The sequence below is a fragment of the Porphyromonas endodontalis genome (assembly GCF_052173515.1).
Taxonomy (GTDB): domain Bacteria; phylum Bacteroidota; class Bacteroidia; order Bacteroidales; family Porphyromonadaceae; genus Porphyromonas; species Porphyromonas endodontalis_A.
This window is the reverse complement of record NZ_JBQMYL010000006.1, coordinates 57,672-115,342: the sequence shown is the minus strand read 5'-3', so window position 1 is coordinate 115,342 and position 57,671 is coordinate 57,672. Positions and strand designations below refer to the sequence as shown.

51 protein-coding genes and 1 tRNA gene (1 of these 52 only partly in view) are annotated in these 57,671 nt (G+C 48.1%); 33 read left to right on the top strand and 19 right to left on the bottom strand.

Features of this window, described 5'->3' with window-relative positions:
• The 7 genes from ACTTHR_RS04560 to ACTTHR_RS04530 form a co-directional block, all read left to right on the top strand.
• Positions 1-573: the end of a M3 family metallopeptidase gene (locus ACTTHR_RS04560; RefSeq protein ID WP_442605343.1), read on the top strand. It extends 1,554 nt beyond the left edge of the window; 573 of the gene's 2,127 nt are visible here — the last part of the coding sequence; its start codon lies off the left edge, out of view; it ends in the stop codon at positions 571-573.
• 69 nt (positions 574-642) lie between these two features.
• Positions 643-1,587, top strand: coding sequence for a hypothetical protein (locus tag ACTTHR_RS04555; protein ID WP_442605342.1), 945 nt, complete (start codon positions 643-645; stop codon positions 1,585-1,587).
• On the top strand, positions 1,587-2,591 hold the full coding sequence (dusB, locus tag ACTTHR_RS04550) for a tRNA dihydrouridine synthase DusB (protein WP_424777227.1): 1,005 nt from the start codon (positions 1,587-1,589) through the stop codon (positions 2,589-2,591). The genes ACTTHR_RS04555 and dusB overlap by 1 nt, the downstream gene beginning before the upstream one ends.
• 83 nt (positions 2,592-2,674) lie before the next feature.
• Positions 2,675-4,021 carry a Na+/H+ antiporter NhaA gene (gene nhaA / locus ACTTHR_RS04545; RefSeq protein WP_442605341.1) on the top strand — a complete coding sequence of 449 codons (1,347 nt, stop codon included), beginning with the start codon at positions 2,675-2,677 and terminating at the stop codon, positions 4,019-4,021.
• A 67-nt stretch (positions 4,022-4,088) separates the two neighbouring features.
• Positions 4,089-5,534, top strand: coding sequence for an SGNH/GDSL hydrolase family protein (locus ACTTHR_RS04540; RefSeq protein ID WP_304284561.1), 1,446 nt, complete (start codon positions 4,089-4,091; stop codon positions 5,532-5,534).
• Entirely contained in the window at positions 5,531-6,697 is a 1,167-nt protein-coding gene (locus tag ACTTHR_RS04535; RefSeq protein WP_442605340.1) for a GDSL-type esterase/lipase family protein, read from the top strand. The genes ACTTHR_RS04540 and ACTTHR_RS04535 overlap by 4 nt, the downstream gene beginning before the upstream one ends.
• Positions 6,698-6,725: 28 nt before the next feature.
• The gene (locus ACTTHR_RS04530) at positions 6,726-8,276 is read left to right on the top strand and encodes an MBOAT family O-acyltransferase (RefSeq protein ID WP_442605339.1); all 1,551 of its coding nucleotides are present in this window, start codon (positions 6,726-6,728) and stop codon (positions 8,274-8,276) included.
• Positions 8,277-8,461: 185 nt separating this feature from the next.
• Here the strand turns inward: ACTTHR_RS04530 and ACTTHR_RS04525 are convergent, their stop codons facing one another.
• Positions 8,462-9,145 (bottom strand): hypothetical protein, encoded by a 684-nt coding sequence (locus ACTTHR_RS04525; RefSeq protein ID WP_442605338.1) that lies wholly within the window; start codon positions 9,143-9,145, stop codon positions 8,462-8,464.
• A gap of 327 nt (positions 9,146-9,472) precedes the next feature.
• Positions 9,473-10,156, bottom strand: coding sequence for a hypothetical protein (locus ACTTHR_RS04520; RefSeq protein WP_442605337.1), 684 nt, complete (start codon positions 10,154-10,156; stop codon positions 9,473-9,475).
• A gap of 302 nt (positions 10,157-10,458) precedes the next feature.
• On the opposite strand from ACTTHR_RS04520, the gene rplU reads away from it, so the two are divergent.
• The 15 genes from rplU to ACTTHR_RS04445 all read left to right on the top strand — a co-directional run bounded on the left by rplU (position 10,459) and on the right by ACTTHR_RS04445 (position 23,789).
• Positions 10,459-10,776 carry a 50S ribosomal protein L21 gene (gene rplU, locus ACTTHR_RS04515; protein WP_442605336.1) on the top strand — a complete coding sequence of 106 codons (318 nt, stop codon included), beginning with the start codon at positions 10,459-10,461 and terminating at the stop codon, positions 10,774-10,776.
• Between the two features lie 24 nt (positions 10,777-10,800).
• Positions 10,801-11,061, top strand: a complete 261-nt coding sequence (gene rpmA / locus ACTTHR_RS04510) for a 50S ribosomal protein L27 (protein ID WP_115321245.1) — start codon at positions 10,801-10,803, stop codon at positions 11,059-11,061.
• A 325-nt stretch (positions 11,062-11,386) separates the two neighbouring features.
• On the top strand, positions 11,387-12,658 hold the full coding sequence (gene serS / locus ACTTHR_RS04505; protein ID WP_314861547.1) for a serine--tRNA ligase: 1,272 nt from the start codon (positions 11,387-11,389) through the stop codon (positions 12,656-12,658).
• Positions 12,659-12,684: 26 nt separating this feature from the next.
• Positions 12,685-13,155 (top strand): SsrA-binding protein SmpB, encoded by a 471-nt coding sequence (gene smpB, locus ACTTHR_RS04500; RefSeq protein ID WP_276774834.1) that lies wholly within the window; start codon positions 12,685-12,687, stop codon positions 13,153-13,155.
• 121 nt (positions 13,156-13,276) lie between these two features.
• Positions 13,277-14,437: a DHH family phosphoesterase gene (locus ACTTHR_RS04495; protein WP_442605335.1), complete on the top strand. Its 1,161-nt coding sequence runs from the start codon at positions 13,277-13,279 to the stop codon at positions 14,435-14,437.
• A gap of 70 nt (positions 14,438-14,507) precedes the next feature.
• Complete coding sequence (locus ACTTHR_RS04490; protein ID WP_442605334.1) at positions 14,508-15,140, top strand: DUF4827 family protein; 633 nt, start codon at positions 14,508-14,510, stop codon at positions 15,138-15,140.
• Between the two features lie 9 nt (positions 15,141-15,149).
• Entirely contained in the window at positions 15,150-16,541 is a 1,392-nt protein-coding gene (gene glmM, locus ACTTHR_RS04485; protein ID WP_442605333.1) for a phosphoglucosamine mutase, read from the top strand.
• A 21-nt stretch (positions 16,542-16,562) separates the two neighbouring features.
• Positions 16,563-17,990, top strand: a complete 1,428-nt coding sequence (gene rlmD, locus ACTTHR_RS04480) for a 23S rRNA (uracil(1939)-C(5))-methyltransferase RlmD (RefSeq protein ID WP_442605332.1) — start codon at positions 16,563-16,565, stop codon at positions 17,988-17,990.
• A gap of 236 nt (positions 17,991-18,226) precedes the next feature.
• The gene (locus tag ACTTHR_RS04475; RefSeq protein WP_442605331.1) at positions 18,227-18,874 is read left to right on the top strand and encodes a transglycosylase SLT domain-containing protein; all 648 of its coding nucleotides are present in this window, start codon (positions 18,227-18,229) and stop codon (positions 18,872-18,874) included.
• Positions 18,875-18,898: 24 nt separating this feature from the next.
• Positions 18,899-20,782, top strand: a complete 1,884-nt coding sequence (locus ACTTHR_RS04470) for an ABC-F family ATP-binding cassette domain-containing protein (RefSeq protein WP_442605330.1) — start codon at positions 18,899-18,901, stop codon at positions 20,780-20,782.
• Between the two features lie 21 nt (positions 20,783-20,803).
• Entirely contained in the window at positions 20,804-22,057 is a 1,254-nt protein-coding gene (locus ACTTHR_RS04465; protein ID WP_442605329.1) for an ABC transporter permease, read from the top strand.
• A 10-nt stretch (positions 22,058-22,067) separates the two neighbouring features.
• Complete coding sequence (locus ACTTHR_RS04460; RefSeq protein ID WP_304284548.1) at positions 22,068-22,334, top strand: GNAT family N-acetyltransferase; 267 nt, start codon at positions 22,068-22,070, stop codon at positions 22,332-22,334.
• A complete protein-coding gene (locus ACTTHR_RS04455; protein ID WP_442605328.1) occupies positions 22,334-22,924 on the top strand; it encodes a hypothetical protein in 591 nt (196 codons plus the stop codon). The genes ACTTHR_RS04460 and ACTTHR_RS04455 overlap by 1 nt, the downstream gene beginning before the upstream one ends.
• Positions 22,925-22,930: 6 nt before the next feature.
• Positions 22,931-23,497 (top strand): cob(I)yrinic acid a,c-diamide adenosyltransferase, encoded by a 567-nt coding sequence (locus ACTTHR_RS04450; RefSeq protein ID WP_442605327.1) that lies wholly within the window; start codon positions 22,931-22,933, stop codon positions 23,495-23,497.
• A gap of 70 nt (positions 23,498-23,567) precedes the next feature.
• Positions 23,568-23,789, top strand: coding sequence for a DUF2795 domain-containing protein (locus ACTTHR_RS04445; RefSeq protein ID WP_004332134.1), 222 nt, complete (start codon positions 23,568-23,570; stop codon positions 23,787-23,789).
• Between the two features lie 274 nt (positions 23,790-24,063).
• Here ACTTHR_RS04445 and efp read toward each other — a convergent pair whose 3' ends face one another.
• Positions 24,064-24,630 carry an elongation factor P gene (gene efp, locus ACTTHR_RS04440; RefSeq protein ID WP_004332272.1) on the bottom strand — a complete coding sequence of 189 codons (567 nt, stop codon included), beginning with the start codon at positions 24,628-24,630 and terminating at the stop codon, positions 24,064-24,066.
• 153 nt (positions 24,631-24,783) lie between these two features.
• Complete coding sequence (locus ACTTHR_RS04435; protein WP_442605326.1) at positions 24,784-25,626, bottom strand: hypothetical protein; 843 nt, start codon at positions 25,624-25,626, stop codon at positions 24,784-24,786.
• A gap of 243 nt (positions 25,627-25,869) precedes the next feature.
• Between ACTTHR_RS04435 and ACTTHR_RS04430 the strand changes: the two genes are divergently transcribed.
• Positions 25,870-27,930, top strand: coding sequence for an alpha-L-fucosidase (locus ACTTHR_RS04430; RefSeq protein ID WP_442605325.1), 2,061 nt, complete (start codon positions 25,870-25,872; stop codon positions 27,928-27,930).
• A gap of 47 nt (positions 27,931-27,977) precedes the next feature.
• Here ACTTHR_RS04430 and ccsA read toward each other — a convergent pair whose 3' ends face one another.
• From ccsA to ACTTHR_RS04365, 13 genes are all read right to left on the bottom strand, one after another.
• Positions 27,978-29,993, bottom strand: a complete 2,016-nt coding sequence (ccsA, locus tag ACTTHR_RS04425; RefSeq protein ID WP_442605324.1) for a cytochrome c biogenesis protein CcsA — start codon at positions 29,991-29,993, stop codon at positions 27,978-27,980.
• Positions 29,994-30,001: 8 nt separating this feature from the next.
• Entirely contained in the window at positions 30,002-31,147 is a 1,146-nt protein-coding gene (locus ACTTHR_RS04420) for a Rid family hydrolase (protein ID WP_442605323.1), read from the bottom strand.
• Positions 31,148-31,159: 12 nt separating this feature from the next.
• The gene (locus ACTTHR_RS04415) at positions 31,160-31,873 is read right to left on the bottom strand and encodes a hypothetical protein (RefSeq protein WP_442605322.1); all 714 of its coding nucleotides are present in this window, start codon (positions 31,871-31,873) and stop codon (positions 31,160-31,162) included.
• Positions 31,874-31,893: 20 nt separating this feature from the next.
• Complete coding sequence (locus ACTTHR_RS04410) at positions 31,894-33,141, bottom strand: porin (RefSeq protein WP_304284539.1); 1,248 nt, start codon at positions 33,139-33,141, stop codon at positions 31,894-31,896.
• Positions 33,142-33,178: 37 nt separating this feature from the next.
• Positions 33,179-34,648 carry a di-heme oxidoredictase family protein gene (locus ACTTHR_RS04405; RefSeq protein ID WP_311552385.1) on the bottom strand — a complete coding sequence of 490 codons (1,470 nt, stop codon included), beginning with the start codon at positions 34,646-34,648 and terminating at the stop codon, positions 33,179-33,181.
• A gap of 21 nt (positions 34,649-34,669) precedes the next feature.
• Complete coding sequence (locus ACTTHR_RS04400) at positions 34,670-35,767, bottom strand: imelysin family protein (RefSeq protein ID WP_304284537.1); 1,098 nt, start codon at positions 35,765-35,767, stop codon at positions 34,670-34,672.
• 38 nt (positions 35,768-35,805) lie between these two features.
• A complete protein-coding gene (locus ACTTHR_RS04395) occupies positions 35,806-37,089 on the bottom strand; it encodes a hypothetical protein (protein WP_304284536.1) in 1,284 nt (427 codons plus the stop codon).
• 485 nt (positions 37,090-37,574) lie between these two features.
• A complete protein-coding gene (locus ACTTHR_RS04390; protein ID WP_083797812.1) occupies positions 37,575-37,742 on the bottom strand; it encodes a DUF362 domain-containing protein in 168 nt (55 codons plus the stop codon).
• Positions 37,743-37,956: 214 nt separating this feature from the next.
• Entirely contained in the window at positions 37,957-39,156 is a 1,200-nt protein-coding gene (gene hemW, locus ACTTHR_RS04385; protein WP_442605321.1) for a radical SAM family heme chaperone HemW, read from the bottom strand.
• Between the two features lie 11 nt (positions 39,157-39,167).
• Positions 39,168-40,763, bottom strand: a complete 1,596-nt coding sequence (locus ACTTHR_RS04380) for a glycoside hydrolase family 10 protein (RefSeq protein WP_442605320.1) — start codon at positions 40,761-40,763, stop codon at positions 39,168-39,170.
• Positions 40,764-40,777: 14 nt separating this feature from the next.
• On the bottom strand, positions 40,778-41,629 hold the full coding sequence (gene panC, locus ACTTHR_RS04375; RefSeq protein ID WP_442605319.1) for a pantoate--beta-alanine ligase: 852 nt from the start codon (positions 41,627-41,629) through the stop codon (positions 40,778-40,780).
• Between the two features lie 37 nt (positions 41,630-41,666).
• Complete coding sequence (locus ACTTHR_RS04370) at positions 41,667-41,873, bottom strand: heavy-metal-associated domain-containing protein (protein WP_040579934.1); 207 nt, start codon at positions 41,871-41,873, stop codon at positions 41,667-41,669.
• A gap of 44 nt (positions 41,874-41,917) precedes the next feature.
• On the bottom strand, positions 41,918-43,135 hold the full coding sequence (locus tag ACTTHR_RS04365; RefSeq protein WP_442605318.1) for an S-adenosylmethionine:tRNA ribosyltransferase-isomerase: 1,218 nt from the start codon (positions 43,133-43,135) through the stop codon (positions 41,918-41,920).
• A gap of 400 nt (positions 43,136-43,535) precedes the next feature.
• Here ACTTHR_RS04365 and ACTTHR_RS04360 point away from each other — a divergent pair, with 400 nt between their 5' ends.
• The 5 genes from ACTTHR_RS04360 (at position 43,536) to mscL (ending at position 50,477) form a co-directional block, all read left to right on the top strand.
• Positions 43,536-44,801, top strand: coding sequence for a DUF3575 domain-containing protein (locus tag ACTTHR_RS04360; RefSeq protein ID WP_442605317.1), 1,266 nt, complete (start codon positions 43,536-43,538; stop codon positions 44,799-44,801).
• 10 nt (positions 44,802-44,811) lie between these two features.
• The gene (locus ACTTHR_RS04355; RefSeq protein ID WP_442605316.1) at positions 44,812-45,873 is read left to right on the top strand and encodes a DUF6562 domain-containing protein; all 1,062 of its coding nucleotides are present in this window, start codon (positions 44,812-44,814) and stop codon (positions 45,871-45,873) included.
• Between the two features lie 89 nt (positions 45,874-45,962).
• Positions 45,963-47,894: a DUF6562 domain-containing protein gene (locus ACTTHR_RS04350; protein ID WP_442605315.1), complete on the top strand. Its 1,932-nt coding sequence runs from the start codon at positions 45,963-45,965 to the stop codon at positions 47,892-47,894.
• A 412-nt stretch (positions 47,895-48,306) separates the two neighbouring features.
• A complete protein-coding gene (locus ACTTHR_RS04345; protein ID WP_314813220.1) occupies positions 48,307-49,977 on the top strand; it encodes a formate--tetrahydrofolate ligase in 1,671 nt (556 codons plus the stop codon).
• A gap of 71 nt (positions 49,978-50,048) precedes the next feature.
• Positions 50,049-50,477, top strand: coding sequence for a large-conductance mechanosensitive channel protein MscL (mscL, locus tag ACTTHR_RS04340; RefSeq protein WP_442605314.1), 429 nt, complete (start codon positions 50,049-50,051; stop codon positions 50,475-50,477).
• A gap of 185 nt (positions 50,478-50,662) precedes the next feature.
• Here the strand turns inward: mscL and ACTTHR_RS04335 are convergent, their stop codons facing one another.
• Positions 50,663-51,937: an L-serine ammonia-lyase gene (locus ACTTHR_RS04335; RefSeq protein ID WP_052296664.1), complete on the bottom strand. Its 1,275-nt coding sequence runs from the start codon at positions 51,935-51,937 to the stop codon at positions 50,663-50,665.
• A gap of 131 nt (positions 51,938-52,068) precedes the next feature.
• Here ACTTHR_RS04335 and pdxH point away from each other — a divergent pair, with 131 nt between their 5' ends.
• Genes pdxH through ACTTHR_RS04310 form a run of 5 tightly spaced genes read left to right on the top strand, consistent with a single transcriptional unit; the run spans position 52,069 to position 57,148 of the window.
• Positions 52,069-52,716, top strand: coding sequence for a pyridoxamine 5'-phosphate oxidase (pdxH, locus tag ACTTHR_RS04330; RefSeq protein WP_442605313.1), 648 nt, complete (start codon positions 52,069-52,071; stop codon positions 52,714-52,716).
• Positions 52,713-53,441, top strand: coding sequence for a tRNA (adenosine(37)-N6)-threonylcarbamoyltransferase complex dimerization subunit type 1 TsaB (gene tsaB / locus ACTTHR_RS04325; protein WP_442605312.1), 729 nt, complete (start codon positions 52,713-52,715; stop codon positions 53,439-53,441). The genes pdxH and tsaB overlap by 4 nt, the downstream gene beginning before the upstream one ends.
• Before the next feature lie 36 nt (positions 53,442-53,477).
• Positions 53,478-54,344 carry an electron transfer flavoprotein subunit beta/FixA family protein gene (locus tag ACTTHR_RS04320; RefSeq protein WP_311140421.1) on the top strand — a complete coding sequence of 289 codons (867 nt, stop codon included), beginning with the start codon at positions 53,478-53,480 and terminating at the stop codon, positions 54,342-54,344.
• Between the two features lie 29 nt (positions 54,345-54,373).
• Positions 54,374-55,393: an electron transfer flavoprotein subunit alpha/FixB family protein gene (locus ACTTHR_RS04315; RefSeq protein WP_442605311.1), complete on the top strand. Its 1,020-nt coding sequence runs from the start codon at positions 54,374-54,376 to the stop codon at positions 55,391-55,393.
• Positions 55,394-55,417: 24 nt separating this feature from the next.
• Positions 55,418-57,148, top strand: coding sequence for an acyl-CoA dehydrogenase family protein (locus ACTTHR_RS04310; protein WP_004332062.1), 1,731 nt, complete (start codon positions 55,418-55,420; stop codon positions 57,146-57,148).
• Between the two features lie 187 nt (positions 57,149-57,335).
• Here the strand turns inward: ACTTHR_RS04310 and ACTTHR_RS04305 are convergent.
• Positions 57,336-57,409, bottom strand: a tRNA-Asn gene (locus tag ACTTHR_RS04305).
• Positions 57,410-57,671: the final 262 nt, after the last annotated feature.

Below are 57,671 nucleotides of genomic sequence, written 5' to 3'. Positions count from 1 at the left end.
CCTCGCGACTTCGTTGAGATGCCCTCTCAATTCAACGAACACTGCGCTGCAGACCCCGTTATCTTTGCCAACTTTGCTAAGCACTACAAGACCGGTGCAGCGATGCCTGCAGAGCTAGTAAAGAAGATGCGCGATGCAGAAAAGTTCAACCAAGCCTATGGATTGGTAGAAAACATTACAGCTTGCCTCCTCGATATGGCATGGCACACACTCTCTCCGGAAGAGGCTGCTGCCGTTACAGACATCAACAAGTTCCAAGAAGATGCACTCCGCAAGGCTAATGCGCTCTACTCGGCAATTCCTCCTCGCTATGGCACCTCTTACTTCCGCCATATCTGGAGCAACGGTTACTCTGCCGGTTACTACGCTTACCTTTGGAGCGAAGCTCTCGACAACGACATTTTTGCTTGGATGATGGCTCACGGTGGGCTCAATGCCGAAAATGGTGATCGCCTACGCTCTATGATCCTCTCTAAGGGGAATAGTACAGACTTGATGAGCCTCTTTACCGCCTTTACAGGACATCAACAAGTAGATCTCACGCCGCTACTCGTTGCTAGAGGACTCAAATAATCTAAGTTTACACGTTGGACGACAGATCTCTCTTGGGGTCTGTCGTCCTCCTTCATTCCTAATGATACTATGAAAACTAGACTCGTAACATTGCTATTAGTAGCCCTTATTGCTCTCCCTTCTTACGCACAAGACCTCCGCTCCATTGCATTAAAAATCATCAAGGATCGCCCTATTGAGCAATCGGAGTCCCAGCATCTCACCACCGTCTTTCAGAATAAAAAGACGCTCCAACTACGAGCAAACATTGGAGAAGAGAGAAGCCATTGTTACGACTTTGCCCTATGGCAGAGCGAAAATGCCCCTCAGAAATATCTCATTGCCCTTGCCTATCGCATTCTTCCAGGGATGAGAGATGGAGAGCTTTTGTTCTTCTATCATTCCCCAAAAAGCAACACACAAAAGCCAATAAATATCCCAATCAAAGTACGCTCCCTCTCACAACACATGCCGGACGAAGGGATGCCTTTTTGGAGAAGTGGCATGGGCATACTGAAAGAAGGGACTATCTGGCAAAATGCCTCTGATGCCATGGCGAGTACGGACTACGTATTCTATCGCAAGAAAGAGGGGCAAGATGCATTCGAAGAGGTTCCATACATGACTTTTTTCTCCCCTATTTCCGTGGACGATTACACCGAGTCTATGAAGAAATCTTCCTATATAGATCGGGATATCCGCCCCTATGTTGAGCAAATCAACCGCTCAAAAACCCTCAAAAACAAACTCCTACTCACTGCCTCCGAACAGGCAGAATACCTCCCCAACGTAACCTTCTTCTACGAAGGAGACAACCTAGTAAAGGCTGTACATCGCACCAATGAGGGAGTTTCGGAATACTATTTCCGTGATCATAGCTTGCTCTTTATCTACAACAAAACCAAGACAGAAGAGCATCGCATATACCTATACGAAGGAGAGCTCGTGCGCTACCTAGGCTCAACACCTTGGGGAGAAGAAGCTATCGAAGCCCTCTACGACAAACTAACAGATCCTCTTATTCCCAATTTCTGATGCTCATAGCTGGTCAAGATCTCGGCTCTCAACCGCTTCTCCTAGCCCCCATGGAAGATGTTAGCGATAGTGCTTTTCGTCTTCTCTGCCGAGGCTTTGGAGCTTCGATGGTGTATAGCGAATTTATCAGTGCCGATGCGCTGATCCGCTCCGTACGCGGAGCCCGCAACAAACTATTCATACACCCCGACGAGCACCCTGCCGTCATACAGATTTACGGACGAGACGTGGCTAGTATGGCAGAAGCGGCTGCCATTGCATCCACCACAGGAGCCGAAATACTTGACATCAACTTCGGCTGCCCCGTAAAGAGAGTGGCGGGCAAAGGAGCCGGAAGTGGCATGCTACGAAATATCCCTCTATTGCTGGAAATTACGCGAGCTGTGGTGAAAGCAAGCCGGGTACCCGTTACCGTCAAAACGCGCCTCGGGTGGGATCACCAAAATATCATCATAGAAGATCTGGCAGAGGCGTTACAAGATTGTGGTATTGCTGCGCTCACGATTCATGGGCGGACGCGCAGTGATATGTACAATGGTAATGCGGACTGGAGCCTGATTGGGGCTGTAAAGAATAACCCTCGTATTACCATTCCGATCATTGGCAATGGAGATATTACCACTCCACAAGAGGCAAAAGAGGCATTCGACAGGTACGGAGTGGATGCGGTAATGGTAGGGAGAGCCTCAATTGGTCGTCCGTGGGTTTTCGAGGAGATGCGCCACTACCTCGACACCGGCGAGCTACTCCAAGACCGCCCTGCCTCAGAGCGGCTGGATACGCTCATCCAAATGATTAGGAACAACATAGATAAACTAGACGAACGCAGAGGTATCCTCCACTCTCGCAGGCATCTGGCAGCCTCTCCCATATTCAAAGGGATTGCCAACTTCCGCCCCTGGCGCATTGCCATGCTACAGGCAACTACCATGGAGCAACTGCTCGACATCCTTGACCAAGTACGCACAATACTCACCCAGGGTACCCTGCCTATCCAAGAGTAAAATGTACTACCTTTGCTGAGAAAAGGAGGTAGTTTCGGTTCAAATCAACCCCTACTCCCCTTCTATTTTATGGCATATACAAGATGAAAACTGGACAATTAATCAAACCTCTACAACGCCTGTATAAAAGAAGAGTAGACTCCTCTGTTCTCCTTTTTTTAGCCGCTGTGGCAGCGGTCATTATCGCAAACATTCCCTCTGTTAGTGGGCTTTATAACCAACTCCTCCAGTACCCAATTATGGTGCAAATTGGGGAGTTCAATATCTTCTCTCATGCCGGAGAGACCATGACCCTCCTCGATTTTACCAACGATGTACTGATGGTACTCTTCTTCCTCCAAGTGGGGTTGGAAATAAAGCAGGAAGGTTTGGTGGGAGAGCTCTCCACAGTACGACGTGCCGTTTTCCCCGTTATAGGCGCAATGGGGGGGATGATTATGCCGGTCCTATTCTTCCTACTAGTGTGCCACCAGGCCCCTGCTAGCAATGGTATGGCCATCCCGATGTCTACGGATATTGCCTTTGCTCTTGCCGTACTCTCCCTCTTGGGGAAACGCGTTCCATCGTCACTCAAAGCCTTCTTAGCCTCACTGGCGGTAGCCGATGACATAGGCGGCATTTTGGTCATAGCTATTTTCTATAGCACACACCTCAATCTAATGATGCTCCTCTGGGCAGCCGTTTGCTTGGGCGTCATCTATCTCTTAGGACGACTTGGCGTGCGCAACCTTCTCGTTTACTACATCGGAGCTTTCGTTGTGTGGACCTTCTTCCTCAAGTCCGGTGTACACACGACCATCGCCGGCGTACTAATCGCCTTCTTGGTGCCCGCGAGACCCAAACTTAGCACGGAGCACATGGCAGACAGAGTGCGCTCCATGCTCCGCCTACTACCAGAGAGTGAACACAAAACAAAGGGTAAAAACGTACTCCTTCCTCACCAACAAATTGCCGTTGTGCAGTCTATGGCACGAGACGTACGCGGTGCTGTAAGCCCCGTACAACGCATGGAGCAACAGATTACCCCCATCGTACACTTTTTTGTACTACCCCTCTTTGCATTCGTTAATGCGGGAGTGGCATTCGGAGGAGTCTCTATGGAGTCTTTGGTAGGTGTGCCCTTGGCCATCGTTTTGGGGCTACTATTGGGCAAGCCTTTGGGTATCTTCCTTTTCTCCATCGTCTTTGCCAAAGTATCCAAGGGCGGACTTCCTCAGGGGATGACGACCAAGAACCTATTGGCACTCTCCTGCTTGGGTGGTATCGGCTTTACGGTGGCTCTATTTATTTCTTCCCTATCGTATGCTCAGCCCGAGGTTGCACACTTCCTCAACGATGCCAAGATCGGCATATTTGCAGGTAGTATTCTCTCGGGAGTCTTAGGGTACTTCTTCCTAAAGGCAGTACTCAAGCACGAACAGCATGGATAGGTGTTTACTTTGTAGAAAAGCGCACTAAACTACGTACCAAAAGTACCATACTTATACTCTCTCGGTAATGAAAAAAAAGAACTACACCTGGTACCTTTGGGGAATGCTTCTCTCCTCTTTTGCCATCATTTCGCTGCTTTATTGGCTCCCCGACAACCTCTTTGGGATACCTCTACAAAAGGTGGATATTTTCTCCGAGCTGCGCCACTCTGATGCAGACACTCCCAATGGAAAGGAAGTAGAGCAGCTCACGCGCAACTCGGCAACAGCCGATGGAGAAACAGAGAAGGAGATAAAAGAGCGCGATGCCATCTACGAAGACCTCAAAAAGCAAGATGCAACCTCAGAGAATGAGGAACCTAGCGCCCCCTCTTCCCTAGACAAAGAAGAGAGTGGTTCAACCCCAAAAGTTTACTTCGAAGACTTCAATCCCTCTCACCTCGGTCTACGCAATACGTATGCAGCACTAGCCAAACGGAAGATGGATGGTACTCCTCTTCGGATTGCATTCTTGGGAGACTCCTTTATCGAAGCTGATATATTTACCCTCGACCTTCGCAAGTTTTTGCAGAGTCGCTATGGAGGCGGGGGTGCGGGATGGATGCCCTTCTCTAGCGAAGTCTCGGGCTACCGACAAGGGATAACCCATAGCTTTTCCGGATGGAAAGACCACTTCATCATCCGCCAATCTAAGGATCTATACCCCCTCACGGGTCACTACTATACTTGCGAAGGTAGTGCTACCCTACAATACAAAGTAGCAAAGGGATATACGCCGTGGGACTGCGCCACCATCTTCTATACCTCGAACAAAGAGGTACAGGTAACCATGAGCAGTGCAGACACCGCGCAACAATATAGTCTCCCCCCCTCCTCGGAGATGAGCGCCTATGCCATAAAAGGACAAGGAGGAGAGATGAAACTCTCATTCTCCGGAGCAGAGGGAGCCAAGTTCTACGGCATAGCTCTAGATGGCACCAAGCAAGGGGGAGGAGTAATCTTAGACAACTTCTCGCACAGGGGTAGCTCCGGATTCCAATTGGGTCAGATAGATACACAGCTAGGGAAACGCTTCGCCGCCCTCCGTCCCTACCACCTTATTGTACTGCAATATGGTCTTAATGTAGCTTCTGACAAGACCAAAGACTACACCTACTACACCAAACGGATGGCAGAAGCAATAGACCATCTGAAGAAACTTTATCCCCATACCGACATTGTTATTATGGGAGTTTCTGATCGGGCGAAACGCTCCGGTGGCGAGCCTCACACCATGCCTGCCATATATGCTCTACGCAATGCGCAGCGCAAATTGGCGAGCGAAAAGGGTATCGTCTTTTGGGACACCTTCGAAGCTATGGGGGGAGAGAATAGTATGAGCCGCTTTGTAAAACAGGGATGGGCAGCCAAAGACTATACCCACTTGAGCTTCAAAGGCGGGAAGAGGCTAGCAGAAGTATTCTACAATAGTTTCCTATTCGAAGAGAAATACTACCAACGTATCCGCCGATGAAAGGGCTGCCAAGACTGCTATACCACCGATGGCAACACCATCTTCTGACGTTGGCTCTCCTGCTCTTCGTCTCGTTGTTTGTGGCTGTAGCACAAGTTCCCTCCATCAAAATAGATGAAAAGAAAACAGCGCAGTTATCTGCCATGATACACCGGAGTTTCCCTCAAAAAATCTCGATACTACACTTGGGGGATAGTCATCTACAAGCGGGGTTCTTACCCGAGGCCATCCGCACAACTCTTGCTCGGGAGCTGCCACTAGAGGGCCCCGGATTGATTATTCCTTATGAGTTGGCTCGCACCAATGGGCCTCGCTCCTACCAGATACAGTCTTCTGTAAAGTGGAATAGTGAGAAGTTATTCCTCAAACGCCCTCCGCTACAAGTGGGGCTCTCGGGTATGATCCTCTCCAAAGCGGACAACAGCCCCTACACCTTTACGATAAGTAGTAACGCCCGACCTTTCGACCAACTCATTGTCTATCGCACGCCATCGACTCCCTCTCTCGTGCCCTCCATCGGGAGTGCAACACTGGTTGTGGGGCAAAAAAGAATTGGGAATTTTGTGGCAGATACTCTCCTCTACCCCACAGAGCAGAGGCGAATCTTCCTGCGAAACGAACAGATACCCACCCAAGGAGCAACCTACGGAGGCTTTGTCTTACTCAAGAAAAAGCAGTCCATTGAGTACCATGCCATCGGCCTCAATGGAGCTATGTTTGGCACCTTTGCCCACGAAGGCTTTGTACAGCAAACGCAATGGTTACACCCAACTCATATAATTCTGTCTTTTGGCACGAACGAAGCCCAAGCACTAAAGATAAATCGGGGTGGCTTTGAGCAGCAGGTAATGCAGCTCATACGTCTCCTACGAAAGCAACACCCCAAGGCAACATTTTTACTGACAACGCCACCACCCAGCTTCCGCCGCAATCGTGCTTACAACGACCAAGTAGAGGTCGTAAGTGAGGTGCTGCGCCAAATTGCCGTCCGAGAAAATCTGGAGCTATTCGATATGTACGAAGCTCTCGGTTGTGAAGAAGGTGCCTACAATCGACGCCAAGAAGGGGATTACTATGCCTACGATGGCGTCCATTTCTCGGCCTATGGGTACACACACCAAGGTCAACTCATTGGCAAAGCCCTACTTGACCTTTTACAGTAAAACGAGCCATCCCTACTAACCTCGGTATATGATCGATTTTTTCTCTACCCTTGATGGGTCCCTACTCCCCGAGCTATTGCGCTATCACGAGGAGGCTCCGATGATCTTCTCTAGTGGATTATTTTTTGTTCTCTTTATCCTCTTTCTACCCATATATGGGCTGCTGGGGCTATCGAAGCGCACCGCTACCCTCCGCATCATCTACGTGGTGCTCTTCTCTCTCTTTTTCTACTACAAGAGCAGCGGATTCTATGTACTACTCCTTCTGCTTGCCACCACGAGCGACTTTCTCATAGCCCAAGCTCTAAGCCATACGCCCCAAGGCTCCCCCAATAGAAAAAGGTGGGTAGCCTTGAGTATGATTATCAACTTAGGGATATTATCCTACTTCAAATACTTCAATTTCTTACTAGACCTAATAGTACAAGCTATTGCCGGCATAGGGGGACTTATGGGCATGGAGACGGCAAGTTCTCTGCAATGGGAACCGTGGGATATATTCCTTCCCGTGGGGATATCGTTCTACACTTTCCAGACGATGAGCTATATAGCCGATGTATACCGAGGCGATATAAAACCGCTCAAACGCTGGATCGATTATCTCTTCTATGTTTCATTTTTCCCACAACTGGTGGCAGGCCCTATTGTACGAGCCAAAGACTTTATCCCACAAATACATCGCCGTCCGTGGGTCACTCGTGGAGAATTTGGGCGAGGGCTATTCCTTATCCTTTTGGGATTGTTCAAAAAAGCGGTCATTTCAGACTATATAAGTCTCAACTTTGTAGACCGAATATTCGATGCCCCCACACTCTACTCCGGCTTAGAAAACCTAATGGCGGTCTATGGCTATGCCCTACAAATCTATTGCGACTTCTCCGGTTACTCGGATATGGCTATTGGTATCGCTCTATTCTTGGGCTTCCGATTCAACAAAAACTTCGATGTTCCCTATACATCTACCAATATTACTGAGTTTTGGCGCAGGTGGCATATCTCCCTCTCTACTTGGCTCAAAGACTACCTCTACATTCCTCTAGGGGGCAATCGCAAGGGGCGCATTCGCACCTATATCAATCTCATTATTACCATGCTACTGGGGGGCTTGTGGCACGGAGCAGCCCTTCGCTTTATCCTATGGGGGGGGATGCATGGTATAGCTCTAGCGATACACAAAGTTTGGTGTGCCCTCTTCTACCCGGCGCACAAGAGAAGAATCAAACGCAATGGCATAGGAAAGGCGATAGGGGGTATCATCACCTTCCACTTCGTTTGCTTTGCTTGGATTTTCTTCCGAGCCGATAGCATTGACGTGGTAGAGCAGATACTCACGCAGATTACAAGCAACTTCCATCCGGAAATCATCCTAGACTTTGTCACCGGTTATCATTGGGTACTTCTTCTCATGCTTATAGGGTACGTACTTCACTACCTACCCTTTAGCCAACGAAGAGCAGCAGAGCGAGCCTTAACGCGTGCGCCCTTTTGGGTACAAACCCTGCTACTCACCGCTCTCATCTTCCTTGTATTCCAGATGAAGAGTGCCGATGTACAGCCCTTTATCTACTTCCAGTTCTAAAAATTAAGCACGTTATAACTCGGAGAAAGCCTGGCTAATTTCGAGGTCCCTCTCTGGGTAAAAAAGAAAAGTTTTCAGACCTATATCCGAAAAAGTATAGGTCTGAAAACTTTTTATTTCTAGGTAACTTCTACAAGGATTTTCACCTAGAAAGATGGGGAGGTACTTTCTTCTCTCTTATCGCCTTACATCTGGAATGAACCCAAGAGGCGAAGAGGCTCTTTCTTGATCTTAACCTGCTTGGTTTTCAGATTTCTTCTTGTTATCAGATCCCCAGAAGTGACCTCCTTTTGTCCGGAAAGATAGTTGATACTAGTCCTCTCCCATTCCGCGGCCAAACGATTTCCCCAAGTAGATTCTTCGCCAATAAGGTAAAAGTCTCCCGATTGGAACCTGTATCTATAGGTCGTGGCACCCGTTTCGTCTGTTCTTATATTTGAGCAATAGGATACTCGTATGTCTATCGCCCCTTTGGGCGTAATAGAGACTTCATTTGTTATGTCTCTCTCCTCATCCTCTCGACCGCTAATGGTATCGTACCACACCTTGAACCTTTTGTATACTCCGGAGGGCGAACCAAAATAGACAGCAAGGGACAAGGGACTAAAATTGGACTCAAAACCATCATCTCTCGTCTTGATATACGCAGGATCATTGGAACGGACAAGTAAAACAAAATCCTCAATTCCATCCTTGTTGAGGTCCCCTGTAGCGGATTGTACCTCCCAACCATTGGGAACAAACTCTTCGATAGTACGTCCCTCTTTTGCAAACTGGGGTTTCTTCTGTTTTTGAGCCGCTATCGGATTTGAGCTTAACACAAAAAACAGCCCCATCATGAGGTGTAATGCGACACTCTTTCTTTTCATAGTACGTACTATTTTTCTTTGGTTTAAATTTATTGCATCATCAAAATATCATCATAGGAGCCAAGCGAATCGAAAACCCAAGCACCCTACTCTACAAAGGTAAACAGAAAACCTTGCATTCCTCCCCTTTGCCCAGAGCAAAAAATACTGCAGATTCTACAAGGGGTTTCAGATAGAAAATTGGGAATACGAAGGGAGCTTTAATTGTCGGGTAGGGGCTCCTTATAATAAAACAGAGCGAAGACTTTTTCAGGTCTCAGCTCTGCGTTGCTCTATAAACTCGGAATGTTTGTTCCTTCTCTGAGGGAGAGCTTCTCTCTTATAGTCTTACATCTGGAATGAACCCAAGAGGCGAAGAGGCTCTTTCTTGATCTTGACCTTTTTGGTTTTCAGATCTTTCTCTTCTATCATATTCCCCGTGGTGATCTCTTTTTGTCCGGTAAGATAGTTGATACTAGTACTCTCCCCTTCTCCGGTCATACGATTTAGCCAACTAGATTCTTCGCCAATAAGGTAAAAATCTCCCGATTGAAATCTGTATCTATAGGTCGAGCCACCCGTAGCAGCTGTTCCCATACTTGACCACGAAGATACGCTTATGTCTATTGCCCCTCTGGGCGTAATAGAGAGTTCATTTGTTATATCTGTGTACTCATCCTCTCGACCGCTAACAGTATCGTGCCACACCTTGAACCTCTTGTATACTCCGGAGGGCGATCCAAAATAGACAGCAAGGAACAGAGGATTGAAATTGTACTCAAAGCCGTCGTCTCTCGTCTTGATGTGCGCAGGGTCATTGGGGCGGACAATTAAGACAAAATCCTCTATTCCATCCTTATTGAGGTCCCCTGTAGCAGATTGTATATCCCAACCATTGGGAACAACCTCTTCGATAGTACGTCCCTCTTTTGCAAGCTGGAGTTTCTTCTGTTTTTGAGCTGCTATCGGATTTGAGTTTAAGGCAAAAAATAGCCCCATCACAAGGAGCAATGGTACACTCTTTCTTTTCATGGTACGTTCTATTTTTCTTTGATTTAAATTTATTGTATCAGCAAAATGTCATCGCAGGGATCGAGTGATTCGAAAACCCCAATGCCCCACTCCACAAAGGTAAACAGAAAAACTCGCATTCATTCTTTTGCCCAGAGTAAAAGAAATACCGATGGTGAGACAGAGGGGAAAATCCATTGCCAAATAGTCAAAAAGTACTACCTTTGCAGGCGCAAATCCTATGTAGGGCTCATTAAGAGTGTGTTGTAGCTTACAACGGACCGCCCTGCGGGACTAAATTATTAGTAATAGAAAAACGTAGTATGTACGTAATTGCAGAGATTCAAGGCCAGCAGTTTAAGGTAGAAGCCGGCCGCAAATTGTATGTTCACCACATCAAGAATGTGGAAGCAGGTGCTGAGGTATCATTCGACCGAGTAATGCTCGTAGACAATGATGGTGCCGTAAAGGTTGGCGCTCCTCTTGTAAAAGGCGCTAAGGTGGTATGCGAGGTAGTGTCTCCCATCGTAAAGGGTGATAAAGTACTTATCTTCCACAAAAAGCGTAGAAAAGGCTATCGTAAGCTCAATGGTCATCGCCAGCAGTTTACAGAAGTCAAGGTAAAAGAGATTATTGCATAACCCAAACTAAAGAAGTAAAGAGACATGGCACATAAAAAAGGTGTCGGCAGTTCTAAGAACGGTCGCGAATCACAGAGCAAACGCCTAGGGATCAAAATCTTTGGTGGCGATTTTGCAAAAGCCGGTAATATCTTGGTGCGTCAACGCGGTACGCAGCACCATCCCGGAGAAAACGTGGGTATGGGAAAAGACCACACGTTGTATGCCCTTGTAGACGGTAAGGTAGTCTTCACTCGCAAAGGTGAAGATCGCTCATTCGTATCTATCGAAGCGATAGAAGCATAAGGAAACACAACATTTTGGTAAGTTAGACAGAGAGGGGGGTCGTACCAAAAGCATCTCTCAATAGAAGAGAGGCAGCGGCTTTCTCTGTTTATCCTTGCCCAATCAAAAAAGGGGTCTCCCCCACGCTTCCCTACATCCTTTATACCGAAGAAGGTTCTTAGAGGGTCTGCTTACGGTTCCTAGGGAGCCTATAAAGGGGAGAGGATCCACACAAGGAGAGGTGCATATAGGCTACTTGGTCGCTTTAGGCGGCGCAAGAAGAGCCTGAAGGTACCTCTCCCGTTGTTTTTATGGAGAGGAATTATATAAGCAGTATAGACTATATATGCTCACAATCAAAGTAATAAAAGAGCAACCCGAAGAGGTAATTGCTCGCCTGGGAGTAAAGCACTTCGATGCTCGGGAGTCAGTGGCTCGTATCACAGAGTTAGATGCTCAACGCCGTAGTGCACAGCAAACTATGGATGCCTCGCTGCAGGAGCAAAAGCAACTAGCAAAGCAAATCGGAGAGAAAATGAAGAGTGGCGATAAAGCCGCCGGAGAGGCTCTCCGTGCTCAGGTGCAGAAGCTCAAAGAGCAAAGCTCAGAGGCTGAGGAGAGCAAAAAGCAGGCAGAAGAGTCTATTCGTCAGCTCCTTCTCACCATCCCCAACATGCCCCACGAGAGTGTACCCGAGGGGAAGGGAGCGGAAGACAATGTATGTATAAAAACAGGAGGCACGATGCCTCAGCTCTCTCAAGACAACAAGCTACCGCACTGGGATCTCGCGAAAAAATACGACCTTATCGACTTTGAGTTAGGAGTAAAAATCTCCGGAGCAGGATTCCCCGTGTACAAGGGTCGCGGTGCTCGCTTGCAGCGTGCTCTTATCAATTACTTTCTCGACAAAGCCATCGCTGCAGGCTTCCAAGAGGTGGAGCCTCCCTATGTCGTGAATGAAGACTCGGGGTATGGTACGGGACAATTGCCCGACAAAGAGGGACAAATGTACTTTGCCCCTGCCGACAATCTCTACCTCATCCCTACAGCAGAGGTACCCGTTACCAATATATATAGAGATGTCATCCTCGAAGAGAGCCAGCTTCCTATAAAGAATGTAGCCTACTCGGCATGCTTCCGTCGCGAAGCGGGGTCGTATGGCAAAGATGTGCGAGGGCTCAATCGTCTACACCAATTCAATAAAGTAGAGATTGTCTGCATTGATACTCCCGAACGCTCCTACGCTACGCTAGACTCTATGGTATCGTACGTACAGGGGTTGGTAGAAGAGTTGGGACTCCCTTGGCGTATTCTCCGCCTTTGTGGGGGAGATATCAGCTTCACATCGGCTCTCACCTTCGACTTTGAGGTCTTCTCTGCCGCTCAAGAGCGTTGGCTAGAGGTTAGCTCTGTATCCAATTTTGAGAGCTATCAAGCCAATCGACTAAAATGCCGCTACCGCAAAGACAAAGCAACGGAACTCTGTCACACCCTCAATGGTAGTGCCCTCGCTCTCCCTCGTATTGTAGCAACGATCCTCGAGAACTACCAAACTCCCGAGGGTATTATCGTGCCTGAGGTGCTCCGCCCCTACACCGGCTTCGATATCATCAACTAACGCATTTATATACTCAAAAGTAGTCTATGGCGAATAAAAAACTTCAGCTAGACCGTCGGGTAAACATCAAGAATAGGCGAGCTACATTCGACTATGAGATTCTTGATCGTTACACGGCAGGTATTGTACTCGTAGGGTCAGAGATAAAATCTATCCGGTTGGGTAAGGCAGGCTTGGCAGATAGCTATTGCTTCTTTGCCAACGGAGAGTTATGGCTCAAAAACATGTACATAGCGGAGTATTTTTACGCCACCTACAACAATCACCAAGAGCGTCGGGATCGCAAACTTCTGCTCTCTCGCAAGGAGCTTGCCAAACTGGAAGGCTCGGTAAAAACTCCCGGGGTCACCATTGTGCCCCTCTCTGTCTTTATCAACGATAGAGGCTATGCCAAAGTAGTTATCGGGGTGGCTAGAGGGAAAAAACTCTACGACAAACGAGCCTCTATCAAAGAGCGGGAAGACAAGCGCACCCTAGCTCGCATAATGAAACACTAAGTGAATAAGGAACCAGAAGGGGGAGAGGATATGGTATCATCTTCCCCCTTTATTCGTTTCCTCGCAAAGCCTTCTCTCTAGGCAGAATACACTATATTTGCATCAGCAGAGCCAAAGAATAATGGAACAGAGTAGAGACTATCGCAAAGCATACGACGAACTTTCCGAGTTCCTTGCCAAGTCACATCATATCGTACTTTTCGGTCACAAAGGCCCCGATGGCGACTCCGTTGGGAGCACCTTGGCAATGAGAATGCTCTTGGAGAGTCTGGGCAAATCTGTTCAGGTTATCATGGCCGGCGGGATGCCCCTCAACCTGCGTTGGATGCCGGGGGCAACCGAGATATTACAGCAGGGGCGTCAAGACGAAGAGATAGACAAAGCTCTATCGCTCTCCGACTTAATTATCTGCTTGGACTTCAACGCGCTGTATCGCATCGGACCCTTACTAGAGGAGCGTCTCCGAGCCACCCTAGCACAACGGGATATCCCCGTTTTGATGATCGACCATCACCCCTATCCCAGCGACGAATTTAGCTGGCAATGGAGTTGCCCGGAGGCAGCAGCTACCTGCGAAGTGCTTACTCGGCTTTTTTTATCTCCCGACGAACGCCGGATCCGTCTCCCCGAGGCAACAGATTCTACACCCCTCGATTCTACTCAAGCAGAGACCCTTCGCGCCAAGATAGCCACCTCTCTTTTGACCGGAATTATCACCGATACAGGGCTTTTTAATCACAACTCTTCGCGTCCCGATTTGTACGAATTAGTAGCCGTTCTACTGCGTTCGGGAGCTGATAAAGACCTTATCGTAGACAAGATAAATCATAACCATCCCGAGAGCAGACAACGCCTTGAGGGGTACATCCTTTACGAGAAAGTGGTTGTAATGCCCGAGATACAAAGTGCCTACTTTGTACTTACAAGAGAGGAGATGGAACGCTTTGAAACCGGAGCGGCAGACACGGATGGATTTGTCAATAAACCCCTAGATATAAAGGGCATTAATTGCTCTGCCTTCTTTAGAGAAACGCTCGACGAGGGGGTTAAGGTTTCTGTACGCTCCATCGGGGATATTGCCGTAAACGAACTTTGCAGTGAGTGCTTCGGAGGAGGTGGACACAAGAATGCTGCCGGTGGGGAATTCTCCCAAGGCTCCATAAGCGAAGCCGTAGATCTCTTTGTCGATTACATGCGACGCCATTACCTCAAACCAAGCAAAGAGCGGAAGCCTGCCATGGGGATTCCCATCCCAAAGGAGCTGCAAGAAATGTTCAACTAGAGCTGCAACAGGGAAAAGAAACTACAAAGAAAGAATACACACCCAATCATCACTTTCATACGATTTAGCAATGAAACAAATTCGCTCCACCAGCTTCAAACTGGAATATTTACTCTCAATTCTTATAACAGGTCTCGTGGCTCTTGGGGGTACAGCCTGTAGTAAAACCAAAGATATTAAGTCTCTCTCCCAAATGCTCAAAGAGGAGGAGATAGCCATTTCTAAGCTCATCAACAAAGAAAATATCACGGTACGCAACTATGCCGAGGGGCAAACCTCTTTTGACAAAGGGATATACTATAAATTCAGTAACGGTCTCTACATGGAGGTTTTAGAAGCAGGAGGAGAGCACCCCGTTGCCGAAAAAACGCGTGTGAATGTACGCTTCGAGGGCTATATCTTCAACAAAGACTCCATACAGCAGAACTTCAATAATTTGTCCATACCGGGCTTCCAAGATACCGAGTTCATCTATGTAGATCGTTACTCTCGCGGTGCATTGCATTTTATTCTGATCAAGTCGGCTCCGGGCTATTCGCTCAACGCCCTCATGTGCGAGGGCTTGGCTTTCCCCATGTCTTTGCTAGGAGATGGAGCTAAGGTACGCCTCATCATCCCCTTTACCATCGGGGCTGAGATTAACTACAACCGAGGTAGTACCATGTATTGCCGCGAGGTACGGTATGAATTTACACGTCAATAAACTTTTTACATGCCACTAATCAAATCCATCTCGGGTATCCGAGGAACCATTGGAGGGGGAGCTTCTGAGGGGCTTAACCCTATAGCTGTCACCCGTTTTACGGCGGCCTTTGCCACATTTATCCGCAAGTCTAGTGGTGTAGCTCGCCCCCTAATCGTAGTCGGACGAGACGCACGTATGTCTGGCGAATTGGTTCGTAGGATCGTGACCGGTACCCTAATGGCGATGGGTTGTGATGTAGTAGATATAGATCTTGCCACCACCCCCACTACCGAAATGGCCGTAATAGGGCTAAAAGCTCAAGGGGGAATTATTATCACAGCCAGCCACAATCCGAAGCATTGGAATGCCCTCAAACTGCTTGGAGGGAAAGGCGAATTCTTGACCGATCTAGAGGGTAAAGAAGTTCTTTCCATTGCAGAAGACGAAAATTTTGTATTCTCTCCCGTAGAAGAGTTGGGGCAGATTCACTACCAAGATTACCTTCCCGAGCATTGTCGAGCCATACTAGCTTTAGAAGAAGTAGATGCCGAAGCCATCCGAGCTGCCGGGTTTAGTGTTGCTTTTGACAGCATCAATTCGGTAGGAGGCATTGCGGTTCCCTATCTACTCCGGCAACTAGGAGTAGAAGTGGTTTATCCACTTTTCGACACCCCAAATGGCGACTTTGCCCACAATCCGGAGCCTCTACCCCAGCACCTAGTAGCCCTCTCGGAGACAGTGCGGGAGAAGCATGCCACGGTGGGATTCTCCGTAGACCCCGATGTGGATCGACTTGCCATTATTGATGAGAATGGACTTCCTTTTGGGGAGGAATATACCCTCGTTGCTGTGGCCGATTACCTGCTTGATTATCATGGAGGGGGTAATACGGTTTCCAATCTCAGCTCTACCCGTGCTCTTCGCGACGTAACTGAGCGAGGGAATAGAGGTTCCTATGCCGCCGCTGCGGTGGGCGAAGTCAACGTTGTTGCCAAGATGGCAGCCACCAACGCCCTCATTGGAGGAGAAGGCAATGGGGGTGTGATATTCCCCAAGCTACACGCCGGTCGTGATGCCCTCGTGGGTATTGCCCTCTTCCTTACCTTGCTGGCAAAGAAGAAAAAATCGGTTAGTGAACTTCGCCGTGAGTACCCCGTTTACTACATGAGTAAACAGCGTGCAGACCTCCCGGAAGGGACTGACACAAAGGCTCTGTTTGCCCGCATTGCAGAACGCTTTGCAAGTGATCACCCCAACACCATTGATGGAGTAAAGATCGATTTCCCCTCCTCTTGGGTACACATGCGAGCCAGTAATACAGAGCCCATTGTACGTATTTACACAGAAGCTTCCACAGAAGAAGAAGCCAACAGCTTAGGCGAGAAGTTTTGCAATATCGTGCTTGAGATGCTTCGGTAATCACACTAGAGAATAGACCTTTTGGCTAGAAATAAAAAACCTTTACCCCTCCTTGAGGGGATTACTATAGAGCGGATGGCTGCCGAGGGGCAGTCCATTGCGCATTGGGGGGAACTTGTTGTCTTTGTCCCCTATGGTGCACCGGGCGATAGGTGTACGCTACAGATCGTCCGAAAAAAGAGTCATTATGCTGAGGCACGGATCGTGACCCTTGAGGAGCCATCACCCCTTCGGATCTCCCCTCGTTGTAAGCATTTTACCACGTGCGGTGGCTGCAAATGGCAACATATCCCCTATGAGGAACAACTGACTGCCAAGGCAACACAAGTGCGAGATGCCATGGAGAGACTGGGCAAAGTAGAGGTAGGAGAGTATCTCCCCATCCTAGGCTCTCAAGAGACGTATCAGTACCGCAATAAACTTGAATTCACCTTTAGCAACCACCGTTGGAGGACGAGCGAAGAACTCGCTCCTCTGCCGGAGGGGCTCGGGGATGCCGATAATAGCGGATTGGGATTCCACATCCCGGGGAAGTTTGATAAAGTACTAGACATTGAGGAGTGCCACCTCGGGAACGAGCTAAGCAACCGCATTCGCAACTTTGTTCGAGCCTATTGTTTGGAGCGTATTGAGCGTTATCCCTTTTACGACCTTAGGGCACAAGAGGGGGGAATGCGTACCCTCATGATTCGCACAACCAGCAAGGGGCATACCATGGTTTTGGTTGCTTTTGCCCACGAGAAAGCGCACGACAGAGAGGAACTACTCGCGGCTATCCATCACGAATTCCCCGAGGTTAATTCGCTTCTCTACGTTATCAATACAAAGCTCAACGATACTTTTACCGACTTATCTGTAGAGACCTACTACGGGAGCCCCTTCATAGAAGAAGAGATGGAGGGCTTAACCTTCCGCATTGGTTCCAAATCTTTCTATCAAACCAATAGCCGACAAGCTCTGGAGTTATACCGAGTAGCTCGATCTTTTGCAGGGCTTACGGGGCAAGAAATCGTCTACGACCTCTATACGGGCACAGGCACTATTGCCAACTTCGTTGCCCGCAATGCCAAGAAAGTAGTGGGTATCGAGTATGTACCGGAGGCGATAGAAGATGCTCATCTCAATAGCCAAGTAAACAAAATCGATAACACCATTTTTTATGCGGGGGACATGAAGGATATCCTTACCCCCGAGTTAATTGCCCGTCATGGAGCCCCCGACGTGGTAATTACGGATCCCCCTCGAGCCGGGATGCATCCCGATGTGATTAAAACCCTTCTGGGTGCAGCTCCCCCTCGTATTGTCTACGTTAGTTGCAATCCTGCCACGCAAGCTCGCGATGCCGCTCTCCTCGTTGAGGGTGGATACCGAGTACTCAAAGTACAACCTGTAGATATGTTCCCTCACACCCACCACGTGGAGAACGTAATGCTACTGGAGCATACTTGAGAAGAATCTCCCAAGGGGAAAAAGTTCTCCCAATCAAAAAAGCAGCCCCCCAAGAGAGACAGTATGAACTAAAACAAAACCTGATGCGAAAAATTCGATTAAGGACATCAAAAAAATTTGCTACCTCATGCGTTTTCAGACGCTATGGGGTAGTTCTGTTTTGTTCCCTCGCCCTTCTAAATGTTGGGGGGCTGTGGGCATCTCCCCCACCCTCTCTTGGCGCCATCACCCGAGCCATGGAGGCAATACTTATAGAGCAACATATCCTTTCCCCCTCACAACCCTCACTAAACATCTTGTCTGATAGCATTGCAGAGCAAGAGGGTAAGGGCGTAATTTCTGCGTACGACCATTTGTTTATCAAAGAGGCAAAACGAATCGGTTGGGACTGGTGGTATCTGGCAGCTATAGCCTATCACGAGTCGAAGTTCCAACCTCATGTAGGCGGTGGTAGAGCCGTCGCTATCGGACTTATGGGTATACTTCCCTCTACAGGACGGCGTTTTGGTGCAAGTGCATCTCAGTTGCGAGACGCTGCCACTTCTGTGCGGGTTGCCGCCTCTTGTCTGGATGCTTTTGCTAAGGAATTTAACCATGTCTCCACATTGCGAGACCGAGAACTTTTTGCTTTAGCCTCCTATGTATGTGGTAGTGGCCATATCCACGATGCCTGTCGCGTAGCCCAAAAGCATGGAGCTAATCCTCTGGTTTGGGAAGAGGTTAAGTCCTTTATCCTCAAGATGAATCAGCCTCAATATTACCGTAATAAGCAGGTACGTTTTGGGCGGTTCAATGGAAAACATACGGTAAAGTGTGTCAGTGATATTGACGCACTTGCCCAAAAGTACGCACAACAGATCGCTCAAGCTAAGGGTGAAAAATAGGACTTTTATTCTTCCGAGAGGTATATGATCCAAGTTGAACAACTCTCCAAATCATACGGAGACCGCCTACTCTTCCAGGATGTTTCTTTCTCGATAGCAGAGGGAGAGAAGTGTGGATTGATAGCCGCCAATGGTACAGGAAAAACGACTTTGCTTCGTATCATCACGGGAGAAGAAACCCCCGATAGTGGTACCATCACAACGAGGAAGGACTTACGCATAGCCTACCTGCCACAGCGTCCTCATCTGCCCGAGGGGAAAACAATACTCGATACTTGCTTCAACCCCATGGACAAAGTACCCCATCTCGTGGGTTGCTGGCGAGAGGCTGTAGAGGCAGACGATAGCGAAGTACTAGAGAAGTTGCTCCCCGAAATGGACGCCCTAGGAGCTTGGGATTACGAGAGACGCGCTGAGGAGATACTCCATAAGCTTTCCGTTCCGGATCTCTCACGCTCCACGCAGTCCCTGAGCGGAGGGGAGCAGAAACGCATTGCCTTAGCCGGGATACTCCTATCGGAGCCGGATTTACTGATCCTAGACGAACCTACCAATCACCTAGATTTGGATGCCATTGAGTGGTTACAGCACTATCTAGAGCGCAGTAAACTAATGCTGCTAATGGTAACACACGACCGCTACTTCCTAGAGAGCGTCTGCGATTCGTTCCTCGAATTGACTCCTTCGGGCGTACATAGCTATGCCTGCACCTTCGACCAATATTTAGAGCGTAGGGCTGAGCGACTAGAACTAGAGCGCACTGCGGTACAAAAAGCCAATAACTTATACCGTCGGGAGCTGGAGTGGATGCGTCGCCAACCTCAAGCACGAGGGGGAAAACAGAAGGCTCGCAAAGATGCTTTTTACGAACTAAAGAAGCTAACAGAGCCTCCCCGCGAGGAGAAAGCGACAGAGATAGATAGCCAACGGGCCTATATCGGCAACAAAATCTTTACGGCTCACAACGTATCCCTCGCTTACGGAGAAAAAAAGATCCTACAGCACTTCTCCTACACCTTTGCTCGCTACGACAAAGTGGGAATTGTAGGAGCCAATGGCGTGGGCAAAACTACGTTCTTAAAACTTTTGCTCGGAGAGATTAAGCCCGACGAAGGATTTTTTGAGATTGGCGAGACGGTACACTTCGGCTACTTCAGTCAGCAAGGCGCAAAATTTGATCCCGAGAAGCGAGTGATCGAAGCCATTACAGACTTGGCAGAGGTGATACGAGACCCTCACGGCGAGGGGCTACTCTCGGCCTCCCAACTACTCACACGCTTTGCCTTCTCACCCGAGAGACAATATACCCCTATCTGCAAGTTGAGCGGAGGAGAGCTACGCCGGCTCTATCTTTGCACCGTTTTGCTCACCAACCCCAACTTTTTAGTCCTCGATGAGCCAACGAACGACCTCGACTTGCTTACCCTGGGTATCCTTGAGGAGTATCTAAGAGAATTCAAAGGGTGCCTTATCGTGGTTAGTCACGATCGCTTCTTCATGGATAGCCTAGTAGACCACCTTTTTGTTTTCGAAGGGGATGGCGTTGTACGCGACTTCCCTGGCAACTATACACAGTATCGGGAGTGGGACAATGCCCGCCAAGCCCAAATCCAAGCAGAACAAAAGGCTCAACCCTCTCAAGCTAAAGCCAATACAGAAGCTACAAGTAGGAAACCTCAACAAGAGCGCAAGGCTAAGCGGTCGTACAAAGAGGAGCAAGAGTTTCTGCAACTAGAGAAGGATTTGTCCCTCTTAGAGGCCGAGATCAAAAACTTGGAAGAGCGTATGTCTTCAGGCTCTCTCGCCGCCGATGAGTTACAAAAGGCCGGTGCTAAATACAAACTTCTGAGTGACGAATTAGACGAAAAGACCATGCGTTGGCTCGAACTCTCAGAGTTGGGCAATTAACCATTAGCCCTCCCATCCACAATGAAAATCCGCATCTATCCCTTCTTTCTAGCACAGAGATTAGCTACGAGGCAATCTGCAGCCTCCCGTGCCACCAGCTCTCTTCTGAGGTTCACCGTACTCGGTATTGCTTTGAGCTTGGCGGTCATGTTGCTTACCATTTTTGTGGGAAAGGGATTCCGCAACCAGGTACACGAGCGGATCTATCTACTCACGGGGCATATCATCCTCAACGAATATGGCAGGAACTATGCCGACGAATCTGCCTCCCTACGGATTACGCCCGAGCTCCTTTCTGAGCTAGCCGGTATTAAGGGCATTGGGGAGATACGCCAAGTGGTACAGAGTGGAGGTATAATCAAAACCGATAGCGACTTCTCCGCAGTGCTCGTAATGGGTGTCTCATCGCGCGACGCCTACCTGCACACTTCTGGCGTTCTTAGGGGTGGACATATCCCCTATTTTGATGGTTCAGATACACTCCATAATCCCATACTCCTCCCTCTTGAGTGTGCCGAGAAACTGCACCTCACCGTAGGAGACAAAGTGCCTATTTATTTTACAGGAGCACGTACTACGGTACGTACCTTTACCATTGCCGGAATTGTAGACCTCCCCCATATCGAAGCCCCTATCGTGGTAGCTCCCATCGGAGTTATGCGCCACGTAGCCCACATTGATGAGGATAAAGTGACGCGTCTTGAGCTATTTGTTCAACCCAAAGTGGACCATTTAGCCCTAAGTGATCGACTTGTGGAGCAACTATCCAAAAGCCCCAATACCGGAGGTCAAAGCCTTGGTATGTACACGGCAGAGAGCCTAATGCCGGATATATTCGCATGGATAGAGATGCTCGATGCCAATATATCCCTGCTGCTCGTGCTGATGCTCATTGTCGCCTCATTTACCCTCATCACAGGGCTTTTGATACTGATACTCGACCGCACACGGATGATCGGGCTACTCAAAGCTCTGGGCGCTCGCTATGGTTCCATTCGATCTTTGTTCCTTTATCTAGCTGCTTTCGTGGTGGGTAAAGGCCTTTTGTGGGGCAATTTGATTGCCTTTGCACTGGCCGGAGTGCAATACTTCTTCTCGCCCATCCAGCTAGATCCGGCAACCTATTACCTATCTTACGTTCCCATTGAGTTTGATATACCTTGGGTTTTGGGGATAAATCTTCTCGTCTTTGTACTCTCTATGATTTCTCTCCTTCTGCCCACTCGTATTATTGCCCGCATCAGAGCGGTAGATACGCTCCGGTTTAATCAATAAAATAACCCCTATGACCGACCTTCACTTTCAATTACAAGATAATTTCCTAAGAGCCTACGATGCCGACAACATCGAAGTCGGGCATCTTGAGTTTTCGCTCAACGATGGAGTTTGTACCATCCTGCATACTATTACCGAAGAGGCTTTTCGGGGGCAATCCGTAGCCCATCACCTCATGCAAGAGATGATGCTTCTTGTTGAGAAGAGCGGGTGGAAGGTACACTCCGAGTGTAGCTACGCCACCACCTACCTCAAGCGCATCAATTATCCTCTTTAATGGCATTCCGCTCGTCTCTTGCTCTAGCTGCCAAGTCTTTGTGGCGCAGATGCTTCTCGCATGGGGGGCATGGCGTACACTCTCCATTTGCCTTTGAGTTGCTCACTCGTGTAGTGGAAGAAAAATCCCCCTATTCGGCATTTGCCTCCATAAGAGAGGTTGTACATCGTCATGGCAGGAGCAAACATGACCTCAGACTCGCTTTTTTATTTTACCGAGTAGCGGCTCATTATCCCATAAAAAGGATACAAGTTCTGGGAGCAGACAGCGACTATATGCAAGAGCTATTACCCCTCTTAGAGCGGGCAACATGCCCCTCGCCTTTGGAGCATCCCTATGGTCCCTACCCTCGGGAGGACCTATTCTCCCTCTCCTTTATCACGGAGGAGGTAGCTCTCTCTCAAGTAATAGAAGAGCCAACTCCTGCTATATTACTCGTCGCTACTTGGCAAAATCCTTCTCTAAAAAGACGCACGATTCGGTACTGCAAAGAGGGGCGTCTCTCTGGGATCCGCATTGATCTCCCCACAGCTCAATTGGTAATTTCTTCCCCTCGATTTCACTTACAACAATACAAGTCGACCCTATAAAACGATATGGCAAAAAGTAATCTGTATACTCGCACAGGCGACCGAGGTACCACCTCACTGGTAGGCGGGCAACGCATTAAAAAGAGCGACCTCCGGCTCGAATGCTACGGCACGGTAGACGAACTCAACTCCTTTATCGGCGTACTGCGCGCAGAGGAGTTAGAAGCCGCTTCGGCGGAGCAACTCGCCGCCATCCAAAACAATCTCTTCGTGATCGGTTCCAATCTTGCAACGGACACCTCCAGCCACGAGCTAAAAGCCTTCTCACAAGTCACCGAAGAGTCCATCATAGCCCTTGAGGGTTGGATAGATCAATTAGACGAGGCAACCCCACCCATGACAGGATTCATCTTGCCGGCAGGCGGACGTAGCGCCGCTCTCTGCCATGTGTGCCGCACGGTAACTCGCCGTGTAGAGCGTCTTTTGTACCGATTAGAGGAAGAAGTACCCGTAGATGAACCCCTAGAGCGTTACATCAATCGACTGAGCGACTACTTCTTTGCCCTTGCACGCTATGAGTCCCATCGCCGCGGCGAGCCGGAAATTACTTGGCAAAAACATTGTGTAAAATAGAAATAAATACTACTTTTGCGCGCGATAAGTGGCGGAAGCCGAACCTATTTAATAGCAACACGAACTGATTATGTATTGGACACTTGAATTAGCCTCAACCTTGGACGATGCCCCATGGCCTGCTTCCAAAGATGAACTTATAGACTATGCACAACGCTCGGGCGCTCCTCTTGAGGTCATAGAGATACTCGAAGAGATCGAAGACGAGGGTGAGATATACGAATCCATCGAAGACATTTGGCCGGATTACCCTAGAGACGAAGACTTCTTCTTCAATGAAGAGGAGTATTGATCGTATCAATAAAAGGGAATCCCCCCTCTAGGAACAAAAGCATTCCTCCGAAGATGGTAAGATTTTAGAGGAAGATGCGCCTTAATTTAGCATGGAGACCTACCTTCTTTTACCCGAAGGTGGGTCTCTTTTTTATACTTCTCGGTAATTGACATCCCCCAATAGACTCCCATTTTTAGAGGACATCTAGAGAAGGGAAAGCACAAAAAGAAACTAGGCTTGAGCTACCTTCTACAGCAACTCAAGCCTAGCCTTATTGGGGATAAAAGAGAACTTACTCTTTTACACGGCTAACATAAGAACCATCACGAGTATCTACCTCGATAAGTTCGCCCTCGTTGATGAAGAGGGGAACACGTACCTCAGCACCGGTCTCTACGGTTGCAGGCTTGAGGGCATTGGTTGCTGTATCACCCTTGATACCCGGTTCGGTATAGGTAACACGGAGCACTACGTGAGGGGGGAGCTCACAAGTAAGTACGGTTTCGCTCTGTGCATGTACCATTGCTTCTACCGTATCACCCTCTTTGAGGAATTGCACACCTTCGATCCCTTCTCCGGGGATAGTGATCTGCTCAAAAGTCTCTGTGTGCATAAAGTTATACCCCATATCATCCTTGTAGAGGAATTGGTAAGGGCGACGCTCGATGCGTACTTCTTCTACCTTTACACCGCTATTCCAAGTCTTATCAAGGATGCGGCCTGTAGCCACATTACGCAATTTCGTACGAACGAAAGCAGGGCCTTTGCCGGGTTTTACATGGAGGAACTCTACGATGAAAAAGTACTGTCCATCGATATCGAGGCACATACCATTTCTAAAATCTGCAGTTGTAGCCATTAGGTCTATCTATCTTATTATCAATTATTCTTCGTATGCAATGCGAGAGTCATGCGCTACTAGCAAGCAAAAAACACTCTCGACTACAAAAGTAGCCTATTCTCGGCAAATAGTTGCATTCGGGGCGAAATACGCTAGAGGTACGGCAGGGTATCACCCATTAGAAGGCTTGCAATAGGATGTGGTCAGGCGGCTCTTTGTTCCATCTTTGTAGGTAATCTCTACGGCAATCTGCCGTTCGGGATGGGCACTCTGCTCTATGGGTTCTAAGAGACCGAGGTTATTATCATAGCCTAATAGGTCATACTGATTAAAATCGATCTCAGAGAGTTTACCACAAACAGGCAGGGCAACATAAGACGAAGATAGAGCATCATAGAGAGCGGTCCAAGACAAATACTCAAAGCCTGCCTTAGCCTTGTCTACTATTTCACTATCTAGGTGATAGCCATTGTGGATATAGGAATCGGGAGATCCCGAAATGAATTTGAAGTTATCGTCCATACAACTCCCCTTAGGGTACCTATCACTCCAATCTTCTAGAGCAAAGACAGAGATATTTGTGACCTTATCCACATTATACACTTGTGTATAAAGCAAGCTCCTTTCGCTTGGATGTGGATACCAGATGTCGCCATAGGAGCGAGCAATGCTGTCGAAAAGAGCTCTTTTATCCGAATCATCACTACAGACTATATGGGCTTTTCTCTTAGCCTCTTCCTTAGTTTCTTTTAATGAATTCCTATAACCTCTAGGGATTTTGTGACGATACTCCAAAAATAATACCATGTGAGAAGCATCTATTTGAATTTGAAGGAGCTCTATCTCCGGCTTTATAAGACGAAAACCATACACTGCATATAGAGACGTTTGCTGTTTGGGATTCTCTTCTTCCCATTTCGCCTGCTCTAGTGAAGACTGAGGAGGCAAGCACCCTACAAACAACAAGGTAATGCAACAAAAAACGGCAACTACGAGAAGCTTACTTCTACTCATACAACTTTCTATTTAGTAAATAATAGTGTTTCAAAACCACCTAGCGCAAAGATATTAAAATACCTACAAACAAGGCCCAAAAAGAAGCAGGTGAGAATTGGCGATTTTTGTGGGTGGTTTTGAAAAAGAAATAGGGCAAGAATTTCCTAAAAACCAGGTGAGATATTTTCCAAAACCAGGCAAGAAAAAAATATTTTTCAGCCCAAATAGATTCGTATCTTTGCCTAGAAATCCGAAGGCAATATGCGTAATTTATTTCTAGCACTCCTCCTCACCCTACTCTCAGTTGGTTCTGCTTGGGCAGATTGGTTGGGCGATAAGTACTCCCTCTTCATTCACTACGGACTATACTCAGTAGCCGGCGGAGTATGGCAAGGCACCCCCGTAAAGAGGGGATACTCCGAGCAGATACTCACCTTTGGGGTAGGATTCTCCGACGAATATGAGGCACTTGCCGAGCAATTCAACGCCAAAGACTTTTCCGCACAAGAGATCGTACAACTAGCGCAAAGGGCAGGGATGCGCTCCATTGTCATCACAAGCAAGCACCACGATGGCTTCTGCCTCTGGCGTACAGCTACCACTCCATACAATTCGTACGATGCCACGCCGGCTCGCCGCGACCTTGTGGGAGAAATTGCAACCGCATGCCATCAGGCGGGTCTAGGCTTTGGTCTCTACTTCTCGCTCATTGATTGGCACTACCCCTACGCCATGCCATTCTCGTCCCACAATGCTGATCCCATTACCCCTCTACACCACGAATACAACCTAAAGCAGGTGCGTGAGTTGCTGACTCAGTATGGAGCCGTGGACGAATTGTGGTTCGATATGGGTTCGATGCAGCAAAGCCAGAGTAAAGAAATGTACCAACTCGTACACAGTTTGCAGCCCCAATGCATGGTAAGCGGGCGCTTGGGCAACGACTTTGCGGACTTCTGTGTGATGGCAGACAACGAGTACCCCGATTACTCCATGGTCATGCCTTGGCAAACAGCAGCCTCCATATTTGACGAAACTTGGGGCTATCGCTCTTGGCAAGAACGCGGAAAAGTGGAAGACAAAGTACAAGAGAAGCTACAATCGCTCCTAAGTGTGATATCCGGCGGTGGCAAATATCTATTAAACATAGGCCCTATGGGCAGTGGTAAAATAGTAGACTTCGAGAGAGAGGTACTGCAACGTATCGGAGACTGGATTGCCCCTATCCAACAAGCTATCTACCAAACTCAGCCCTCCCCATGGGGGGTAAGGAAAGAGTTGCCCCTCGCTACCGTTGCTCCCGATGGCAAGACCCTATACCTTTTTGTCCCCTATAATAGAGAGGGTAAAGAGATTATTCTCCCCCCGATTAAGGGTAAAATGCTCCGTATCCAAACGCTCCGAGGGAAGGGGAAAATAACCCAACAAAAACAAGCAAAAGGGGTTATCTCCTTTACGCTAGAGGGGGCAGCTCCCGAAGATTATTACACGGTACTCGCCCTCCACTTCGACCGCCCCTTATCCCTCATTACCCCAACCCATAATACCAAGCGGCTCTATCCTCTAGAATCCGAAGCCCTATATGCCCATTCGCAAATAGACTACTATACAGGGTATCGCAGCATTGTTGGGTATCGCTGGCATCCCCAACGTGGGAAGCAAGAGGCTACCCTCTCTTTCACAAAAGAGGAAAAAGGGGAAAACATACAACTAAACATAGCCGGGGAAAAGCAAGTGATAGCACTTCTTTCGGCAGACTCCTCCCTTTACCAAACACCCCTCAAAGCTCTCCATTGGCAGCAGCTCCTTGTGGCTTCCTCCGGCGGCCGGTTTGGTACACTTCCTGCCAAATTCACGCAAAAAGAAGAGTTCAATCCCGATCAGTGGCGTACCCTTCCGCTATCGTTTGCATATCAAGAAAAAGTATCCCAAGGCTCTGCACGCTACCTACGCTACACCCTCACGACAGACCGAGATCTCGTGCTGCCTCTAGAGATTCAGTTCTCGGAGGGGATGCTTTGCCTCGTGGATGGCACCATTGTAGCAGGGGCAATTTATCGACCCCAAGAGTCGAGAAGATTGCACCAACACACGCTACGTCTCCCGCTCAAAAAAGGCACCCATACCCTCCTCGTCAAGCTATACAATCGCGAGAGCCGCTCCATGGAGGCGCACATTACCCCTCTCCCTCAAATCCAACTTTGGCACAAGAGCATCCAACTCCCGGCTGTGCAGGTGCCCTTTTCTTTAGAAATCACAAAGGAAATGAAGCCACCCTTCGCCTCACCGGCTCATCTGTATGGTATTGATTTAGCATTATAAAAAGAGGGGAGAGGAAGAGACTTGCTCTATCCCTCCCCGGATTCCCCCTAACTATTGGCATAACTATGCATTCCTCCCAGCAGATAGTTCACCCCAAAATAGGTCATCAATACCAAGAGAAAGGCAAAAATAAAAAAGAGGTGTAGTACAAGGGGGTGCTTAAAGCAGGCGAAACTTTTTCTATGAAAGGCGATGCCATAGACCATAAATGTGATGAGCGCCCACACCTCTTTTGGGTCCCATCCCCAATAACGCCCCCAAGAGACATTGGCCCATACTGCCCCAATAAAGATCCCAATCCCGAGGAAAAGGGTGGCAGGGTAAAGCATCAGTTCACTAAGGGTCGTAAGGCGTTCTCCTTGCTGTTGCTCCCCTTTTGCATAGTAGACGAGTGTAATCACCCCATTGATACATAGGAAAGCAAGTAGCGCATAGGCCATCATAATAAGGGAAACATGGAGGCTAAGCAGGGGCGAAGAGAGTACCGGCACCAAGGGGGTAATCTCGGGATTCATCCCGGCAATAGAGGCCACCAGAAGGGCAAAACCCGACATTAAAAAGCCGAAACTACCGGCAACAAAGGGGAACTTACGATGCAAACAGAGGGCAATAAGAAGTATGGCCCAAGCCATAAACTGCATCGTCTCATAACCATTGCCCATGGGGAGCCGTCCGGCAATATAGGCTCGAAGGGCAAGGCTTACAGACTGTGTTACAAAAGCGACGAGCAGGAAGGCCAAGAGCCAGCCTCGTCTCTGCTCCGCAAGATGCCATCCCTGCCCAATAAGCACAATAAGCCCCAGCACCAAACAGAAGCGATACAATAAGGTAGAAAAAGGTACCTTATTGTAGAAGAGTTCTGCCCGAATTCGGGCCTCGGGGAGGGGGGCTACATCCTTGGGAAGAGGCTGGAAGAGAGTATGATTATGCAACATCAAGAAAAGCGCTACACGCTCATCTACCTCCCTTATTGCCTTCTGCAAGGGGGTTGCCTGTGCTCCCACCCGTAAATGCATCCAGTATTCTTGCAATTTGTAGCGATTATGCTCATCGTAGAAGTCGACCATACGAGCATATTCTCCCACTCCTAGCAGTTGCTCCAACTCCGCATTACCCACCTTGATTAGAGGTTCATATTGCCACTCTTCGGGGTAAAGCAAACAGCCGATTAGCACCTGCTCCTCAGAATACTTTTGATAGGCGCTCTTGCCCGTAAGCTTGCGCACAAAATCCTTTGCTACGGTATTGAGGGGGACAATACGCCCATTGTAGACCACCTGTTTGGCTTGGTATACCGCAGCATCTTGGCGAGTGATCTCCTTGGCATTGAGTTTGGGAGCAAGACACAAAAGAGCGAGAAGGAGAGAGGCGCGGTGCAACCTTGTTCTTTTGAGTAGCTGACGAAAGTGCCCTTTGGGCTGCAATAGAAGCCAAAGAGAAGAAAGCGCCAACATGAGATAACCGGCATACGTGATAGGTATGCCCCATGGATCGTAATTAACAGAGAGCCAAGACCCCTTCTGATCATCGTCGAAAGAGGTTTGATAGAAGCGATACCCTCGAAGCGAAAATATCTTATTCATGGCAATCTGGGCTCTCACCTCCGTACCTTCATTCTCCACCACTACCCTACTAACATAGTCCATGGGCGTATCGGTGCCGGGGAAGTAAAGGACCTCGAAATGCTCTAGTTTTACCCCAAAAGGTAGAGGGAAGGAGTGCTCATCATCGGGTGAAGAAAAGGAGGAGACAAAGTCCGGATTTTCCTCCGAAGTGCGCAAATGAAGCATTCCTTGTTGCCCTGTAAAGTGGGTACATCCGGCTCCGAGTAATATTAAGATGAAGGAAACATGAAGGAGAAAAGAGGCTCTTCTCTTGTAGAGTTTCTGCTGTAGGAGGAAAAAGCTCCCCCCTACAAGCAACAAAATCCAAAGAGAAACGAACCACCAACTGCCATAGATTTCCCGACTTACAAACGAGGTACCATGTAGGTGCTCTACCCACGTAGCAACCCCCATACAAAGCACGAGCAAAAGGTAAACGGCACCTACTAGATATTTCATTTGTCAGCTTAGTAAGAAGGCAAATTGGGGTTTCTGTTCTCTCTAATTGCAATACACTCCATCTCTATCAACCAAGATGGGCGGCACACCGGAGCAAGCACAATTGTATAGGGTAAGTTGGGGAAACGCTTTTCGTAGAGAGCCTTGACCAAAGCATAGTCCGCAACATCTCTCAGATATACAACAGCTTGTACCACATTCTCAAAAGAGCACTCAGCCTCTGCTAGCAATCCCTCCACATTTTGCCACATACGCTGCGTTTGCTTGGCAATATCCCCTACATACAAGACCTCTCCATGATTGTTGATACTTGCAGTACCCGAGATATAAACCTCCGAGCGCGAGGCATAATGCACGGCAGTCCCTCGCTCAAAACTTACGCCATACTCATAGGTTGGGTTTAACCACTCCGGAGCATAGAGGTATTGTATTTGCTCCGGGATCAGCCCCTGCACACTGTAGGCATCCATCTGCACCGAGATACGGGGATCGGCATGCCGGCCATCAATGCCAGTACTAGCAATGAAGTGCGTTTGGGAAGTAAGGCCAATTTGGTCAAAAACCCAATTACGCCCTTCCACCACTCCGGCATAATTGACATCTACATTTTGCACAAAAAACCAAGTCCGGACGCAGTGATCGGCCAGAGTGCAGTGCTGAGCGTGCAACTGCCGATCATACTCTTGGAGCAGGTCTTTGGTCTGACTATACGAGCTCTCCGAGTGAGCCACAGCACTACCAAGCCACAAATGGGTATGGTTGGGTCGCTCTACGGCAAGTAATCCATTGGGCAGAGGGCGTGCCACAACCTCCGATTGGAGCATAATCCACAATGCCAATTTAGACCCATTAAGAGGGGGCTGACCTATCACAGAGACAGCATACGACTCGCCACACTCTTGCCTATAATCATAGACTCGAGCGGCTTGATTGCTTATATCGCTCAAGAAGTAACGAGCCATGATAGGCACGGCATTTTCATATCTCTCCCGCATCATCTGTAGGGCTTTGTGGAGGGCCAGAAACTGCTCCTCATACGAGGCCATAGGGGCATCAACCTCTAAGAGCCAATGCCAAACAGCCCCATCCGATCCGGACTCCCAGTAGGCTTCTTTTACCTCTACAAGGGGATATTGATAGCGATTGTAGTGCATGCGAATATTGTATCAGTTGTTACCAGCGCCCTCCTTTATCCAAGTGCGGATAAGGTTAAGCACCTCCGAACGCTCCCGACCGGCGAAGATATCTTCGTGGTTTTTCTTAGAGAAAATCTCCACTAGATAGCTTACATCGGGATCTCCCGGGGTTACGTAATTATGCCCGTCTGCCGAGTGGGGAGCCTTTACGCCCACAAGCCCTGCGTACGAACGATCTGCATTGAGAAATAAATCACCGGCAGCGTTGGTACTTCCCCCATGGCAAGCAATACACTTCTGGTTAAAGACTTGCTCTTGGATGCGCTGGAACGAAGCGAGGTCTATCGTAGTCTCCGGAAAGGTCAAAGGCTGATCTCCCGCCTCTACCGGAAACGAAACAAAAGGATACACCACTTTCCCCCCCGTACTCATCACAGCAATAGCAATGGCCTTAGTCTCCGAGGGAATATTATAGAGATTACCATAAATCGTTTCCTCCTCACTCGAAGCCTTGAGCAGTCTCTTATTGACCAGTGCCTTTGCGGGGTCCTCGCCCAAACAAACAATAGAGAGAGTATGCTTGAGAGGCCATGCAGGAATATTCTGGAAGTGTAGCGCAATGGAGGCCGTGCGCCCCTGATCGATGGGTTTTTCTTCGGGATAAATCTTACCCTCATCGCAACTGCTAAGCCCAAACAACAAAGCAACAGAAAGGGCAATTATCCCCCTATACATCGTTCTCATATAGATAGGAAAAGAGGTGCTTAGAAAGTATATTGGAGGAGTGCTGTAGCACAATGACGAGCTAAACCGATGCCATCGTTATCGCGATCCATCTGCGTGGCATGCCCCATACGTCCCAAGTATTGATACATAACTTGCAACTTGAGGTTGCTACCCACCATGAAGTAATTGACACCAAGGGCAGGCATGTTGAGCCAGCCGCCTTCTGCCATACCATTACGATCGAAAACATCGTAACGAACAGCAGCCTGCAGCGTAGGTGTCACAAAATAACCGGCTTGGGCATAAGCTCCCCAATAGTTCTCGGGTTTTGATTTTGCCATTACACGAGTAAAGTGCATTCCCATGTAATAGGCCTCGGCAGCGAGATAAAATCTATTTTTGATCATTGCAAATTCGGCCCCAACTCTCCAGTTGCTAGAGCTATGATTCTGAGCCTCTACATTGTACGAGGTAGATAGACCAAATAGCATTTTATCCTCTCTCAAATGAGAAGGATTACCCTGCGTAGCAGGCATTTCGCCCTTAGGCATATAGGCAATACGACCGGCATAGAGAAGTTGCGGTAGCCATTTATGGTCATAAGCCATACCCTTTGTAGCATTGTTTATAGCGATCCCCGAGCCATTGAAAACACCTACTTGATACAAGAACTGATGATCTAAAATACCATGAAGCTGTACCCCAAGGTCAAAGCCGGTGGCCATACTGGGCCTTACATCGTTAAGGTCGTAGGGAAGAAGGATAGGAGCCATTGCACTTGTGGGAAGAACGGGGAAAAGTGTCTCTCCCAAAGTGGTGAGATAGGCGTGCATAAAGGGAGTTTTGAACTTTCCTACACGTACTCGGAAGGAGTCTTTGAGGGCAACATCAAACCAAGCTTGCTGCAAAAGAGCCCCTCCGCTTTTGGCAGGATTGAGAGCAAGGTTAAAGGTAACCTTACCAAAAGCCTTACCCGTAAAACCAAGTATTGCGTTGGGGATAGCAAAGCCACTATTGGCAATATTAGGAGCATATAAGCTCTCTAGCCCCTGATCATCGAAGTAATTGAAGGTGGCAGTAGTCTGCACCAAACCATAGGGTTTGAAGAGGAAATCGCCGGCGGCAGTGCGGAAAGTGAAGCCTTCTTTCCCGGCCAAAGAGACAACGTCGTTCTCTAGATATTTCTCATCTATAGGTTTAGTATCATTGTTCTGCGCTACAGCGGAAAACAAGTTCCCTCCCAAAAGGAGAGCAAATAGAGCGGTAAATAGATATTGTTTATTCATTGTTTGTTTGGAATGTTTTTAGTTTGTGAGTCGTGATTTATAAGCTACGAAGGAACGTAAGCAAAGCCTCTCTATCCTTTTTGCTCATGCGAGAAAAGAGAATGCGCGAGGCATCTCCCTCTCCGCCATGCCACATGATAGCTTCGACAAGATTGCGTGCACGACCATCGTGCAAATAGTAGGTATGGTGATTAACGGTCTCTTGGAGCCCAATCCCCCACAAGGGCGTAGTGCGCCATTCGCTACCCCGGGCAAGCCCTGAGGGATAATCATCTGCCAAGCCACGACCCATGTCGTGCAAGAGATAATCTGAATAGGGATGGATCACCTGATTGCCTAGCCAAGGAAGTTGGGTACCGGCTAGTAGCTCTGCACCCCGAGCGCGAGTATGTAGGGTTGTTGTGTGGCAAAGATGACACTTTGCCTCGTGGAAAAGCTTCTCACCACGAACTACCGTAGGATCCTTAACATTGCGACGAGCAGGCACGGCAAGAGAATGTAGATAGAGATCCACATCCTCCATATCCCGAGTAGAAACCTCCACGCCTCTATTGGCAAACCCCATCATCTGACCTTGGTTTTCGCATACTTCGTAGGGGAATCTGTCATTGGTTACTCCCAAATCGGAGGAGAAGCCCAACTCTACCGTTAGGTCTTGGTGGTTGGCCTTATTACCGCTCACCCCGATGCCAAGCTTTCCTTTCTCCATAACATAATTGAGGCGGCCGCTAATGCCATACTCAGGGTAATTGCTCTGGGCAGCCAAGGCAATAAGTTCATTGTGATCTAGCGACATCATTTGCCCCATTCCCACGTGTCTGAGGGGCTGACGTACCGAGATAATAAGATCTTCGGGGGCTATCTTCTCATCGTACCACTCCCTAATCGTGTAATGAGGGGTCATCAATTCATAAGCCTCACCATCGGGGAAGTAAAACTTCTGGGTGGTCTGCGTAATCGTGAGTTTGCCCTCAGCTTTTACGCCATAGATAGACTGATCGTGCAAAACTCTACCATACTGAGGGAAGTACCCCCCCGTCTTACGCGTAATGTAGACCAGCATGGCCGAAAAGCCTTCGCCCGAGCCTCCATAAGCAAGAGCAGGGCGAGTGCGCCCCGCATTCCGATGGCAGGCCCCACACGAGTAGCCTCCATACACCGGTCCCAAGCCCTTACCCAACTCATGACCGGGGCCACGAGAATTGTCGTAGAGGGCATCTCCGGAGTTGAATCGCTTGAGCATCTCGCCCTCTACCCACTCCGAATTGGTATCATAGGCATCACTAGCCGAAGAGAACACAGTAGAGAGCCCTGCCGATAGCTCCTTAGGATCTGCTACATTACCATTAGGTTTGCGCACCACCCCATCGAAGTCGTGGCTCTCACAACTAAGGAAGAGAAAGGGGCCTATAGCTGTGAGGAAAAGTCCCCCAACTCTAAGAGTTGAGAAGACTTTTCCCTCGACTTTTTTGCACCCTTTCCTAAGAAAAGAGCTTATTAGATTCATTCTTTATTCCATGAAAGGTATTTAGTTCGAGAATTTAGCACGAGCCTCACCGAGCATACGATTGAGGGTTGCACAAGCATCCTGCGCCTTTAGGATTTCGGTATCCTTATCCAAATTGCTACGGAAGGGCACTGGGATATCGTTGATTGCATTGATTGTTGCTACGATCTGATCGTCAATTTTCTTGCACAGATCGGCATCTTTTATTTTGAGAAGAGAGTAGAGACTGTTTACGGCAGGCTTACCATTGCGGCTGCAATAGAACGAGTTACGGATACTCTTGATGTTGTTCATATAGTCATCTAGTGAGTTCCAGCTATACCAAGACTCTACGGCTAGTACAGCATCTTCGTGCTTTCCATCTTTCCACATCGTATAGGGTTCACCAATTTTTGCGGTACCAACCTCATTAGAGATATCCTCCATACCTGCATATATCTGCTGTACAGCAGCATACACACTGGCAATACCATTACCCTTATGTTGCTTCATGATGTTTCCATAAGCCTTTTCACCTTCTGCCCAACCATGGTAGAGAGCCTTTCCATCTCTTACGAGACGATCGGTAACCATGAGGAGATACTCCTTCATACGAGGTGTAAGGTCTGCAAACTTCTTAGCTACCCCTCCTTCGAAAAGGATATATTCTGCAGTATGGAAGCCACGGAGTTTCTGATCAGACTCTTCGTCGCTTTGTCCAAGAGGCTTGTTCGAAGCAAGGATCTGGTCAATACCATCTTTGTCTAGAGGCCAAGTATCGATACTGGGGTCCAATTGGTCTGCCTCTGCGGTACCAAAGAGGAAGGCTTCACTCATTTCCCAGGGGATACGAGCTGCGCGCCAAGCATCACAAGCTTCTTCGAGGCGTGCTTGACCACTCTTTGCATCCTTAGCTTCTGCTAGAGCTTGCGCTTTGGCATGCAACACCTCCATAGCCTTTGACAAGTCATCATAGGTAGGTACCACCACATCATCAACAAATGCAGCAACCGCCTTATCCATGGCAGCTTCATCTAATACCACGGGCGTGTCCGGATTCTGGATATTTGTTTTTTTACAAGAAGCGATTGTCATAGACAAACCCACTGCCACCAAGGGCAACCATTTTAGTAGTTTCATAATCGTTGTATTGAATGATTTATTTGAATGTCCTTATCCTATTTCGAAAAAAACCAACCCACGTAAGCGATCCCTAGCGAGATCAAATTTTCACTGTTGTAGGCCCCTCTGCCTATGGTACGATGCATGTAATCGGCCTTCACTACGAGGTTGGGGAGGGCGTAATAATTAACCCCTACGCTACATGCAGATACCTGCATTCTCTTATCGGCAAGGAGGTTGCTCCCCGCTTCTACACGCTCCATTGGATTGTAGTATTCGTAGCGTAGAAATGGATATACACGCCACTCTCTATGCCCAAATAGCGATCCTACATTGTAACCGAGCTCTCCTCCATAACATAGGGCAGTCTCTGCCACAGTCGTATGAGAGTATCCGGAATTATTCGATGAGCGATTGTTAATCTTCGTGAGCGCTGCACTGGCTCCCAAATAGCCATAGATCGCATTGGCTCTCAAGATAAAATCGCGGTGAGGGCTTACATAAGAAATATCTCCAGAGGTAATGAGAACCGGGAATTTATATCCCGTATTACGATGCGGTTTGGAAGCATTTTTTGCGGTATTATCGAAGTAAAAAGACCCTCCAATACGAAGCCCCTTTACCCCCTTGTATTCGAGACGTGCCACAACGGCAGGGCTCGAGAAATTAGTCTTTTCGAACATGCCTTGTCGGCCCTTCTTCACCCAGTCTTCACTACGGAAGCCTTGTGGATCTAGCCCACTTACAACCTGTAAGTGATAATCGAAATGGCCCAACGAACCTAACAATTCCACCCCTGTTTCGTGCCATGTCGAAGGTATAATTGTAGTCTCTCCTTCGGGGCGATATACTCCGAAAAAGTTAATGGGTTCGTGGTGCGCATTAGTCAAGCCGATGGGGACGATTATATGCCCAACTCTAAGGTTGAGGGCCGGAGAAAAAGAATAAGTAAGATGGACTTGCTCCAAAGCAACCTCTCCACCCTTCTCTATTTCTACTTCGTACTCTCCGTTTTCTTCGTACCACTCAATCTCCCGAGCACATCCGGTACCTCCATATTCAAACTCTATCTCTGCCCCCAAAGACCATCTATTGTTAAACTTATAGTCGAAGGCCGTAATAAATCTGGGGACTGAGATCTCAGCACGTCCCCCCTTAGTAGTACCATGAGGGGTAGCACGATTCCAATCGTGATCTAGATAACTAGCACCGATCTCTCCGTACCCACCAAAACGAAATTTGCGATATTCCTCTATACTGTCTTTCCTAGCTTCTTGGGCAAAAAGAACCGAAGTAGACAACAGAGAAATAAGCAAATACAATGACAACTCTTTTCTCATCTATTTGTTATTTTTGGTGCAAAGGTAGAGATAGAAGTACCCAGTGACAATACCTAGCTTTTAGTAGATTCTCAAGGATTAAGAATTAAGATCAGAAAGAAAAGAAATGGCATTAGGCGCAACAGAAGGCTGCCCTAATGCCATATAACCGAAGAAAAATCATAAAACAGGGAGAGTACCCCCCCTCCGAAAAGCCCCATCAAGTCTATTCCAGACATGGTAGCAGAGAAAAGAATATATACCTACAAAAATGTATTAATAACGCAAAGAGGCCGTACTATTCCACTACAATAGGAGAGGGATTAAACAAGAATATCTCTATGGAGATGAGTGCTAAGAAAGTCCCTAATGGTTAATTCATGGAGAGAATGAGAGAGAGAGAGAAAAAAAACAAACAAGCCCACAAAAAAATCTCCACCCAAGACTGGCCTTGGATGGAGATTATCTCTCTTTCGTTTGTAGGGTAAGCTACCTAAAGAAGGTGCTTATGCTTGTGAGATAGCTTCTGATGGGCAAGCTGCAGCGCAAGAACCGCAATCGATGCAAGTATCAGCGTCAATCTTATAGATATCGCCTTCAGAAATTGCACTCACGGGACATTCGTTGATACAAGTTCCGCAAGCTACACAGTCGTTAGAAATTACGTAAGCCATAATCCTTAATCCTTAATCCTTTATTGTTGTTATTCGTATTGTTCCTGTCTCTCTTTAGACATTGCAAAGGTAGTAATTAATTTGAAACTACCAATAAGTAGGTATTATTTTCTGGGAATATTTTTTAGTGCGACGAAGATGGAATTATGCAACAAGCTAGTTATCAAGCAGATAATATAGAAGACAAAATCCCTACTAGAGGGAGATTTCCCTACTACAAGAGGAAAAGATCGCTAATAATAGAGTCAATAACCACCATTCCCTCCCTAGAAGCACGTAAAAATTGCCCCTCATTTGCAACTCTCTCTTTGCAAATAGAGGGAGAAGGAGCCTCTATAGAGTACTGAGAAGTACTGTCGAGTATGAGTAAACCTTGGGCTAGATAGGGTTCGCTTGCAGTCTGTAAAAAAGATAACTTCTCACGCCCAAAAACTTCAGGAACATTCTGTAAATCAACCCCTTTTGCTCTTCTAAGCCCCGTCATAATAGTCTCATTAAAGCAATCTGTAGGGGATAACTTCTCCCGAAAATCTATTGCCGTAGTACCTTGTTGTAGGTACTCTATGTAACGATGGAGGTGAGCAACATTGGCATACCTACTCTCGGGGAGGTAACTATGTGCCGAAGGACCAAAACCAAGATAGGGCACTCGATCCCAATAAGAGGAGTTATGGCGAGAGTGCATCCCCCGAAAGGCAAAATTGGATAGCTCGTAATGATCGTACCCTCGCTCCTGGAGAGTATCCACTAAATAGTAATAATCGCGTAGGGCGTCCTCGTCCGATTGCTTTTCTATAGAGCCACGGCGTGCAAGATGCGTGAGGAGAGTATGCTCTTCGTAGGTCAGGTTATAGGCAGAAATATGGGGTATCTCAAGGACTAATGCAGAAGATAGATTTTGCTGCCAAAGCTGGTGGCTCTGCCCCGGTAAGGAGTAAATAAGGTCGATACTTATATTGGGAAAATCGGCGGTTCTGAGGGTTTCAATCGCGCTATACACCTGCCGCGCTGTGTGCCGCCGACCTAAAAAGCGAAGTTCTTCGTCACAAAAACTTTGTACTCCAAGGCTCACTCTATTGAACCCCAAAAGGCGAAGAGCATGGGCATACTCGGGTGTTATGTCATCGGGGTTCCCCTCCAAAGTCCATTCCGCATCGGGTACGGGGGAATAAACTCTCCGAATCGTATCCACGATTTTTTCAAGCTGAGATGGAGAGAGAAGAGAGGGAGTACCTCCCCCAAAGTAGACAGTCTCAATAGGGATAGAGGGGGCTAGTTCTTCCCGACGTAGCTCCAACTCCCGACAGAGAGCGGCTACAAAAGCCTCTTGCTGCCGGGTATTTGTTTGCGAGTAAAATGCGCAATAGGCACAACGACTCTTACAGAATGGGACGTGTAGGTAGAGACCTGCCATTCAAGAGCCTCCTAGTTACCTTTCACGAGAATAGCAGCTTCGGACACCTCACCTCGCACATAAGAACGATTCGAAGCCTCCACTCTGAATTGTAGAGTTTTAGCCCGAGAGAATGGCTGCAACAGCTCCTTGGAGAAGGTGTACCGAGTGGAGGGAATCAGGGTTGCCAGCAAGAAGTTTTCACCGGCCAAGTTCCCTTCAGGCACAGAAACATAAAGATTAAAAGTCCCCTTCGAGCTATTCCACGAAGAGGGCATGGTCCACGAGGCTTCGAGATACTGCCCCTTGTCCTTGATCGTAAGCTCCGAGGGACGAGGAGGACGATTAGCCCCACGCTTGGCAAACGAAGGCATACGTGCAGGGGCTGTAAAGTGCCGTGCAATCAGACGATCTACCCCGTTGCGATTGGGGCGGATATTGAGTTCTCGATAGAAACAGATCCCAGCCATCCCCAAACGTTCGCTGGCATTCATTTGATTCTCGATGTCGCGAGCCGTCCATTTGCTCTCATCTTCGATACGGTAGGGAGCTAGCCCCGGTACAATAGGGAGCCCTGGAATTTGCGCTTTCCAATCTGCCAAAAAGGGATCGAATAGGTTGTCGCGATAGTACATCATGGGTACTATAAAATCTACCGACCCCTCCCTGTACCACACAGCAGGATCTTGGAAGACGCTCTCACGGGCTGTCCATCCCACATTAGGCATAGCGGGTAAAATGCGCAATTTGCCCAGAGGGGCTGCACTTACTAGGATATGGGGCTTAACGGCGCGCACCTTGGCTGACGCCTCTTTGAGGAAGGCCGAGATATTACCGGTACGCCACTCTCCGACAGACCGACCCTTACCATAGCGCATATATAGATTCTGATCCTCATTCCCCTTCATCTTATCGGGATAGCGGACGTAATCAAAATGGACTCCATCTAGATCATAACGCTCGACCATCTCACGCACCACGGAGGTGATATAGCTCCGCGCCTCAGGGTGCCCCGGGTTGAGGTACCAATCGTTGTGCAGGGTAAAACACCAATCGCGATGCTTCTTCCAAACACTATTCTCCCCTAAGGTTTGTACGTGGGAGGAGTTGCCAAGGGGGAAAGTAACAACCCAAGCATGGATGCTGAGACCGCGCTTGTGGCACTCTTCGATCGCGAATTGTAGGGGATCGTAGTCCAGATAATTATTCCGCCCTCCTGTAAAAACGGTTACACGCGGCTCTATCTTCGAGGGATAGATCACGTCCCCACGATGGCGCACTTGGAAGAAAACGGTATTGAAATGAGCCTCTGACAACCTATCCAGTATGCGACAAAGCTCCCGACGCTGGGACGCCATATCTTGTGAAGAAACAGCACGGCGCGAGGGCCAATCCAAACCATAAATGGTAGTGAGCCAGACCCCACGAATAGCCTCAGCATTGGAGGAGATTACCGGCTTTTCTACAGGAATCTCCACCTCTATTTTAGGGGTAGGAGGAGCCGGAGAAACAACTTTTTTACGAGATGAACACGCCGATACACCACTCAGCAATAGCACTCCTATCAGTAGCGAAAAACATTGCGTAAGGCGATGAGCGAACAAAAAAGAGCGAGAGTGGTGCTGCATGATACAATCTTCTTTTACTTCGTATAGTGGATATTATCAATAAGGCGTACATCCCCACAATAGCAGGCAATGCACCCTACAGGGTCTTCGCTATCCTCCCAGGCTTCGAGAGGTTGCAGACTCTTCCCATCCACAATAGCGTAGTACTCAACCTCAAGATGCGGTATGGCATTAAGTTCCTTGGTAACCCAAGCGATTACTTCGTTGGGAGTCATTCCCTTATCCTTCTGCTCTAGGCTGGCACGGAGGGTTTGGTAGATACGTGGAGCCGAGGGGCGTGTCTCTTGAGTAAGACGCTGGTTGCGACTGCTGAGGGCAAGTCCGCTCTCCTCACGTACAATAGGCACTGCTATAATGGATAGTTTGAAGCCGCATTGCTCCACCATAGAACGTACTATGGCAATCTGTTGGAAGTCTTTCTCTCCAAAGAATGCCCCATCGGGCGAAACAAGTTCGAAGAGTTTGCTCACGATAAGAGCCACACCCTCGAAGTGCCCGGGGCGTTGTACCCCTTCCATTACTCGGCCAATAGCACCGAAATCGAACGTGCGCTCTACCCCACTTCCATCGTATATTTCCTCTACAGAAGGCATAAAAACGTAGTGGCAGCCCACGCTATCGAGGAGGGCGACATCCTTCTCCGGCTGACGTGGATAGGTCTCCAAGTCATTGGGATTATTGAACTGACGAGGGTTGACAAAGATGCTCACCACGCATACATCATAGCGAGCAATTGCCTGTTTTACAAGGCTTAGATGCCCATCGTGCAGGGCGCCCATTGTGGGTACCAATCCGATAGTTTTGCGAGACTCACGCTCTCTTTCGAGAAGGGCTTGTAGCTCCTTCTTACTACTTATCTCTATCATAATGCTTATTCTCTCTTTCTATCCTTTGATATGCCTATCAGTTAATGCCAAATCCCTCTTCGCCTAGAGTTTCTACAAAGAGAGCTTCGTCAAAGATTGTCTCATCCACCTCCATGGTTAGCGTCCCTTGTGCAAGAGATACAGATACTTGGCTGGTACCCTTTGCCTCAGAGGCCACACGTGCAACGGTCGCAACGCAGTGCTCACAATGCATACCTACAATGCTGTATTGTTTTGTACTCATAATTGTATTTAGGATTAAGTTTGTGTGATCGTATAAAGTGGTTCTTACGGCAATAGCAGTGAGCCATCACCATAACTCAAAAATCGGTAATCATGACTAAGAGCATAGTCGTAGATGCGCTCCCATTCCTCACCTAAGAACGCCGAAATCATAAGTAGAAGGGTACTTTTGGGTTGGTGAAAATTGGTCACCATCCCCCCCACAACGCAGAAGGTATAGCCCGGGGCAATCAGCAAAGCAGTGCTAAAAACCACCTCTTCGAGGGAGAGGCTGTCCATTTTGCTAAGGAGAGCACTCATCACTTGAGGCATAGAAACCTCCGGATAGTCCGTTTCGTAGGGTTCCCATTGGGTCACAAAGGGTAAATAATCCTCTTGCCCTAATTCATCTATATGGTTAAGAGCCAAAAGGTAAAGGCTCTCCAATGTACGTACAGAGGTAGTGCCCACCGCAATAATGGGAGAGAAGGATCCGCTGGCTAATTGAGCCACGATACCTCGCTCTACCCGACAAACCTCTTGATGCATCCTGTGGTCGCCAATTTTGGATGTCTTGACCGGCATAAACGTACCTGCCCCTACATGCAGTGTAATCTCCCCTAGAGATACCCCTTTTTCTTTAAGAGCCTCAAAAAGCTCCGGAGTAAAATGAAGTCCGGCCGTAGGGGCAGCTACCGATCCATCGCATTGGGCATAGACTGTTTGGTAGTTAATGTTGTCACTCTCTTCGGTCTCACGACGGAGATAAGGAGGGATAGGCAAAATTCCCACCACAGACAATAACTCACCAAAGGTACAGTGATCGCTATTCCACGAGAAGTGAATCACATCCCCCTCTCCTCGCTCAATGCGAAAGAGGATAGGTTCAGTCTCCCCGGGTAGAGCCACCAACGTCTCAAGAAATCCCTCCTTCCAACGCCGAGCATTCCCCACCAAACAATGCCACGAACAGCCCGAGGTGGCGGACAATGCTCGCTCATATTGGGCAGGATTTGCAGGCTCAAGGCACATGATCTCAATCTGCGCCCCCGATGATTTCTGCACATGTATGCGCGCGCGTATTACGCGCGTATTATTACGTATGAGCAAAGAATGCTCGGGAATAAAGTCTGTAATCTGCCGAAATTGAGAAGAGATGATCTCACCTGACCGATAGACGAGCAGCCGGCATGCAGCGCGATCTTCAAGCGGATAACGTGCGATGCGTTCATCAGGTAAAGGGTAGTCGTAGCTCTCTATCTCTATTTGTCTGGTTTCATTCATTGCCTTATAGATGGACGGGGATTTGCGGTTGCCTCCACAAATCTAGGGCAAAAGTACAAATAACCCACGACAGAGCAGATAGAGTTCCCCTCCCTCAAAGAGAGAAAACAGATGCAACGAAACTCTAGAGGCTGGGATAAGACAAAAATAGTTCGATATATCAAATTCGGATTTTGCCAATTGGAAATAAAAAACTACCTTCGCCCCAAAGGATGACAAATTCAACTCACATCATTCACGGAAATGCTGATGTATTCAAAAAACAAAACATTATTTCACACAACATCCGACTAGCGAACAAAAGGTCCTACTCTCCTCTTTCCTCTATTTCCTGAGGTAAAAAGGAGCCTTTATAAGAGGCATCCTAGCTATCGGCCAAACCTATATATAAACTTTTCTTATGAGAAAATTTATACTGACAATACTATCCACATTAGCCCTAGGGGTATCCATTTATGCCCAAGATGATAAACTAAATCCTATCATCGGACACATGGTATACCCTAAGCATGTGGTATTCCTCCCAGACAACAAACCAGATTCCGTCATCGCATACAGCGAGACTGGATTAGTCCCCATCATTTTTGAGATCGACAAACACAAATACATCCCTTCACCAGAGCTAGATAGTGTAGCAGCACTCGTTGATCAAGTGCTTCAAGACAAGAGAGTTGACTTCCAATATCTATGGATCGGAGGTAGTGCTTCCCCCGAGGGACCGGTGGCACACAATTACGATCTAGGCTTCTGGAGATCTGAAATCCTCAAGAACTTTATTCTCGAAAACACCTCTGTGAACCCAACTTTGGTACGCACTCAAAACCTTGCAGAGGACTGGGAGGGATTTCGTAGAGCACTAATCAAGGATAAGGACTATCCCTACAGAGACCGCTTATTAGAAATCATTGATAATACTTCGGATTGGGATTTGAGAAAAAGGAAGATCCGTGCAATCGATAACGGAAAGACTTGGCACAACCTCATCTACGGACTCTTCACCCCCTTCAGAAATGCCCGCATGGTCATTGTATGCAAGGCTTATAATGTAGAGACTCCTAAGATCCCGCCCATGCCCCCGATACTCCTTCCGCGCCCCAAGGCAAATATGCTACCAAAGATGGACGCCTCTTTTCTTCCCTCTGCAGAAACACGTTTCTTCGCCCTCAAAAATAATCTCCTCTTCGATGGAATCCTCGTGGCGAACCTGGGTGTGGAAATCGAGCTATGGAGAAAAACCTCTCTAGACATTCCCTTTGTGTACTCTCCTTATGACATTCGCGTCCCTGATAGGAAGATCAGACTTCTTGGTTCACAGCCGGAATTTAGATATTGGCTCGGGCAAAAAGCAGGAGAGGGACATTTCGTAGGAATACATGGAGCTCTACTAGGATTCAACATTGCCCTCAACGACAAGGGACGCTTCCAAGACCCCAACCATGCACTATGGAATGCGGGCATTGGATACGGATACTCTTGGAACTTTGGTAAAGACAAGAGATGGGCTCTAGAAGCAAACATCGGTGTTGGGTACGCAGACTATATTTACGATTCATACCGGAACTGGCACAATGGAGCCAAATTCAAGAGCAATACACACGAAAGCTACTGGGGTGTAACCAGAGCCGGACTAACCATCATGTACAAGTGGTACACCCCACGCAAATGAAATATATCAGATGAAGTACAGATTATCCACAGCCATAGTAATGGCCCTATCCATTCTCTCTTTTATTTCTTGTGATAGGACCATCCACGAGTACCCTATACCTGGCAAATCTCTAGTGATCTTAGAGTTTAATGCCGACCGGACTCCTCCTCCTTACTACAAAAAGGTAGTTTTCGATGAGACATACCTCTCGGAAGTAATCAAGCTTAACGAGACTCCCTCACTACCTTACCAACTAGGGAAAGGGTATCAGATGAGAATTACTGCCGAGATCTATGACGAAGCAGGAAATGTAGTTGAACGAAGAGTAGTCACCCAGCCTCACAACGCTCTCCCCCCACAGGACACCATACATGTGTACCTCCCTCATGGGAAGTACAAGGTTGCAGCCTTTGCCGATTACATTAAAGAGAATGAGATCAAGGACTGGCACTACCTTACATCAGATCTCACTCACATTGGCACAGACCTTTCGACCTATCCACAGAATGCTCACTTAAGGAGTTGCGCAATCGGAACAGAAGATTTCATCATAGACTATACCCTAACGCCAGAGGGATATCCAGCTTCTGCTGCCGATGCCCATAGAGTGATTAGAGATCGTAAGATACCCGTATATATGGAGAGACCCAACGCTCGCTATTGGCTTAGAGCAATCGACTACGGAGACTACCTACTCTCTGGCAGTAAAATCGAAGATATCACGGTAAAGATCATCTATACCCAATTCGCAGCAGTTGGATACAATGTGCCTGAGCGCAGGCCTAATAAGTTTGGGGTAAATTACAGCGTAAACGTCAAACCAGAGATATACATTTCTTCTGACCATAAAACCGTTTCTCTAGCTCTAGACTATATATTCACCTCTTGGAACGAAGAGAATGTCGTTGTTGCGGACTTCCATATTTATGACCATAACAAAGAAATCAGCCACATAAAGGACGTACACATTCCTCTCCTAAGGAACCACGAGACCCTACTTGAAGGGTACTTCTTGACCAAGAGCTTCGGGAAAGACGAAGGAATCCAGATTGATGAAGATTTCGACGGAGAATTTGTTATCAGGATATAAGCAATCGGAAATACTAGGGAGTCTTTTCTCTGACGACACAAAGAAAGATCCCAGTCATATATCATAAACCAACAATAAATAGTAGAAGTATGAATCAAAAAATCAAATTTTTCTTGGCTTCTCTAGCAATGCTCCTTATCGGGGTTTCATGCCAGAGGAATGACCAACTAGGCAGTAATGATCCGGGGAAAGTAGTTATCAAGCTCTCTCTTCCCGAGGACATGCAGGCCCTCCGTGCCTCCGCTAATAGCTCTAGCGCCAAGGGGGGTATCACTAACGTAGACATGTCGCAATACGACATCCGATACAAGCTCGCTGTCTACAACGCGAACAACGATCTTGTCATTGCTCCTATGATCAAAACCGTAGATTCTTACGAGGAAATCACTTATGAGCTACGACTAACCCCCAACAGACAATACAAATTTGTTGTCTGGGCTGACTTCGTACAACAAGGTCAGACTACCGACCTTCACTACGACACCTCCGACTTCTTAAACATCACTTGCCTCGATGCCGCTAACAAGCAGTTAAACGACGAGACTCGCGATGCTTATTGGATTGCTAAGGACATAAATGTTGGTACAACTGCTATTAACGAGACTCTCGTGCTACGTCGTCCCTTCTCTAAAATCCGTGTCGTTACTACAGACTGGGGGCTAGTTCCTGCAGACAAGCCGGACTACTTCTCCATCCAGTACTATGGAACAGATTGTAAGAGATTCAACTCTATGAACCTACTGACGGGAGTCTCTACGGGAACTCCTCTCACAGCGAAGGGAGATGCAAGTATCGTCACCTATGACGTGAATGTAGACAAGGACAACAAAGACTACAAGCTCGGCTATGACTCTGACGAGCACAACCGCACCATGACCGTAGACTATCTGATGACAGATAAGTCTGAGCAGACGCCACTTCACGTGGTCTTCACCGCTAAGAAAGGTGGTGCAACAGGTCAGGAAATCTCAACCTACGACTTTACCGTTAATGTACCCATCCAACGTAACTACCTAACTACGCTCATGGGTAACCTCCTAACTACAGCTACTCGTATCAAGGTGATTATTGAAGAAAACTTTGTTGAAGAGTACAACAATCATCAGTCTTGGTTTGCTCCTCAAGGAGTAACTGCCCAAGAACCCAGAATCACCACAAGTGTTGTTGCCGGCACAACCATCAAGACCTACCACATCACCAATCGTGAAGAACTCATGTGGGTTGCCGATCACCCTAGTGAGCTAGGAGCTAACAAAGTCTTCAAGCTCGAGTCGGACATTGATATGAATGGTATTGACTGGTTCCCCATCGGTCCTCGCAATGGAAATTATGGAGGTCCCTGCGGTACATTCGATGGGAACGGCCATACACTACGTAACTTCAGTGTACAAAAATTCCTCTACAAGACTAGTGGCTTCTTCAAGAGAGAGCAACAAACAGGTGTCTTTGGTGTATGGTATGGAGATGTCAAGAACCTAACCTTCGAAAACATCACTATAAATGGGCTAGAAGGCGTAAAAGTAGAACTAGGGAATACTCACAATGAATCGGCTTACTTTGCCGGATGTATTGGATACTTCTGCGGGAATCTAGAGAACGTACATGCCAAAAACGTTTTCATCAAGGGTGCTAAGGGCATCCTCAAGACTCAGAATGTAGGAGGTCTCGTGGGATATACCAATCCTGCTACACCTTTCGAATTCAAGGATTGTAGCGTAGAACATATCACAATCCAAGCGAAGGGCGAACAAATCGGGGGTATGGTTGGATCGCTACACAAGGATCACACACTAACCAGATGTAGCGCTAACTACGTAAGCCTACGTGTCAATGGTTCAACAACAACAAACATTGCAGGACTTGTTGGAGACATTGCCGATGCTACCGGAGTGAAGTTCGATAAATGTAAAGTCGAGAATGTGGAATTCCTCAAGTACGACGGGACAATTAATTCGAACTATGCTCCTACCGATCCTCTCTATGGGAAATCTAGAAATGGTACCCCAACCATAGTGAGATAATCCGATCTTGAGACTTAAGTCTCATCATATTTCTTTAGAGGCGCCCCTGCTCTTCGGAGCAGAGTCGCCTCTCTTTTTAGCGGGAAGCAAGAGGTAGAGATAGAAAAGCCTACTCCACTCTCCTCTCCCCCTAACCCACTTTTCTCTAAAGGCTCATGCAGAGGTCAAAAAAGCCTGCCCAAAACTCAAAAGAATCTTGGGCTATATTTTTTTGTTTTTCAGCCTGTAAGGCCTAGTGATTCTGGGTAGAAAAACTTTTCTTTTCAGGGAAGATTTTCTATAAAACCAAGCTGTAGCGGAAGTCTTCTCTCGGCGAATTGATTTTACCTATAAGGCTATTGCAGAACGGAAGACCCTGTATCCAAAGGGAATAGTTACATTTGCTACGGAAATCAATAGTAAGTTTGTTTCTATGAAGACAGATATAGAAATTGCTCGCGAGATAGAGCTAAAGCCAATACAAGATATTGCCCAAGATTTGGGTATCGACAACGCCAATGTAGAGCCCTATGGACATCATATTGCCAAAATAGGGCTGAGCAGTCTCCGTCCGGAAAAGATTGCCAAAAGCAACCTGATACTCGTTACTGCCATCACTCCAAACAAAGCCGGGGTCGGAAAAACGACCGTCTCTATTGGTCTGGCTCTCGGGCTTAACCAAATAGGGAAACGCGCCATCGTGGCTTTGCGTGAACCCTCATTGGGTCCCTGTTTCGGGCAAAAAGGGGGTGCTGCCGGTGGGGGATATGCCCAAGTACTACCGATGGAAAACATCAACCTCCACTTCACAGGAGACTTCCATGCGATCACCTCGGCGCACAATATGATTACGGCTCTGCTCGATAATTATATATATCAAAATAGGGATAATTGCGTCGGATTGTCGGAAGTGCTTTGGAAGAGAGTGCTTGACGTAAACGACCGCTCGTTGCGCAACATCGTCTCGGGGCTAGGAAACAGCACGGATGGCATACCCAGACAAACCGGCTTCGATATTACTCCGGCTTCGGAGATCATGGCCATACTTTGTCTAGCTAAAGACCTAGAAGATCTACGCCTCCGCATAGAGAATATTCTCCTAGGGTACACAAAAGAAGGTGCGCCCTTTACGGTCAAAGACCTTGGGGTAGCCGGAGCTGTTACCGTACTGCTGAAAGATGCCATCAAGCCCAATCTCGTACAAACCACAGAGCATACACCTGCCTTTGTGCATGGAGGCCCCTTTGCCAATATTGCCCATGGTTGCAACTCAATGCTCGCTACCAAGATGGCAATGTCGTACGGAGAATATGCCATCACAGAAGCCGGATTCGGGGCTGACCTAGGGGCAGAAAAGTTCTTCGATATAAAGTGCCGAGTGGGAGGATTACAACCCAAACTCACCGTATTGGTGGCCACGCTATCCGCACTCAAGCTGCACGGAGGTCTGGACGAAAAGCGCATCAAAGACCCCGATAAAGAGGGAGTACTTCGCGGATTGGCCAACCTCGATAGGCACGTACACAACCTGCGCAACTTTGGTCAGCGCGTAGTTGTTTGTTTCAATCGCTTTGCTTCCGACATTGATAGCGAGATAGAACTAGTACGCCGGCACTGCGAAGACGAACTAGGAGTGGGCTTTGCCGTAAACAATGCCTTCGCAGAAGGGGGTAAGGGTGCCGCAGAATTGGCACAGCTCGTAGTCGATACCATTGAGAATAAGCCCTCAATGCCCCTCAAATTTGCATACGAATCAGACGAAACAATCGAACAAAAAGTAGAGAAGATAGCCCGCAAGGTCTATAGTGCAGGCAGCGTAACCTACAGCAGCAAAGCCGCCAAAGCTCTCTCCAAAATACGCGAGTTGCACCTAGGGCATCTCCCCGTCTGCATCGCCAAAACACAATTCTCTTTTAGCACCGATGCCAAAGAGTATGGCGACGTGAGAGGGTTTGAGATGAAAGTAACCGACCTCGTTATCAATAGAGGTGCAGGTATGATCGTGGTGGTTATGGGTGATATAATGCGTATGCCGGGGCTACCCAAGGCGCCACAAGCCGTCAATATAGATATAGTAGACGGCCATATAGAGGGGTTGAGCTAAGCCCCGGCTCAAAAGGCTATAATGTATGGTCTCTATAGAAAATCAGTAAGAAAAGAGAAAGGATATTAGATATGTCGAAACTAGTTTCTGAATTCAAAGAGTTTGCCATGAGGGGCAACGTAATGGACATGGCTGTGGGTATCATCATCGGTGGTGCCTTTGGCAAGATTGTCTCTTCCCTCGTGGCGGACGTAATTATGCCTCCCATTACCCTACTGACGAGTGGCAGCAACATCGAGGATCTCAAGTGGGTGCTCCGCGAAGCTGTGATAGAAGGAGGAGAAATCACTAGGCCGGAGGTCGCTATGACTGTGGGTGCCTTCTTACAAGCTGTACTCGATTTCTTCATCATCGCCTTCGTGATCTTTATGCTTGTCAAGGGAATGAACAAACTGCGCAAGGCCAAACCCGAGGAGCCTGCAGCCCCTGCCGAACCCAGTGACGAGGTGAAACTTCTTGGCGAGATCAAAGATCTTCTCAAGAAACAAGCCGAGAAGTAATGCGGTAAAAAGTCGATCTAAAAAAGGGAAGCGGTGTAACTCTCCGTCTTGTACGAGACCAAAGAGTAATATACTACTCCCCAAAAAGTAAGCCCCCTCTACTCCATCCGGGCGAAGCCTAGAGAGTAGAGGGGGGTACTTATATAGAGGATTTCTACAGCTCCCTCTGTCTGTAATGACGCCAGTTAGCAGGGCGAAGTGTGCGGCCCATCCAACTCAGAAAATTTGGCTTCGTCAGTTTGAGTTTCTCCGTCTAGCTCTGAGTTCGTTGCAAGTCCTCCCGTAGAAGTTTCTTTATACAGGCTCGGGAGGTCTTTGCCTGTCTGATGCATAGTTGCTACTACGCGGTCAAAACTTACTCGGTGCCTTCCGTCCGTAAAGTTGGCATAGGTATTGGCATCAAGAGCGCGACTAGCGGCAAAGGCATTACGCTCGATGCAGGGGATTTGCACCAATCCGCAAACAGGGTCACAAGTCAAGCCCAAATGATGCTCAAGCCCCATCTCGGCAGCATATTCAATCTGAGCCAACGTTCCACCAAAGAGCTGACTAGCAGCGGCAGCCGCCATCGAGCAAGCAACGCCCACTTCGCCTTGGCATCCTACCTCTGCTCCGCTGATAGAGGCATTCGTACGCACAACGTTTCCAAAGAGCCCCGCCGTAGCTAAGGCACGCAATATTCGCTTATCCGTAAAATTGCGGGTGTCTTGCAGGTGATAGAGCACAGCCGGCATTACTCCACACGAGCCACACGTGGGAGCTGTAACAACGAGCCCTCCGGAAGCATTCTGTTCACTCACAGCAAGAGCATACGCATATACCTTACCACGGGATCGGACACTCTCCGAATAACTCAGGGAGCGCACCATATATTCCGCCGCCTTCCGTCTTAGCCCCAAGCCTCCGGGCAATACGCCCTCAGCCTCTAAGCCATCGTGGATCGACTGCTTCATCACCTTCCATACCTCGGCTAGGTAATCCCAAATTTCTTTTCCCTCGCAATGCTCTACATACTCCCAGTAAGACATTCCATACTTCTGTAGGATGGGCATCATCTCTGTGATGTGCGAGAGCTTATAAACCTCATTGGTCACCTGCTCATTAAAGTCCTCATTGGCAAGAACACCGCCCCCAATACTATAGACCATAAATCGCTTTATCTCTTTCCCCTCTCCATCAAGAGCTCGGAACAATATGCCGTTGGGGTGAAACTTTAGTTCGACAGAAGGCTCCCAAATAATCTCTGTGGGATGTATCGGATTGAGCACAGATAGTATCGCCTGATCGGTCATGTGCCCCTTGCCCGTAGCTGCCAAACTACCATATAAGGTAACCTCAAAAGAAGAGATTATAAGCCCCTCTACTTGCTTGAGAAAGAGGGTTGCAGCACGCTTAGGCCCCATCGTGTGACTACTACTCGGGCCATTGCCGATACGATATATTTGCTTGATTGTATCCATCATAATCGAGAGTACTAATTAATTCTCATCACTAGTAGGGGTCAAAGATATCGAAAAAAAGAGTAGCTTTGTAGTACTGAATGTTGCACACTCAGAAGAATAGAGTGCAGTTGTAGTAGAAAAGATAAAGAATGGATCAGCATTTTGAGAGCTACCGGCGCGAGTATAGTAAGCTCAGTCTCACGCGCAAAGATATGCCGGCCAACCCCTTTGACAAAGTCAATCAGTGGTTGCGCGAAGCTGTGGAGGGCAATGCTCTAGAACCCACAGCCGTGATTGTGGCAACAAGTACACCCGATGGGCATCCGAGTATGCGCACAGTACTACTCAAAGAGGTGCTCAACGATGAGTTTGTTTTTTACAGCAACTACGAGAGCCGTAAGGGGAGGCAGATGAGTGCGAATCCCCATGTGGCACTTACATTCCTATGGCACGAGATGGAGAGACAGATCCATATCGAAGGCACAGTACGCCACCTCTCTGCCGAGGAGAGCGATGCTTATTTTGCGCAACGCCCCTATAAAAGTAGAGTGGGAGCCCGCGTATCGCCTCAGAGCCAGCCCATACCCAATAGAGAATATATCATGGTAGCTTTTGCTACCGAGAGCCTAAAATACGTTGGTCGCAGCGTACCTCGCCCCGACAATTGGGGAGGATTCGCGGTAAAGCCGGAGCGTATCGAATTTTGGCAAGGCCGAGAAAGCCGTTTGCACGATAGGTTCTTATATACTCCGAACGAAGAAGGAGAGGGTTGGAAAATAGACCGACTGGCACCATGATCTCTGCCCATCAGCCCACGACTTCTCAACTAGAGGTAATTCTTGCCATAGATACCTCTACCAACATTTGTTCGCTAGCCCTTCTCTCCAGAGAGGGGGTTGTTGCTGAGCGCATTGACCGAAAAGGGAACGAACACGCTGCCCTTATCGCCCGCTTTGCCGACGAACTCAAGTCAGAAGCCGGCGAAAAAGGCTATTCGATTGTGGCCGTAGCCGTAAGTGGAGGTCCTGGGAGTTATACGGGGCTGCGCATAGGAGCTTCGTTTGCTAAGGGCTATTGCTTCGCATCCGGTAAGCCACTAATCGCAGTTTCTACACTCGAATCGTTGGCCTGGGGGGCTATTGAGCAGAGATTGATTCCCCAAGGAGCCCTTATTGTACCGATGATTGACGCCGGACGCATGGAGGTCTACACAGCCACCTATTCATCCGAGGGAATTCAACTCGTTGCACCCCATGCAGAAATTATCCAACCCGAAAGTTATACCGATATACCCCTTGATACTCCTATTTGTTTGATAGGAAATGGAGCAGCAAAATGTGCTGAGGTGCTTACCGACTCCCGCTTCCGGATCACGCCCACCGAGGCGTTGGCCTCCTCCTTGAGACTACCGGCCTGGCAGGCTCTAAACCAAGAGAGAACCGCCGACGTCGCCTACTGGGTACCCGATTACATCAAGCCTTACAATGCCATTATAGCCAAGAATAAAGTACTCAATCGCTAATTAGAAATAAATATAAAACCAATATACTTGTAGCCAATGAACATTATAGTCCTTGCTAAGCAAGTGCCAGACACTCGCAACGTAGGCAAAGATGCCATGCGCGAAGACGGAACTGTCAACCGCGGTGCCCTGCCTGCCATCTTCAATCCCGAAGACCTTAACGCCCTGGAACAGGCACTCCGTATCAAAGACCAGTATCCCGATACAACCATATCGGTGCTTACGATGGGGCCGTTCCGTGCTGCCGATGTAATCCGAGAAGCTCTCTATCGTGGTGCAGATCGTGGTTATCTCCTTACCGACCGTGCCTTTGCCGGAGCAGATACTCTTGCCACAAGTTACGCCCTAGCCATGGCTATCCGCCATATAGGGATGCCCGACCTCATACTATCGGGTCGCCAAGCCATTGACGGCGATACCGCTCAAGTAGGTCCTCAGGTGGCTCATAAGCTCGGGCTTCCTACCGTAACGTACGCTGAAGAACTAGAAGAAATAAACGCAAAAGAGGTGATCGTTCGCCGTCGCTTGGAGCACGGTGTAGAGCGAGTAAAGGCCTCTCTTCCCCTCCTTATCACTGTGAACGGAAGCTCGGCTCCATGCCGTCCTCGCAACGCCAAGGCACTACAAAAGTATAAGTATGCTATGGTGCCCAACGAACTTGGGGAGGCTAGCGAAATGCAACGCTCTCTATTCGAGGCTCGTCCCTACTTACAGATCACAGAACTAACAGCTGCTGACGTAAAGGCCGAACTTGAGCAATGCGGACTTCTTGGCTCTCCCACAAAGGTAAAGACCATAGAAAACGTAGTATTCCAAGCTAAGGAAGCTCGTCACTACGAAGCCAATGACGAAGGCATTTCTTCCCTCATTGTGGAACTTATTGCCAATCACACCATAGGATAATTCACGCACCGAAAGACGTATTGATAACTATGAACAACCTATTTGTTTATCTCGAAATAGAAAATGGCATCGTACAAGAAGTGAGCTTAGAACTCCTTACCAAGGGACGCGCTCTTGCCACACGTCTTGGTTGCCAACTAGAGGCCGTGGCTATCTCTAACTGCATCAAAGGGATTGCCGAGCAGGTGTTCCCTTATGGAGTAGATCGCCTGCATACATTTGAGTCTCACAACCTACAGTACTATACAACGAAGCCCTACGGAGCTATCGTAACCAAGCTATTCGATGAAGAAAAGCCCCAAATAGCACTACTCGGAGCCACCACGCTGGGACGCGACTTAGGTCCTCTTGTTTCGTCGGCTCTGCACAGTGGGCTTACGGCAGACTGCACCTCTCTAGAGATTGGTGAGTACACCGATGCCAAGACCAAGCAACATTATCCCGAACTTCTCTACCAAATCCGTCCGGCTTTTGGCGGGAACATCGTTGCCACCATCGTCAACCCTGACTGTCGTCCTCAGATGGCAACGGTACGCCCCGGAGTGATGAAAAAAGAGATTTTCGATGCCACTTACAAGGGTGAAGTAATCCAACACAACGTAGCAGACTACGTGTCGGATACCGACTTTGTGGTTTCTATCCTTGAGCGTCATATCGAAGAAAGCAAGGTAAACTTGGGAGGTAGCCCCATCATCGTAGCCGGTGGTTATGGTATGGGCAGTAAAGAAGGCTTTGGACTCCTCTTCCAACTTGCCGAAGTATTGGGTGCCGAAGTGGGAGCTTCTAGAGCTGCCGTGGATGCCGGATTCGCCGATCACGACCGCCAAATTGGTCAAACAGGAGTTACCGTGCGCCCCAAACTCTACATTGCCTGCGGTATCAGCGGTCAGATCCAACACGTGGCAGGGATGCAAGAAAGCTCGCTCATTATCTCGATTAACAACGATCCCGAAGCTCCCATCAATAGCATTGCGGACTATGTAATCACGGGGAGAGTAGAAGACGTGATCCCTAAAATGATCGCAGCTTACAGAAAGAATAGTAAATAAGCACCACGCTAAACATCTAAGATTATGGCTAATTTCTATACAGATACCCCCCAACTAAAATACCATCTGCACCACCCGTTGATGCAGCGCATTGTGGCTCTTCGCGAGCGTGACTTTGCGGATAAAGATAAATACGATTACGCTCCCCAAAACTACGAAGATGCCCTCGACAGCTATGAGCAGGTACTCCATATCGTAGGTGAGCTTTGCGGAGATGTAATTGCCCCCAATGCCCAAAACGTGGATCAAACGGGGCCCTCTCTCGTAGAGGGTAGAGCTGTCTACGACCCCTACACACAGGCTAATCTTGATGCTGTGCGTCAGGCAGGCCTTATGGGTATTGCACTCCCCCGTCGTTACGATGGTCTCAACTTCCCCATCACTCCCTACATCATGGCAGCGGATATCGTTTCGCGTAGTGATGCCGGCTTTGAGAACCTATGGGGCTTGCAAGACTGCGCCACCACCCTATACGAATTTGGTAGCGAAGACCAACGGGAGCGCTTCCTCCCTCGTATCTCGGCAGGGGAAACTATGTCTATGGACCTTACCGAACCCGATGCCGGTAGTGACCTTCAGGCCGTAATGCTCAAGGCTACATACAACGAACAAGAGGATGCATGGTACCTCAACGGTGTAAAGCGATTTATCACCAATGGAGACTCTCACATCCACCTCGTGCTCGCCCGTAGCGAAGAGGGTACACGCGATGGTCGTGGGCTTTCGATGTTCATCTTCGACTCCAAAAACAACCCGGGTGTAACCGTGCGCCGCATTGAGCACAAAATGGGTATCAAGGGCGTTCCTACCTGCGAATTGGTCTTCTCTAATGCCAAAGCAGAGCTTTGTGGTGAACGCCGCCTAGGTCTTATCAAATACATTATGGCTCTGATGAATGGTGCTCGCTTGGGTATCATGTCTCAAGCTGTAGGCCTTAGCGAAGCCGCTTATCAGGAGGCTTACGCCTATGCTATTGAGCGTAAGCAATTTGGTCAGACCATTGATAATTTCCCTGCTGTGTATGAGATGCTCTCTATTATGAGAGCAAAAACAGATGCTTCTCGTGCTCATCTCTACGAAACTTGTCGCTTTGTAGATATGTACAAGACGCTAGAAGACATCCAGAGAGAGCGCAAACTCACCCCCGAAGAACGCAAGGAACTCAAATACTATACCCGTCTAGCCGATGCCTTTACTCCTATCGGTAAGGGGCTTAGCACCGAGTTCGCCAATCAGAATGTGTATGATTGCGTACAGATCCATGGCGGTAGTGGGTATATGAAAGACTATACTTGTGAGCGCCTCTATAGGGATGTCCGCATTACCAATATCTACGAAGGTACAACCCAGTTGCAGGTAGTAGCAGCTATCCGCCACGTCACAACCGGAACGTACTACGAGCGCATGCACGAGTACCAAGCAACGGAGGTAAAACCCGAGTGGCAAGCAATGAAAGAGAGCCTAGCCGCGATGAACGAACGTGCACACGAGCTAACTCAATTTGTTGTTGAGCAGAAGAATCAAGAGTTACTCGACTTCCAAGCTCGCCGCCTTGTAGAGATGACTTCGCATGCTCTCTTTGGGCACTTGTTGCTCCTTGCAGCCAATGACGAACCCGAACTCTTTGGCAAAAGTGCTCGCGTATATCATCGCTTTGCGCTTGCTGAGCAGGACAAGATCGAACGCTTTGTTCGCAACTTTGCTGTAGAAGAGCTTGCTGATTACCGTAACAAACAACAAGAAGCCGAAGCCTAATCTCTAGGCTATCGAAGCAAACAACGCCCCCTATTCTCGCATGAGAATAGGGGGTTTCTTTTTGTCATATAAGGCAAGGAGGGAAAAGAAAAACACCCTGTAGGAAAGCAAACAACAGCCATCCTCTAAGCAGAAGACAACAAAAAAGCCCTCCAATATGAAGGGCTTTTTTTATTGAAATCAGATGCGCTCCCTCTTGGGCTTGAACCAAGGACCCCCTGATTAACAGTCAGATGCTCTAACCAACTGAGCTAAGGAAGCTTCCATTTCCGGCGACAAAGGTAGTCATTTTGTTAGATGTACCAATACTTTTTCTTGAGAAAACCTCATAAAAAGCAGAGATACATCCCTTTTTACCTCCCCTATTCTCATTTTTCTCTCGGTTCTAATTCTAGAGGGAAATCTAGGGAGAAAAAGAAAGACACCCAGCCTATTTTCTTTGGGAAATCACCCTAAAAGAAAATAAAAACTAGGTGCCTTATGGATATAAATCAGCCTACACCCCCTAGAGAGTATAGGTGAA

What these genes read in the sequence shown, in the direction of transcription:
- ACTTHR_RS04435 (WP_442605326.1), bottom strand. Translation starts at nt 25,626, where the DNA reads ATGAGTAGAAGTAAGCTTCTCGTAGTTGCCGTTTTTTGTTGCATTACC.
- tsaB (WP_442605312.1), top strand. Translation starts at nt 52,713, where the DNA reads ATGATCTCTGCCCATCAGCCCACGACTTCTCAACTAGAGGTAATTCTT.
- serS (WP_314861547.1), top strand. Translation starts at nt 11,387, where the DNA reads ATGCTCACAATCAAAGTAATAAAAGAGCAACCCGAAGAGGTAATTGCT.
- rpmA (WP_115321245.1), top strand. Translation starts at nt 10,801, where the DNA reads ATGGCACATAAAAAAGGTGTCGGCAGTTCTAAGAACGGTCGCGAATCA.
- ACTTHR_RS04460 (WP_304284548.1), top strand. Translation starts at nt 22,068, where the DNA reads ATGACCGACCTTCACTTTCAATTACAAGATAATTTCCTAAGAGCCTAC.
- pdxH (WP_442605313.1), top strand. Translation starts at nt 52,069, where the DNA reads ATGGATCAGCATTTTGAGAGCTACCGGCGCGAGTATAGTAAGCTCAGT.
- ACTTHR_RS04470 (WP_442605330.1), top strand. Translation starts at nt 18,899, where the DNA reads ATGATCCAAGTTGAACAACTCTCCAAATCATACGGAGACCGCCTACTC.
- ACTTHR_RS04315 (WP_442605311.1), top strand. Translation starts at nt 54,374, where the DNA reads ATGAACAACCTATTTGTTTATCTCGAAATAGAAAATGGCATCGTACAA.
- ACTTHR_RS04445 (WP_004332134.1), top strand. Translation starts at nt 23,568, where the DNA reads ATGTATTGGACACTTGAATTAGCCTCAACCTTGGACGATGCCCCATGG.
- ACTTHR_RS04320 (WP_311140421.1), top strand. Translation starts at nt 53,478, where the DNA reads ATGAACATTATAGTCCTTGCTAAGCAAGTGCCAGACACTCGCAACGTA.
- ACTTHR_RS04335 (WP_052296664.1), bottom strand. Translation starts at nt 51,937, where the DNA reads ATGGATACAATCAAGCAAATATATCGTATCGGCAATGGCCCGAGTAGT.
- ACTTHR_RS04530 (WP_442605339.1), top strand. Translation starts at nt 6,726, where the DNA reads ATGATCGATTTTTTCTCTACCCTTGATGGGTCCCTACTCCCCGAGCTA.
- ACTTHR_RS04555 (WP_442605342.1), top strand. Translation starts at nt 643, where the DNA reads ATGAAAACTAGACTCGTAACATTGCTATTAGTAGCCCTTATTGCTCTC.
- ACTTHR_RS04310 (WP_004332062.1), top strand. Translation starts at nt 55,418, where the DNA reads ATGGCTAATTTCTATACAGATACCCCCCAACTAAAATACCATCTGCAC.
- ACTTHR_RS04450 (WP_442605327.1), top strand. Translation starts at nt 22,931, where the DNA reads ATGGCAAAAAGTAATCTGTATACTCGCACAGGCGACCGAGGTACCACC.
- ACTTHR_RS04495 (WP_442605335.1), top strand. Translation starts at nt 13,277, where the DNA reads ATGGAACAGAGTAGAGACTATCGCAAAGCATACGACGAACTTTCCGAG.
- ACTTHR_RS04395 (WP_304284536.1), bottom strand. Translation starts at nt 37,089, where the DNA reads ATGAGAAAAGAGTTGTCATTGTATTTGCTTATTTCTCTGTTGTCTACT.
- panC (WP_442605319.1), bottom strand. Translation starts at nt 41,629, where the DNA reads ATGATAGAGATAAGTAGTAAGAAGGAGCTACAAGCCCTTCTCGAAAGA.
- ACTTHR_RS04370 (WP_040579934.1), bottom strand. Translation starts at nt 41,873, where the DNA reads ATGAGTACAAAACAATACAGCATTGTAGGTATGCATTGTGAGCACTGC.
- rplU (WP_442605336.1), top strand. Translation starts at nt 10,459, where the DNA reads ATGTACGTAATTGCAGAGATTCAAGGCCAGCAGTTTAAGGTAGAAGCC.
- ACTTHR_RS04535 (WP_442605340.1), top strand. Translation starts at nt 5,531, where the DNA reads ATGAAAGGGCTGCCAAGACTGCTATACCACCGATGGCAACACCATCTT.
- ACTTHR_RS04540 (WP_304284561.1), top strand. Translation starts at nt 4,089, where the DNA reads ATGAAAAAAAAGAACTACACCTGGTACCTTTGGGGAATGCTTCTCTCC.
- ACTTHR_RS04455 (WP_442605328.1), top strand. Translation starts at nt 22,334, where the DNA reads ATGGCATTCCGCTCGTCTCTTGCTCTAGCTGCCAAGTCTTTGTGGCGC.
- glmM (WP_442605333.1), top strand. Translation starts at nt 15,150, where the DNA reads ATGCCACTAATCAAATCCATCTCGGGTATCCGAGGAACCATTGGAGGG.
- ACTTHR_RS04520 (WP_442605337.1), bottom strand. Translation starts at nt 10,156, where the DNA reads ATGAAAAGAAAGAGTGTACCATTGCTCCTTGTGATGGGGCTATTTTTT.
- ACTTHR_RS04400 (WP_304284537.1), bottom strand. Translation starts at nt 35,767, where the DNA reads ATGAAACTACTAAAATGGTTGCCCTTGGTGGCAGTGGGTTTGTCTATG.
- ACTTHR_RS04405 (WP_311552385.1), bottom strand. Translation starts at nt 34,648, where the DNA reads ATGAATCTAATAAGCTCTTTTCTTAGGAAAGGGTGCAAAAAAGTCGAG.
- ACTTHR_RS04525 (WP_442605338.1), bottom strand. Translation starts at nt 9,145, where the DNA reads ATGAAAAGAAAGAGTGTCGCATTACACCTCATGATGGGGCTGTTTTTT.
- ccsA (WP_442605324.1), bottom strand. Translation starts at nt 29,993, where the DNA reads ATGAAATATCTAGTAGGTGCCGTTTACCTTTTGCTCGTGCTTTGTATG.
- ACTTHR_RS04350 (WP_442605315.1), top strand. Translation starts at nt 45,963, where the DNA reads ATGAATCAAAAAATCAAATTTTTCTTGGCTTCTCTAGCAATGCTCCTT.
- ACTTHR_RS04430 (WP_442605325.1), top strand. Translation starts at nt 25,870, where the DNA reads ATGCGTAATTTATTTCTAGCACTCCTCCTCACCCTACTCTCAGTTGGT.
- ACTTHR_RS04355 (WP_442605316.1), top strand. Translation starts at nt 44,812, where the DNA reads ATGAAGTACAGATTATCCACAGCCATAGTAATGGCCCTATCCATTCTC.
- ACTTHR_RS04365 (WP_442605318.1), bottom strand. Translation starts at nt 43,135, where the DNA reads ATGAATGAAACCAGACAAATAGAGATAGAGAGCTACGACTACCCTTTA.
- ACTTHR_RS04490 (WP_442605334.1), top strand. Translation starts at nt 14,508, where the DNA reads ATGAAACAAATTCGCTCCACCAGCTTCAAACTGGAATATTTACTCTCA.
- mscL (WP_442605314.1), top strand. Translation starts at nt 50,049, where the DNA reads ATGTCGAAACTAGTTTCTGAATTCAAAGAGTTTGCCATGAGGGGCAAC.
- smpB (WP_276774834.1), top strand. Translation starts at nt 12,685, where the DNA reads ATGGCGAATAAAAAACTTCAGCTAGACCGTCGGGTAAACATCAAGAAT.
- ACTTHR_RS04360 (WP_442605317.1), top strand. Translation starts at nt 43,536, where the DNA reads ATGAGAAAATTTATACTGACAATACTATCCACATTAGCCCTAGGGGTA.
- ACTTHR_RS04390 (WP_083797812.1), bottom strand. Translation starts at nt 37,742, where the DNA reads ATGGCTTACGTAATTTCTAACGACTGTGTAGCTTGCGGAACTTGTATC.
- ACTTHR_RS04420 (WP_442605323.1), bottom strand. Translation starts at nt 31,147, where the DNA reads ATGCACTACAATCGCTATCAATATCCCCTTGTAGAGGTAAAAGAAGCC.
- ACTTHR_RS04410 (WP_304284539.1), bottom strand. Translation starts at nt 33,141, where the DNA reads ATGAATAAACAATATCTATTTACCGCTCTATTTGCTCTCCTTTTGGGA.
- efp (WP_004332272.1), bottom strand. Translation starts at nt 24,630, where the DNA reads ATGGCTACAACTGCAGATTTTAGAAATGGTATGTGCCTCGATATCGAT.
- ACTTHR_RS04380 (WP_442605320.1), bottom strand. Translation starts at nt 40,763, where the DNA reads ATGCAGCACCACTCTCGCTCTTTTTTGTTCGCTCATCGCCTTACGCAA.
- dusB (WP_424777227.1), top strand. Translation starts at nt 1,587, where the DNA reads ATGCTCATAGCTGGTCAAGATCTCGGCTCTCAACCGCTTCTCCTAGCC.
- ACTTHR_RS04415 (WP_442605322.1), bottom strand. Translation starts at nt 31,873, where the DNA reads ATGAGAACGATGTATAGGGGGATAATTGCCCTTTCTGTTGCTTTGTTG.
- ACTTHR_RS04465 (WP_442605329.1), top strand. Translation starts at nt 20,804, where the DNA reads ATGAAAATCCGCATCTATCCCTTCTTTCTAGCACAGAGATTAGCTACG.
- nhaA (WP_442605341.1), top strand. Translation starts at nt 2,675, where the DNA reads ATGAAAACTGGACAATTAATCAAACCTCTACAACGCCTGTATAAAAGA.
- hemW (WP_442605321.1), bottom strand. Translation starts at nt 39,156, where the DNA reads ATGGCAGGTCTCTACCTACACGTCCCATTCTGTAAGAGTCGTTGTGCC.
- ACTTHR_RS04475 (WP_442605331.1), top strand. Translation starts at nt 18,227, where the DNA reads ATGGAGGCAATACTTATAGAGCAACATATCCTTTCCCCCTCACAACCC.
- ACTTHR_RS04345 (WP_314813220.1), top strand. Translation starts at nt 48,307, where the DNA reads ATGAAGACAGATATAGAAATTGCTCGCGAGATAGAGCTAAAGCCAATA.